Annotated in this window: 54 protein-coding genes and 5 pseudogenes (2 of these 59 cut by a window edge); 26 read left to right on the top strand and 33 right to left on the bottom strand. The window is 41.1% G+C overall.

Features of this window, described 5'->3' with window-relative positions:
• From ACVLR6_RS00520 to ACVLR6_RS00490, 7 genes and pseudogenes are all read left to right on the top strand, one after another.
• Positions 1-2,794, top strand: partial view of a tyrosine-type recombinase/integrase gene (locus ACVLR6_RS00520; protein WP_180088733.1) — the 3' portion only. The gene continues 164 nt to the left of window position 1, outside the view; the window shows 2,794 of its 2,958 coding nt (coding positions 165-2,958); the start codon falls outside the window, past its left edge; its stop codon occupies positions 2,792-2,794.
• A 90-nt stretch (positions 2,795-2,884) separates the two neighbouring features.
• The gene (locus ACVLR6_RS00515) at positions 2,885-3,253 is read left to right on the top strand and encodes an antitoxin Xre/MbcA/ParS toxin-binding domain-containing protein (RefSeq protein ID WP_016658943.1); all 369 of its coding nucleotides are present in this window, start codon (positions 2,885-2,887) and stop codon (positions 3,251-3,253) included.
• Positions 3,254-3,535: 282 nt separating this feature from the next.
• Positions 3,536-3,796 (top strand): helix-turn-helix domain-containing protein, encoded by a 261-nt coding sequence (locus ACVLR6_RS00510; RefSeq protein WP_016658942.1) that lies wholly within the window; start codon positions 3,536-3,538, stop codon positions 3,794-3,796.
• Positions 3,797-4,095: 299 nt separating this feature from the next.
• Positions 4,096-4,218 (top strand): annotated as a pseudogene (locus tag ACVLR6_RS00505) (DUF1376 domain-containing protein); the annotation flags it as partial.
• Positions 4,219-4,600: 382 nt separating this feature from the next.
• Positions 4,601-5,173 carry a LexA family protein gene (locus ACVLR6_RS00500; RefSeq protein ID WP_455995600.1) on the top strand — a complete coding sequence of 191 codons (573 nt, stop codon included), beginning with the start codon at positions 4,601-4,603 and terminating at the stop codon, positions 5,171-5,173.
• On the top strand, positions 5,170-6,468 hold the full coding sequence (locus ACVLR6_RS00495; protein WP_016658936.1) for a Y-family DNA polymerase: 1,299 nt from the start codon (positions 5,170-5,172) through the stop codon (positions 6,466-6,468). Before ACVLR6_RS00500 ends, ACVLR6_RS00495 begins: the two co-directional genes overlap by 4 nt.
• 158 nt (positions 6,469-6,626) lie before the next feature.
• Complete coding sequence (locus ACVLR6_RS00490) at positions 6,627-6,836, top strand: hypothetical protein (RefSeq protein ID WP_016658935.1); 210 nt, start codon at positions 6,627-6,629, stop codon at positions 6,834-6,836.
• 179 nt (positions 6,837-7,015) lie between these two features.
• On the opposite strand, the gene xseB is transcribed toward ACVLR6_RS00490, so the two are convergent.
• From xseB to ACVLR6_RS00465, 5 genes and pseudogenes are all read right to left on the bottom strand, one after another.
• A complete protein-coding gene (xseB, locus tag ACVLR6_RS00485) occupies positions 7,016-7,210 on the bottom strand; it encodes an exodeoxyribonuclease VII small subunit (RefSeq protein ID WP_005180690.1) in 195 nt (64 codons plus the stop codon).
• On the bottom strand, positions 7,200-8,465 hold the full coding sequence (gene xseA / locus ACVLR6_RS00480) for an exodeoxyribonuclease VII large subunit (protein ID WP_016658934.1): 1,266 nt from the start codon (positions 8,463-8,465) through the stop codon (positions 7,200-7,202). Before xseA ends, xseB begins: the two co-directional genes overlap by 11 nt.
• A gap of 200 nt (positions 8,466-8,665) precedes the next feature.
• Positions 8,666-8,968 carry a hypothetical protein gene (locus ACVLR6_RS00475; RefSeq protein ID WP_127801937.1) on the bottom strand — a complete coding sequence of 101 codons (303 nt, stop codon included), beginning with the start codon at positions 8,966-8,968 and terminating at the stop codon, positions 8,666-8,668.
• A 74-nt stretch (positions 8,969-9,042) separates the two neighbouring features.
• A complete protein-coding gene (locus ACVLR6_RS00470) occupies positions 9,043-10,161 on the bottom strand; it encodes a Fic family protein (protein WP_180055193.1) in 1,119 nt (372 codons plus the stop codon).
• A 161-nt stretch (positions 10,162-10,322) separates the two neighbouring features.
• Positions 10,323-10,442: pseudogene (locus ACVLR6_RS00465) on the bottom strand (type II toxin-antitoxin system death-on-curing family toxin); the annotation flags it as partial.
• A gap of 59 nt (positions 10,443-10,501) precedes the next feature.
• On the opposite strand from ACVLR6_RS00465, the gene ACVLR6_RS00460 reads away from it, so the two are divergent.
• Positions 10,502-10,816 (top strand): hypothetical protein, encoded by a 315-nt coding sequence (locus ACVLR6_RS00460; RefSeq protein ID WP_095706048.1) that lies wholly within the window; start codon positions 10,502-10,504, stop codon positions 10,814-10,816.
• A 487-nt stretch (positions 10,817-11,303) separates the two neighbouring features.
• On the opposite strand, the gene ACVLR6_RS00455 is transcribed toward ACVLR6_RS00460, so the two are convergent.
• Complete coding sequence (locus ACVLR6_RS00455) at positions 11,304-12,275, bottom strand: GlxA family transcriptional regulator (protein ID WP_004976500.1); 972 nt, start codon at positions 12,273-12,275, stop codon at positions 11,304-11,306.
• A gap of 132 nt (positions 12,276-12,407) precedes the next feature.
• On the opposite strand from ACVLR6_RS00455, the gene ACVLR6_RS00450 reads away from it, so the two are divergent.
• Positions 12,408-13,292 carry an MBL fold metallo-hydrolase gene (locus ACVLR6_RS00450; protein WP_168414479.1) on the top strand — a complete coding sequence of 295 codons (885 nt, stop codon included), beginning with the start codon at positions 12,408-12,410 and terminating at the stop codon, positions 13,290-13,292.
• A gap of 83 nt (positions 13,293-13,375) precedes the next feature.
• Complete coding sequence (locus tag ACVLR6_RS00445) at positions 13,376-13,918, top strand: cysteine hydrolase family protein (protein WP_005176773.1); 543 nt, start codon at positions 13,376-13,378, stop codon at positions 13,916-13,918.
• 175 nt (positions 13,919-14,093) lie between these two features.
• Here the strand turns inward: ACVLR6_RS00445 and ACVLR6_RS00440 are convergent, their stop codons facing one another.
• From ACVLR6_RS00440 to ACVLR6_RS00415, 6 genes and pseudogenes are all read right to left on the bottom strand, one after another.
• A complete protein-coding gene (locus ACVLR6_RS00440) occupies positions 14,094-14,246 on the bottom strand; it encodes a hypothetical protein (RefSeq protein WP_180134288.1) in 153 nt (50 codons plus the stop codon).
• Positions 14,247-14,392: 146 nt separating this feature from the next.
• Positions 14,393-14,746, bottom strand: a complete 354-nt coding sequence (locus tag ACVLR6_RS00435) for a hypothetical protein (protein ID WP_180134287.1) — start codon at positions 14,744-14,746, stop codon at positions 14,393-14,395.
• Positions 14,747-14,857: 111 nt separating this feature from the next.
• Positions 14,858-15,019: pseudogene (locus ACVLR6_RS00430) on the bottom strand (ISNCY family transposase); the annotation flags it as partial.
• A gap of 50 nt (positions 15,020-15,069) precedes the next feature.
• Positions 15,070-15,465 (bottom strand): hypothetical protein, encoded by a 396-nt coding sequence (locus ACVLR6_RS00425; protein WP_455995596.1) that lies wholly within the window; start codon positions 15,463-15,465, stop codon positions 15,070-15,072.
• A gap of 205 nt (positions 15,466-15,670) precedes the next feature.
• Entirely contained in the window at positions 15,671-15,898 is a 228-nt protein-coding gene (locus ACVLR6_RS00420; protein ID WP_455995594.1) for a hypothetical protein, read from the bottom strand.
• A gap of 76 nt (positions 15,899-15,974) precedes the next feature.
• Positions 15,975-16,679, bottom strand: coding sequence for an IS6-like element IS1008 family transposase (locus ACVLR6_RS00415; protein WP_001067790.1), 705 nt, complete (start codon positions 16,677-16,679; stop codon positions 15,975-15,977).
• A 278-nt stretch (positions 16,680-16,957) separates the two neighbouring features.
• Between ACVLR6_RS00415 and ACVLR6_RS00410 the strand changes: the two genes are divergently transcribed.
• The 4 genes from ACVLR6_RS00410 to ACVLR6_RS00395 are packed head-to-tail and all read left to right on the top strand — an operon-like array spanning position 16,958 to position 21,572.
• On the top strand, positions 16,958-17,434 hold the full coding sequence (locus ACVLR6_RS00410; protein WP_455995592.1) for a Csu type fimbrial protein: 477 nt from the start codon (positions 16,958-16,960) through the stop codon (positions 17,432-17,434).
• 44 nt (positions 17,435-17,478) lie between these two features.
• Positions 17,479-18,228, top strand: a complete 750-nt coding sequence (locus ACVLR6_RS00405) for a fimbrial biogenesis chaperone (protein ID WP_411687863.1) — start codon at positions 17,479-17,481, stop codon at positions 18,226-18,228.
• 6 nt (positions 18,229-18,234) lie between these two features.
• Positions 18,235-20,604, top strand: coding sequence for a fimbria/pilus outer membrane usher protein (locus ACVLR6_RS00400; protein ID WP_411687862.1), 2,370 nt, complete (start codon positions 18,235-18,237; stop codon positions 20,602-20,604).
• On the top strand, positions 20,595-21,572 hold the full coding sequence (locus tag ACVLR6_RS00395) for a Csu type fimbrial protein (RefSeq protein WP_104488386.1): 978 nt from the start codon (positions 20,595-20,597) through the stop codon (positions 21,570-21,572). Before ACVLR6_RS00400 ends, ACVLR6_RS00395 begins: the two co-directional genes overlap by 10 nt.
• 23 nt (positions 21,573-21,595) lie before the next feature.
• On the opposite strand, the gene ACVLR6_RS00390 is transcribed toward ACVLR6_RS00395, so the two are convergent.
• The 3 genes and pseudogenes from ACVLR6_RS00390 to ACVLR6_RS00380 all read right to left on the bottom strand — a co-directional run.
• The gene (locus tag ACVLR6_RS00390) at positions 21,596-22,066 is read right to left on the bottom strand and encodes a Csu type fimbrial protein (RefSeq protein ID WP_104488387.1); all 471 of its coding nucleotides are present in this window, start codon (positions 22,064-22,066) and stop codon (positions 21,596-21,598) included.
• A 26-nt stretch (positions 22,067-22,092) separates the two neighbouring features.
• Positions 22,093-22,267 (bottom strand): annotated as a pseudogene (locus tag ACVLR6_RS00385) (IS3 family transposase); the annotation flags it as partial.
• Between the two features lie 41 nt (positions 22,268-22,308).
• Positions 22,309-22,665, bottom strand: a pseudogene (locus tag ACVLR6_RS00380) (integrase core domain-containing protein); the annotation flags it as partial.
• A gap of 748 nt (positions 22,666-23,413) precedes the next feature.
• On the opposite strand from ACVLR6_RS00380, the gene ribBA reads away from it, so the two are divergent.
• Genes ribBA through ACVLR6_RS00340 form a run of 8 tightly spaced genes read left to right on the top strand, consistent with a single transcriptional unit; the run spans position 23,414 to position 31,568 of the window.
• The gene (ribBA, locus tag ACVLR6_RS00375) at positions 23,414-24,529 is read left to right on the top strand and encodes a bifunctional 3,4-dihydroxy-2-butanone-4-phosphate synthase/GTP cyclohydrolase II (protein ID WP_104473595.1); all 1,116 of its coding nucleotides are present in this window, start codon (positions 23,414-23,416) and stop codon (positions 24,527-24,529) included.
• Positions 24,530-24,548: 19 nt separating this feature from the next.
• The gene (gene ribH, locus ACVLR6_RS00370; protein WP_005181338.1) at positions 24,549-25,019 is read left to right on the top strand and encodes a 6,7-dimethyl-8-ribityllumazine synthase; all 471 of its coding nucleotides are present in this window, start codon (positions 24,549-24,551) and stop codon (positions 25,017-25,019) included.
• A 4-nt stretch (positions 25,020-25,023) separates the two neighbouring features.
• The gene (gene nusB, locus ACVLR6_RS00365; protein WP_005181335.1) at positions 25,024-25,473 is read left to right on the top strand and encodes a transcription antitermination factor NusB; all 450 of its coding nucleotides are present in this window, start codon (positions 25,024-25,026) and stop codon (positions 25,471-25,473) included.
• Positions 25,474-25,489: 16 nt separating this feature from the next.
• Positions 25,490-26,407, top strand: a complete 918-nt coding sequence (thiL, locus tag ACVLR6_RS00360) for a thiamine-phosphate kinase (protein WP_455995589.1) — start codon at positions 25,490-25,492, stop codon at positions 26,405-26,407.
• 22 nt (positions 26,408-26,429) lie between these two features.
• Positions 26,430-26,906, top strand: coding sequence for a phosphatidylglycerophosphatase A family protein (locus ACVLR6_RS00355; protein WP_162182857.1), 477 nt, complete (start codon positions 26,430-26,432; stop codon positions 26,904-26,906).
• 18 nt (positions 26,907-26,924) lie between these two features.
• A complete protein-coding gene (glmU, locus tag ACVLR6_RS00350; protein ID WP_163169886.1) occupies positions 26,925-28,289 on the top strand; it encodes a bifunctional UDP-N-acetylglucosamine diphosphorylase/glucosamine-1-phosphate N-acetyltransferase GlmU in 1,365 nt (454 codons plus the stop codon).
• A gap of 12 nt (positions 28,290-28,301) precedes the next feature.
• Entirely contained in the window at positions 28,302-30,140 is a 1,839-nt protein-coding gene (gene glmS / locus ACVLR6_RS00345) for a glutamine--fructose-6-phosphate transaminase (isomerizing) (protein WP_455995587.1), read from the top strand.
• Between the two features lie 57 nt (positions 30,141-30,197).
• Positions 30,198-31,568, top strand: a complete 1,371-nt coding sequence (locus ACVLR6_RS00340; RefSeq protein ID WP_455995585.1) for a phosphomannomutase CpsG — start codon at positions 30,198-30,200, stop codon at positions 31,566-31,568.
• A 55-nt stretch (positions 31,569-31,623) separates the two neighbouring features.
• On the opposite strand, the gene galE is transcribed toward ACVLR6_RS00340, so the two are convergent.
• The 18 genes from galE to tviB form a co-directional block, all read right to left on the bottom strand.
• Entirely contained in the window at positions 31,624-32,640 is a 1,017-nt protein-coding gene (galE, locus tag ACVLR6_RS00335) for a UDP-glucose 4-epimerase GalE (protein WP_455995583.1), read from the bottom strand.
• Complete coding sequence (gene pgi, locus ACVLR6_RS00330; RefSeq protein WP_455995581.1) at positions 32,633-34,297, bottom strand: glucose-6-phosphate isomerase; 1,665 nt, start codon at positions 34,295-34,297, stop codon at positions 32,633-32,635. The genes galE and pgi overlap by 8 nt, the downstream gene beginning before the upstream one ends.
• Positions 34,297-35,553 (bottom strand): nucleotide sugar dehydrogenase, encoded by a 1,257-nt coding sequence (locus ACVLR6_RS00325; RefSeq protein ID WP_455995579.1) that lies wholly within the window; start codon positions 35,551-35,553, stop codon positions 34,297-34,299. Before ACVLR6_RS00325 ends, pgi begins: the two co-directional genes overlap by 1 nt.
• An 18-nt stretch (positions 35,554-35,571) precedes the next feature.
• Positions 35,572-36,447 carry a UTP--glucose-1-phosphate uridylyltransferase GalU gene (galU, locus tag ACVLR6_RS00320; protein WP_455995577.1) on the bottom strand — a complete coding sequence of 292 codons (876 nt, stop codon included), beginning with the start codon at positions 36,445-36,447 and terminating at the stop codon, positions 35,572-35,574.
• Positions 36,448-36,471: 24 nt separating this feature from the next.
• Complete coding sequence (locus ACVLR6_RS00315) at positions 36,472-38,346, bottom strand: polysaccharide biosynthesis protein (protein WP_455995575.1); 1,875 nt, start codon at positions 38,344-38,346, stop codon at positions 36,472-36,474.
• Between the two features lie 140 nt (positions 38,347-38,486).
• Complete coding sequence (locus tag ACVLR6_RS00310) at positions 38,487-39,656, bottom strand: DegT/DnrJ/EryC1/StrS family aminotransferase (RefSeq protein WP_455995573.1); 1,170 nt, start codon at positions 39,654-39,656, stop codon at positions 38,487-38,489.
• 40 nt (positions 39,657-39,696) lie between these two features.
• Positions 39,697-40,353 carry a NeuD/PglB/VioB family sugar acetyltransferase gene (locus ACVLR6_RS00305; RefSeq protein WP_455995571.1) on the bottom strand — a complete coding sequence of 219 codons (657 nt, stop codon included), beginning with the start codon at positions 40,351-40,353 and terminating at the stop codon, positions 39,697-39,699.
• Positions 40,346-40,957 (bottom strand): sugar transferase, encoded by a 612-nt coding sequence (locus ACVLR6_RS00300; RefSeq protein WP_455995570.1) that lies wholly within the window; start codon positions 40,955-40,957, stop codon positions 40,346-40,348. Before ACVLR6_RS00300 ends, ACVLR6_RS00305 begins: the two co-directional genes overlap by 8 nt.
• Before the next feature lie 62 nt (positions 40,958-41,019).
• Positions 41,020-42,141 carry a glycosyltransferase family 4 protein gene (locus ACVLR6_RS00295; protein WP_455995568.1) on the bottom strand — a complete coding sequence of 374 codons (1,122 nt, stop codon included), beginning with the start codon at positions 42,139-42,141 and terminating at the stop codon, positions 41,020-41,022.
• On the bottom strand, positions 42,134-43,024 hold the full coding sequence (locus ACVLR6_RS00290) for a glycosyltransferase family 2 protein (RefSeq protein ID WP_455995566.1): 891 nt from the start codon (positions 43,022-43,024) through the stop codon (positions 42,134-42,136). The genes ACVLR6_RS00295 and ACVLR6_RS00290 overlap by 8 nt, the downstream gene beginning before the upstream one ends.
• Positions 43,024-44,064, bottom strand: a complete 1,041-nt coding sequence (locus ACVLR6_RS00285) for an EpsG family protein (protein ID WP_455995564.1) — start codon at positions 44,062-44,064, stop codon at positions 43,024-43,026. The genes ACVLR6_RS00290 and ACVLR6_RS00285 overlap by 1 nt, the downstream gene beginning before the upstream one ends.
• A gap of 27 nt (positions 44,065-44,091) precedes the next feature.
• A complete protein-coding gene (locus tag ACVLR6_RS00280) occupies positions 44,092-45,192 on the bottom strand; it encodes a glycosyltransferase (RefSeq protein ID WP_455995562.1) in 1,101 nt (366 codons plus the stop codon).
• The gene (locus ACVLR6_RS00275; protein WP_455995560.1) at positions 45,192-46,928 is read right to left on the bottom strand and encodes a hypothetical protein; all 1,737 of its coding nucleotides are present in this window, start codon (positions 46,926-46,928) and stop codon (positions 45,192-45,194) included. Before ACVLR6_RS00275 ends, ACVLR6_RS00280 begins: the two co-directional genes overlap by 1 nt.
• A gap of 17 nt (positions 46,929-46,945) precedes the next feature.
• Positions 46,946-47,962: a glycosyltransferase family 2 protein gene (locus ACVLR6_RS00270; RefSeq protein ID WP_455995558.1), complete on the bottom strand. Its 1,017-nt coding sequence runs from the start codon at positions 47,960-47,962 to the stop codon at positions 46,946-46,948.
• 1 nt (position 47,963) lies between these two features.
• A complete protein-coding gene (locus tag ACVLR6_RS00265) occupies positions 47,964-49,037 on the bottom strand; it encodes a polysaccharide pyruvyl transferase family protein (protein ID WP_455995556.1) in 1,074 nt (357 codons plus the stop codon).
• A 1-nt stretch (position 49,038) separates the two neighbouring features.
• Positions 49,039-50,328 carry a lipopolysaccharide biosynthesis protein gene (locus ACVLR6_RS00260; protein WP_455995554.1) on the bottom strand — a complete coding sequence of 430 codons (1,290 nt, stop codon included), beginning with the start codon at positions 50,326-50,328 and terminating at the stop codon, positions 49,039-49,041.
• A 50-nt stretch (positions 50,329-50,378) separates the two neighbouring features.
• Complete coding sequence (locus ACVLR6_RS00255) at positions 50,379-51,404, bottom strand: NAD-dependent epimerase/dehydratase family protein (RefSeq protein WP_455995552.1); 1,026 nt, start codon at positions 51,402-51,404, stop codon at positions 50,379-50,381.
• A gap of 21 nt (positions 51,405-51,425) precedes the next feature.
• Complete coding sequence (gene tviB / locus ACVLR6_RS00250) at positions 51,426-52,703, bottom strand: Vi polysaccharide biosynthesis UDP-N-acetylglucosamine C-6 dehydrogenase TviB (protein WP_455995550.1); 1,278 nt, start codon at positions 52,701-52,703, stop codon at positions 51,426-51,428.
• A 316-nt stretch (positions 52,704-53,019) separates the two neighbouring features.
• Here tviB and ACVLR6_RS00245 point away from each other — a divergent pair, with 316 nt between their 5' ends.
• From ACVLR6_RS00245 to ACVLR6_RS00230, 4 genes are all read left to right on the top strand, one after another.
• Entirely contained in the window at positions 53,020-54,123 is a 1,104-nt protein-coding gene (locus tag ACVLR6_RS00245) for a polysaccharide biosynthesis/export family protein (RefSeq protein WP_455995548.1), read from the top strand.
• A complete protein-coding gene (locus tag ACVLR6_RS00240; RefSeq protein WP_004814137.1) occupies positions 54,123-54,551 on the top strand; it encodes a low molecular weight protein-tyrosine-phosphatase in 429 nt (142 codons plus the stop codon). The genes ACVLR6_RS00245 and ACVLR6_RS00240 overlap by 1 nt, the downstream gene beginning before the upstream one ends.
• Before the next feature lie 17 nt (positions 54,552-54,568).
• The gene (locus tag ACVLR6_RS00235) at positions 54,569-56,755 is read left to right on the top strand and encodes a polysaccharide biosynthesis tyrosine autokinase (protein WP_455995546.1); all 2,187 of its coding nucleotides are present in this window, start codon (positions 54,569-54,571) and stop codon (positions 56,753-56,755) included.
• A 145-nt stretch (positions 56,756-56,900) separates the two neighbouring features.
• Positions 56,901-57,671 carry the 5' portion of a capsule assembly Wzi family protein gene (locus tag ACVLR6_RS00230; protein ID WP_455995544.1) on the top strand. The gene runs 669 nt beyond the window's last position, so only the first 771 of its 1,440 coding nucleotides appear in the window; its start codon is at positions 56,901-56,903; the stop codon falls past the right edge of the window.

The following is a 57,671-nucleotide window of genomic DNA, read 5'->3' as shown; positions in this document are numbered from 1 at the left end:
TATCCGAAGCTACCAAATAGCACGTATAGAATTTGCTAAATATATCAAGCGCTTTAATCTTTCATCGGATCACCACTATCCGGTGCCTGCTGCCCCCGTGAGGCACGAAAGGTCTCTGCCACTACAAAATATTGAAACCTTAAAACATGGTAAAAAAGTTACTCAATTTGCCAAAAATATGATTGCTTACTGGACACGACATAATGACTTCAGTCCAACCCAATCACTTGGCTTCTGCTTGATCAGTTCAATATTATTTAATGGCATTTATAACCATGCCGAACTGCAAAAGTTTTTAAAAATCATTTTAAAAACAAAGAAATTTCAAAGTTTTTTAAATATAAATCATATGATTACACTCGAAATCCCGAACCGGCATTTCGGTAATCAGCGGATAAATGACCCTGATTTTTCAGTCAGCTATACAAAAACGTTTGTGCTACACGACATTGTGAAATGCTGGATCTACAGACTAAAACATCAAAAATTTGATTTATTTTCAGATATTGAAGATGCAGAAAATCTGATTAACGCTTGTATTATTGAATGCTTCCCTGAAGAGAAGGTGGGTTGTAAAGACCTGTTAAAATACGGTTTTTACTATACACAGTTCCTGAAAAACAGCGGACTGGATCAAATGTCCATTTGTATCTTAAAAAATGAAATTTACAGTTCCAGTCCTCTTGAAAAACAATTAGCAGCTTATTTTATTCAACCTGAACCCACGCCTACCCATACGATTCAGAAAGTTTATGAGAACCCTCAGGACCAGTCTACAGTCACTATTGCATTAGATATAGCCGATATTTTAGTAGAAATACGTCAAGCTATTCGTGCAAAAAACTATAGCGATCAACTCATAGAATTATATGCTAAAGAACAATCTCCAGCCTTGGAACGTTTGCTGCTGTGGAGCATTCTACGCTCAAAAGTAACGGAACCTCAACTGGACCTTCTCAATCATATTATTCAGCAGCAGCAACGATTTAAGCGCAAGCTTATACGCGCAGATTTTCAGCCAATTAAACAAAGCTCTCTAAAAACCATGTTTTCACAATTTGCAGTCCATTGGCTGCAGGCAACGCAAGACAAAGATATTTCATCATTTTCAGATGCTGATTTTGAAGATCTGTATGGAGAAATGCTTCTATTAAAGAAAGAAACAACTAGAGCGACTTTACAAAAACGTCTACAGGAGTTTCATCACAAACAGACCTTATTTTTTAACGCACCCACTGTTGATCTGGATAATTTAATCCAGGTAAAAATCTGCAGAACCGCATTGATCTCGCCCCATATTTTTCACCACATGCTAGAGCAGCTCGAAAATACTCAAGATATTTCGATTCAGGATAAAAATATATTTAAACTGATTTTTATTCTGGGGTTCAGAGTCGGACTACGGATCAATGAAACATTGAATATCTTTGTACGTGATTTATTTATTAGTGAAGATGCTGTGATGCTCACCATTCGCAACAATCGCAATAAAAATCAAAAAAGCTACTCTGCTTACCGCAAGATTCCTCTGCATCATCTACTTAAAGCAGACGAATTACATGCATTTAAAACATATAGTCAGAATAGAAAACGTCTGCTAAAAGAACAAGGAAAATCAGTTGCACAACCGCTGTTTTTAAAACAGTCCTTAGAAGAAACTCATGAAAATGAAGTGAATTCCCTATTGAAACAATTGATCCAGCCAGTTTTTGGAGAACACAATTTTACTTACCATAGTCTGCGCCATTCTGCATTTAATCATCTTTACCTGGTTTTAAAAAACTCAACTCTTGCAGATGCATTTACTGACTATAGCCCACATGAGCAATTACGTATCCGTTATGCCTTGCTACGAAACAGAAATACTCAGCAAACCTGGTATGCACTTTCTCATTTTGCCGGGCACCTAACCCCTGAAACGACCTGTTCAAGCTATCTGCATTTAATGCACCTGGCAATTAGCTACCAACTGAATCAAATCGAAAGTCCACTCCCTAAAGAAGCCTATTTCAATATTCTGAAACATGATGATGCTATTAAATATCCTGTACAGCAACGGGCGATCAAACAGTTTTTATTTGATCAACTCACTAAAGACCGTTACAGGCAACATGATCATCAATATCAACCAGAACAACAGAAATCGCCTGATTCACTGATGCTAGGAGCTCATGACTCAGAGATGACTTTTGAACTATTGCATCACATTCTTGCAGTAGAAAAAGAGCAAGATCTTCTGTTACCTGAAGCCATTCCTTTGCAAATCGCGCAAAAATTACGTGCCAGAGCTCTGCATTTGAAAACCTCCTGTGTAAACCAAAAAAAATCATCGAGGTTATTTACCACAGATTTTTTAAGGAAAACTCCTGCTGCATTAGTTACCATGTTGCCAACCAATCACGAGGAGAAAAAGGTCATTCACCATGTCCAGGAGCGTTATGCAAATGTACAAAGTAAATATAAAAAACAGCTTCATACGATCTACTCAATTTATCTTGAAAAAGTTCAGCCCAATTCTGCTCAGTTCATTTTTGAAATAAATGAAAAACGTCAACTGAAAAAGTTTCTGTCTTTTATTAGTAAACTGTTTCCAACAGAATATCTTCACCTCGAACTTTCTAAACAGAGCAAAGAACAGCTCAAGAATACATTACAGGGTTTGAAATTAGGTTCAAAAAACTTCAGCCTGAATGAAAATGAAAGGCGAATTAAGTTCTGCTTCAAAAGTAAAGATGTAAAAGCACTTGGGGTATTCAAGTTACTGATGTATCTCATGATAGTTTCTCATCTTTAAGCTGTTTGTAATAAAAATTTGAACTCTGAGAAACGATAATCAAATAGTATAAACTCTAGGTATCAGCAACGTCTGAAACTGAGATCAGTCATGCATAAAACATCAGAAAAAATTGCAAAACAAAAAAAGGTATTAGCTAAAGCTGTTTTATCTTCCGCAAAGCAACTTGGTTTGACACAGGAGCAGCTTGCCATCGTTCTCAATTTAGATTCAATGGAAACTTTAAATTCGCTTGAGTTAGATCCAGATTCAAGTCAGGGAGAACTCGCAATTATTTTAATTCGTATTGCGATATCACTAGATGCTCTAACTGGTGGAGAGACTAAATGGATGCAACATTTTATGAAGTCACCAAGTAAGTTAACCAAAGGCATTCCGATAGAGCAGATTCAGACTACTGAGGGATTAACCACTGTATTAAACGTAACCGAAGGACTTCGGCTTCAGGGTAAATATTAATAAAACAAAGCTTCATTACACAGAAAATTAAAAGTCATAATTTTGTCTAATCATTCAAATTCAAGGCATATGAAGTTCCTCTTCTCAAGAGGTATATGACTGTCTCATTATTGATAACTGCCATACATATACGGATTCTATTAACTTAATTCGAGGCTAAATTGAATCTTATAAGTTCAATTTAGCCATTCAAGAGTCATTATAAAAGTTTGCTATATAGCGAACATTAACTATTATTAGTTAAAAGTTTGCTATATAGCTAACAAATTTGGGGAGCAAAAAATGGCTACACGAGGTGAAATAGGTAAAAAAATACGTTTGGCCAGAAAAGGATTGGGCCACACACAGAAAAGTCTTGCAGAAAAAACTAAAGTCAATAAAACAACAATTTCAGAGATGGAAAATGGCCGTTTTACAGGTTCATTTGACATATTTGAACGTGTGCTTGATGGTGTTGGTTTACAATTCGAAGTGAATAAAAAAAATTGTAAATTGCCACAGTGGGATGAAATTGAAGAAATATTTTCAGAATATGATAAATAAACAGCTTTTTTACACAAACATTCAAAAGGTGAATTCTCCCCAATCCATTCAAATTAATTTTTTTATATGAAAGCTGATTGAAATACACATCTAGATCATAAATCTGATTAGATAAATGCGGATCAAATCGACATGGCTTTGTTGCACAAAGATTTCATAACTATATGATTTTAAAAGTTTTGATTGTTTTTGATCCAAAATTAAATTTATTTAAATCAGATGCTTACATATTTATGCAACAAAGCCAAAATGACTTAAAATAATCTGAGAACTACAAAAACTTATACATATTTTGATTTCAAATCAAATCTGATAAAACTAAAAATGCAGCCCAAGCACGTTGGGGAAAATCCGCAAGTAATGCTCAAGCAAATCATGAGCACAGCCCGAGTATTACTCAAGTCATGCTTGAACCATGCCCTGAATAGCCACCACTTTCCTAGACAAATACAGCCCAAAGAATGATTTCACCCTGAAAATGCCGACCATGGAAGGGATTCATATGCTGCACCTTTAGCTAAAAGAGGATTCAGCTTACCATTAGTGGTTATTTGCAACAGTGCCCTTTTTCTTATGCACGTGGCATGTTCCCTCAGGTTTGATTTAAACCTTCTGCAGTAGAAGTTGAACCTCAACAGCTTGGGCTGCAAATAATTTTTAGCTCAAGTTTGATTGCTCTAAGTAATCTATAACCACCTTCTGGTGAGATAGATATTCAGAACACAATCCGACGAATGGAGTTGTTTTTTTCCACTGCTGTTTTACCATCTTGATTATGTTACACAATCAAGATGAACAAATAAAATGGATGAATTTCAGCATGGTGGTGCCCGTGAAGGTGCTGGTCGCAAACCAGTTCATGAAGGCCCAACCAAAGTGATCCGGGTTCCCGAAGCCCGTGTACTGGAGATCAGGCAGTATCTGGATCAGATAAAAAAACCAGCCCGCAATGATGTTGCTTCGATTACTCCGGTTGAAGCCAGAACACATTATGAGATTCCGGTTGCCTTGCAAAAGGTGGCTGCAGGTTTCCCTTCCCCAGCCCAAGACTATATCGACAAGACCCTGGATCTGAACGAGTTCCTGATCCAGAACCAGCAGGCTACCTTTATCGTTGAGGTGGAATCGCTTTCCATGCGCGATGCCGGGATTGATCTGAAGGACAAGCTGATCGTGGACCGCAGTATTGAGCCCAAGCATGGTGATATTGTTCTGGCCCTGATCGACAATGATTTCACCATCAAACGACTGATGATTAAAGGCGACAAACGCTGGTTACAGGCGGAAAACCCGGATTATGCGGATATCCATTTGAAAGACGGTCAGACCCTGCTGATCTGGGGTGTAGTCACCAGTGTCATCAAGAAGTTCAGATGAACAGCCCCGAGCGGATTTATGCCCTGATCGACATCAACAACTGTTATGTCAGTTGTGAACGGGTGTTTAATCCCAGCCTGAATCACCGTCCAGTGATTGTGCTGAGCAATAATGATGGTTGTGCAGTGGCCCGCAGTAATGAGGCCAAAGCCCTGGGCATCAAGATGGGTGTTCCGTTGTTTCAGGTTCAGGACATTGTCCGGCAGCATCAAGTGGTGGTGCTGTCGAGCAACTATGCCCTGTATGCGGAAATGTCCAATCGCTTCCATTCGATTTTGGCCGGTTATGTGGCTCCGCATGAACAGGAAATCTATTCGATTGATGAATGTTTTCTGGATTTAACCAGTTATGCACAGCATTTTGACTTGACCCGCTATGCCAGAGAGATGAAACAGCGGATCTGGGACTGGATCGGGTTGCCGGTATCCATCGGGATTGGTCGCAGCAAGACCGAAGCCAAGCTAGCCAATCACCTTGCCAAGAAATGGCCTGGCTTTGCAGGCGTATGCAATGTGCTGGAGCTGGATTATCTGGATCAGGAAACGCTGTATGCTGGAATTGAGGTGGGTGAAGTCTGGGGTGTGGGACGTAAGCTGGTCAAAAAGCTGAACCAGATGGGCATCCATTCGGTACTGGATCTGGCCATGCAGGATGCGCATCGCATGGGAAGTTTGTTTTCAGTGCTGATGCAGCGCACGGTGCTGGAATTACAGGGCATCTCCTGTTTGCAACTGGAGGATGCTCCTGCACCCAAGCAGCAGATTGTGGCTAGCCGCTCCTTTGGAGAACGGATTACTGAGCTGGATGATCTGAAAGAAGCCATGGGTAAGTATGTGCAAGATGCAGTCATGCGCTTGCGTGCGGATGCCTCGCTGTGTGGCTGTATCATTGCTTTTGTGCAATCCAATCCCTTTGATCAAAACACAGCGTATTACAGCAAATCGTTGGCCTTTGAATTCCCGGAACCCACGGACTGTGTACTTGATCTGATTCATGCTGCGATGCAGTTACTGCAAGGCATCTATAAGCCAGAGGTAAAGTATAAAAAATGTGGGGTGATTCTGACCGGTCTGGTCAGCAAGACCCGCTATGTGCCTGATCTGCTTACAGACCATCGCCAGCGTGAAAGCAACGAACAGCTGATGCAGGCTTTAGAAGCCGTGCAAGCCAGATATGGCAAGACTAAACTGGCAGTGGGATCGTGTTATTTACCACAGCGGAAATGGTCGATGAACCGGACACATCTGACCCAGAACTATTTCAGCTGGCAGGGATTATTGAAAATTACCCATTAAGCCAACACCCCTTTTTAGGTTAAACAGGTGACAATTAACAACCGGACATCTATCCAGCCCCCCTATTGCGGACGGATCGCTGCTGGGAAGATACTCATATCGCTATGGTAAAACATTGAGCTCATCATATTGCAAGCAACTCAGGAGGCTTAAATCGCATGGCTAAAACAACAAAGGACGAAATCCCTGTAGAAGAATCAGCTCAAGCCAGTGAAGTTTCTGACAAAGTAACGGAAGCTAGAGCGTTATTGGGCAAGCAAATGTCCGCAAACCTGATTGCGATCGCAGAACTGACCCATACCCCGATTCCACACATGCAGGTAGATGAACACGGGGTTTTTCACGAGATTCAAAACACTGATAGGTAGACCGGCATGGATTGCAGTAACGGACGGTATTCTCCTGTTCAATCGGTCGAGTGCTCAGATCCGGTTTGATCGTTATCGTTAAGTCCATATTTTTGTACCTAACACATGGTTTTATACAGTTAAGTACAGGAATACGTACTGAACAGACAAAGCGTTTTTATGGTCCTTAGGCTTTTTTTCTATTCCTTAAAGGTGTCATTGAGCGCCTGCTGAACCGCCTCAATCCTTGATTTGCAGGCTTTGTAGGCGGTCATGGATTCTTCAACGATCGCCATCAGGTTATCAATATCCGGTTCTTCCTGCGATTCCAGCAGTTCGGCATTCTTCTTCAGAATCTCGTAGCCCTGTTTGAAACTGAGTTCTTCATTGTTCATGTGTATTTACCTGTGTCACGGTGGCATCAATCATGCCATCCTGGAGTTCGATCTGGAGTTGCTGGCCAGTGATTTGTTGCACTGAGCGGATGGCTTTGCCCTGACTGCGGACAATCGCATAGCCTTTAGCCATCACGTTTCGTGGGTTCTGTAGCAAGGTTTCCCGCATCAGGGATTCGGTCTGCTGTACAGCCTGCCGCAGCTGTTGCTGGGCAAAATACTGGGTATCGCTTTTCAGCAGATCAACGCTACGCTGCGCATCATTGAGCTGGCTTTGTGCCAGGGTTTGGATGGTTTTCAGATACTGGTCATTCTGGCTTTGATAGGCGGTCAGCTGATGCTGGGACAGCAGTTTGATGGTTTGCAGCGCAGTACTGGCTTCATTGACCCGTTCGACAATCAGGTTACGGATCCCGGCGATGACTTTACTTGGGGTATCAAAGGAGCGATGCGCGATTTCATCCAGAATGGTGCGGTCTTTCTCGTGGCCAATGCCCACCCAGATCGGCACTGTTCTTTTACACAACAGTGCAGCCAGATCATAGTCGTTCAGGTACGCCAGATCATTCACTGCTCCACCCCCACGGATGATCACAATTAGGTCGGGAGCGGTCTGGTAATCTTGAGCCCACTGCCTGAGTGCACTGGCCAGAGCCTGCATGATGCTGGTTGGGGCAGTATTGCCCTGGAAGGTGGCTGAATGATAAACGAAGTGGCAGACACCCGCCTGAGCCAGGGCATCGGCATCTTTTTTAAAGTCTCCCAGCCCGGCGGCATTTTCCGGGGCGATGACCAGTACGTTCTGCAAATCAAAAGGTGCCGGTAGCTGTTTGTTGTTATTGAGCAGGCCTTCCTGGGTCAGGCGCTGCAGGATCTGCTGATAGCGTTTGGCAATGTCACCTAAGGTGAAGCTGGAGTCGATATCTTCAATATTGACGGAGAAACCATATTGCGGATCAAATTTGGCTTTGACCTTGATCAGGACATTCAAGTCTCTGGACAGTTCAATGCCGCTTTCCCGTTCAAACCTTAACACGATTTTTTGTGCGGTGAATTTCCACAGGGTGCCTTTACAGCTGGCAATCACTTTATGGCTGTCTTCATCTTTCTCTGCCAGTTCCAGATAGTAATGCCCGCCTTTGATGCTGAGATTACGGATCTCGGCTTTGACCCATACCGCTTCATCGAAAGTCAGCTGGATGACTTCCTGTACGGTGGTCAGGTATTCACTGAGACTGAGTTGGGTTTCTGACATGAAAGAAAATACGGAATGCGGTCATTTGATCCTACAAAATAACAGCTTTCATTTCAAAGCATAGAATTGTTTGGAAAATCTGGAGCATTGCCATGTATGTCCACAATGTGCTGAAAGCCTCTCATCAAGATTTGACTATTTTGCGCTGAGGATAAACGGGTCAGACTTCAATTTTTATCCAGTAAGCTTATCAAGTGCTCTCATTTCGCATGTTCTTTATAGTACTGGTTTTTCCGTTTGGAATTGTGCTTCCAACTTTTGGAAAATTTATAGACATAAGTCGGGAAATCATCCCAAACATAGGGCAAACCACTACCACGGGCAACACGTATTTTGAGCGGATAGTCTTTATATTCAATGCAATGCATGAAATAAAAACTTCTTTCTTGTTGCGTACTGAACTTTTTAAAATAAACACTTCTCAGATTAGGATATTTTTTCCAAAAATAATCATGAGGATGTGCTTTGATAGACTGTTGGTACTGATATTTCAGTTTTTTCATGATTCCTCCTAGGTAACATTACCTAGAAGGGATCCTGTGCAAAGTAATTCATCATAGTTAATCTCTTTGTCTTTCTATAATTGAGTATTGATTTGATAACGTGTGTTACGTCCACCACCTTCTAATTTGACTATACATGCTTTTTCAAGCAAGTCAGATAAGTGGCGGGTAGCTGTTGCCTTACTGACTTTAGCAACCTTTTGATATTGTGAGGCACTAATGCCATGTTCAAAGCCATTTTCCCCGCCATCCAATAAACGGTTTAAAACCTTTCGTTGCCCTTCATGCAGGTCTAAACTAGAATATTTATGCCAAAACTGACTTTTAAATAAAGTTCGATTGATCCGCTTTAAGGTTGTTTCAAGGCTGTCATTCAAGGTATCTAAAAACCAGACCAGCCAATCTGTGATACTGGAATCATTTTTTTGGGTTTGCTCCAAGATGTCATAGTAACTTTTGCGTTTGTTTAATATCGCAGGAGATATGGCATACAAACGAATGCTCTGTTCATCCATTTGAGCCAGGGCAAGATCTGTCAGTGTACGTGTAATACGACCATTACCATCATCAAAAGGATGTAGCGTCACAAACCATAAATGAGTAATGCCTGCGCGTAAAAGGGGGTCAAGCAAGGAATCGGTCAGACTATGGTTAAACCACTCGATAAAGGCATTTAAGCGACTTTCTAGCCCCTCTCTAGGAGGAGCTTCAAAATGTACCGTAGGATAATCCAATCGACCTGAAACGACCTGCATAGGTTCTGAGCCTCTGAGTTGACCAATGCGTAAACGTTGCATTGTCCAATCCGGGTCATTGAAAAGCCAACGATGCCATTGCATGAGGCGTTCAACTGTGAGCGGTTGCTTCACATTGTTAAGCGCATCGAGCATGATATTCGCTAGACCTTCTGATCTGTCTGAGCTTGGATAAGGTTGTTCAAGAGTAACGCCCAAACGTCGAGCTAGAGATGATCGCAATGAAAAAACATTTAGAGTTTCATTTTCAATCGCTGATGAAGCAACTAGATTGGCAAGTAGAGTATCTAAAGTAAATTGTTCTTTCGCTAAATCATGCTGACTTTGCCCAAGAAGAATTCCTATTTTTTGATGTATTTGTCTAGTTTTAGGCAGGATGATTTCATCTTGCCATGTGAAGTTTGTCCAGTTTTCTGTTTGCCAAATCCATTCCTGCATCTTCAATCTATAACTCGAATCGTTCCAAGATGAGTTAAATATAGCATATATTCGGCTCACAATATGAGCTGAATATAATGTTTAATTAGCTCATCTATTTGTCAGAATTTGCATCAGCCGACTTATTTTAACGTCGAATTGTTGGTGTCTTTGTGGTTATTTTAAATTTTCAGAAAATCTGAAACTTTTAAAGCCAAAATTTCGTGTTCGTCTTGTGATTCCACAATATCAACCATAAGATCATCAAGCTCAGTATCATCTTTAATTGAAACACCTTGAATATTTTCTGATCCTTACTTCAGGTATGATGATATTGCTATCACTACATTTAAAAATCATTATGAAACACTTAGGATTTGTAGGAAAAAGTACAGTACATATTGGATATACCCATGTTGAAATTATTAACAGCGCTCTTCGACTGTCCTTCAACGTGCCCTTAAAGAATAATCCAGAGGGAGTCTTTAGAAAAATCGTAGAAAACAACTATGATTTATTGATATCGACTTCAGCAGAAATCTCATTTGAATTAGATAGCGAAACGATTACAAAGGCTGAAAACTTAATTAAAGAGCAAGGTATTGAGTTAGAAGAATTTATTCAGAATACGCTGATTGAATTTATCAATCAGAACCAATTAGATACCACTAACTAATTACCATAGTTAGACAATAAAAAACCCCGACATATCGGGGTTTTTCGTGTTTGGCTGCTAGGTAGGCTGCTAGGTAGGCTGCTGTTCTACCTCACGTCCTGGTGCTTGAACTTATCATTATTGTTGTATGTTTCGGAACTTCCTGTTCCTGTATGACTTCATCATAAGCAAAAAACTACAGATCCCCTAGCCGCAAAATCCCTAAATGTTTGTGCGCCAGGGCGTACAAATCTGGCTAAAAGTTGTCCCGGCTTTATCCGCAGAAATTGGGGATAATTTTTGCCCTGGACACCTGATAGAATCAGGAAAAACCGCAAAAAAAGACTATTTTTTAAACAAATTGATTGGCGAAAGATGCCAGGATCGAATAGAAAAAAGCCGACTTGTTTCTAAATCGACTTTTTGGGTTTGCGCACCCGATTTTTTATATCATAAATTATTGATAAATAATACTATTTTCCATAAATTTCGAATAATGCCCATTATGTTAAATGGGTGGATTATTTTCATTAATGATCCCAAAAGCTTTTCTCCATGCCTGAGGGCTGGTGCCATATTTTTCACGAAAATTTTTTCTAAATGACACGGTATTATTAAAACCTGAAAGCTCGGTTATCTTTTCGATAGACAAGTTTGTCGTTTCTAAAAGTTCACAACTTAATCTGATTCTTTCAGTATTCAGCCAATCGACTAGGGTCATGCCTGTCGCTTTCTTAAAATGCCGTGTGAACGTCCTGCGTGTCATATGTGTCCGTTCAGCGAGGCTTTCAATATTATGTTGTAAAGCTAAATTCTTTCTTAAAAAATCAAGTAATACATTAATTTGTGCATCTTGGCTCGATTCTGCGACTGGCTGTTCAATAAACTGAGCTTGCCCACCTTCACGGTGAGGCGGGATCACCATTACTCTAGAGACTTTATTCGCAATTCGTGCATTATAGATTTCTCGTACCAAATATAGGCAGCAGTCTAATGCTGCACCTGTTCCAGCAGAGGTTACAATCCTTTGGTCTTCTACATACAGGGCATCATGATCAAGTTGAACCTGTGGAAACCGCTCACTGAAATCTTGTTCAGCCATCCAGTGCGTAGCTGCTTTTTTATGGTCAAGTAAACCAGCATATGCCAGTGCATAAGTTCCATAGCATAACCCTACAATTCTAATTCCAGTCTGATATGCACAATTTAGGGCATCGATAAGTACTTGTTCAGGCTCGTGATTAAAATCATCCCACCCAGGAATAATAATAAGATCCGACTCTTTAATGAGCTCGACCCCACCATCAGGGATAATCATCATAGACTGTTCTGTTGTTACGGGCTGGCCATCTATAGAAAAAATTTTCAGATCAAATAAGCGTTTATCTTCAATCTTGATATTGAAAATGATATGGGGGATAGAGAAGTGAAATGGATTTATATTGGGATATACGAACAATCCAATCACTGGTATAGCCATTCAATCTACCTCTCTAAAATAATAAATATAGCATGTTGTCCCAATAGTTTCGATGATTGTCCTTAAGGACAATTTTATTGCTTAATTTTTCCTATCATGATTCGAGTATGACTAAATGATTGGATCTGGAACATGAATAAAATTTTAAGTAGCTCTGTTATTGCACTCTCTCTGGCAATGGCTTCAGTCCATTTATATGCGAATGATAAGGTGGTTCAGCGAGATACTTCTAAAGTTACGCATATACAAGAAATTCGCAATGCAACGATTAAAGTAACCTATGCTGATACGACTTTTTTAATTGACCCAATGTTTGCTAAAAAAGGATTCTATGAAGGTTTTCCTGATACTCATCGTAGCTATTTACGGAACCCATTAGTCGATTTGCCTATCAAGCCCGAAACGATTTTAGAAGGTGTAGATGCGGTAATCGTGACCCATACCCATTTAGATCATTGGGATGATGCAGCACAAGCGACTATTCCGAAAAACATGCCGTTGTTTGTACAGAATAAAGAAGACCAGAAAATCATTCAGTCACAAGGCTTCAAAGATGTTCGTGTATTAACTCAAGCGACCTTTGAAGGGATTAAGCTCACTAAAACTGGTGGTCAACACGGTACTGATGCCATGTACCGTATTCCTAAGCTTAAAGCTGGATTAGGTGAAGCAATGGGTGTGGTATTTGAAGCTGCTGGCCATGAAACTGTTTATGTGGCAGGAGATACCATCTGGCGTTCTGAAGTTGATCAAGCGATTCAAACATTTAAACCTGATGTGATTGTCTTGAATACAGGTAACGCCTTGGTTGATGGCTTTAAAGAATCCATTATTATGGGCAAAGAAGATACTTATCATGCAACTCAGAAAGCACCAAATGCTAAAGTGGTTGCTGTTCACATGGATGCAATTAACCACATGTCGGTAACACGTGCTAAGCTTGCAGATTACGTAAAGGACAAAGGAATCCAAGATAAGGTTTTAATTCCTATCGATGGTGAAACGCTTTCTTTCTAAAGTGACTTAAAGAAGTGGAAGCATTCCACTTCTTTAAAACATAAGTAGAACAAAACAAATATTAGTTAAGTAAAGGAACAGATATGTCAAAATCAGCTTTATTAGTTATCGACTTACAAAATGAATATCTACCTACAGGTAAATTACCCTTAGTAAATATTGAACAAGCTGCTGCTAATGCAGTGAAAGTAATTGCGAAGGCCCGTAAACAGGGTACTCAAGTGATTCATGTCCAACATATTGCTGATGCTGAATCTCCTATATTTGAACCTAGCTCAAATGGTATTGAATTTCAGGACACAGTTAAGCCGCAAGAAGATGAATCTGTGATCATTAAAAATCACATCAATGCGTTCTTAAACACGAATCTCAAAGAAATTTTAGATAGCAATCAAGTGACTGAGTTAGTCGTGATTGGTGCTATGAGCCATATGTGTGTTGATGCTGCTGTTCGTGCTGCTTCTGATTTTGGTTATAAGGTAAAAGTGATACATGATGCTTGTGCAACACTAGACTTGGAATTTAATGGCGTTAAAGTACCTGCTGGTCATGTTCATGCAACATTAATGGCCGCTTTTGAATTTGCATATGCTCAAGTAATATCAACTGAAGATTATGTTAGCTAAAGACTAAGATTTCCTAAAATTAACATAATACAGCTTATACGAAATGCTTTTTAAAATATCCTTGTTTTTCATATAGTTAAAAATTTTTCACCCCCTGAAAAACAACAAAAAACCGACTTGGAAACAAGTCGGTTTCTTTTTAAGCAATTTTGATACTTCTTGCCAATAAATTTGATCAATCTTTAATCAATTTATCATTTTTCTCTGCGTTATCAACACAGCGCTGGCTTAAATTATCCCCAATTTCTGCGGACAACTCTTGGGATAAAAATTCACCAATTTTGTACGCCTGAGCGCACATGAATTTAGGGGTTTTGCGGATATTCATAACCCCTTCTATTCAATATCATGAAGTCATAAGAGAACAGGACGTTCCGCAGAATAAAAATAAATAATCGCACAAGGATCGGCGGCACGACAGGAGTTATGCCAAGCGAACCAATACGAAAAAGCCCGACAGGATGTCGGGCTTTTTTATTGCTTATATTTTCCATTTAACCAAAGCATAGAAACCAAATATGGGGGAATAAAAAGCATCAGGTATATCAAGGCCATTGCTCCTGCTGTAATAATTCCAAATGAATCTCGACTATACATAAAATTGGAAACTAGGCAGATCAAAGTACTGATTACACCTCCTAAAAATATGACCTCAAGTTTTTTTAAGCCAAATTTTAAAAAGATATATGGATAGATAGCTCCCACAAATATAGGAAAACCAAAGTACATTTCTATAGGAATAAATCCATTCCGAGACTCTGTGACAAAATAAAAAAATGTCATTGGACATAAAATTAGTATAGAAATTACAAAGGTTTTGAGGATCATAGATAGCTCAATGTTTATTATTTTAGATAAAGATACTGAACTTCAAAGATAACTCAAAAAAGTGTTATTCCCAAGTAGAAATGTCCTACCTAATAACCAAATAGAAATGTCCTATACAGACATTTCCAAGTCAAGCACAGGATTTAGATTTCGTTCTTGAATTGCTGTTTTCTGTGCACGTCTGCTTGGCATCTTTTGAGAACGATTGCGTTTGTTTTGCTGTTCCAATTCTTCATGCTGTTGTTGAATATGATTGAGAACAGCATCTAAACGTTAACTATATGCTGTGGTTAAGGTATATTAGAAACACCATATGTTGTGTTTTACTTTTGAATACCTGTAGCATCAATTAAAATTTGTATATCTCGACAATATTGTGCATAGGTTCTATTAGTAGCATTCCGCATACCAGCAGCAGCAGGTATAAGTTCTTCCATTGTCTTATTCCCTAGATCTAATGCACCGTTAATGTCACGATTATCAGCAGTTAGATCAACTATTTTCATTTTAGTATCCCAAATTCTACATAGTGCTTGCTGATAGGCAGCAATATTTTGAACATTATATGGATACTCTCTATTTTTAAGTTCTATTTCATCTTTAGATATTTGTTCTTGATAAAGCTTAACCTGCTTATTGAACTGTTGCTCAGTCATCTTTTGAGCAAAGCTTGAACTTGCTGCTATAGCAAGCATACTCATTATTGCAATTTTTTTCATATTATTAATAAAAATAAATTTTTGACTATATTAGAATAACATTAATTATTTACTTTGTTGAGTGAGGTAAAGATCTAATTTTCTGTAATTTTATTCTATAATAGGAATAATACGATCTTTTAGGATGAAGTCTGTACGTCCAAATGGCTTGACTTGAGCTGTTGAGCAAACTAATAAAGGCAGAAGGACAGTTCTTAGTTTCATCTTATTTACATTCAAAGTCAGTTCCGTTCAGCATTGCTGCCATTTGTGTATATAAATCTAAATTCTGTCGAATACTAGGTAATACTTCATTTTTAATATAATCTAGTTGATATTCGGGACTATTTATAATTAATGTCTCAGCACTTTTTAAGTTTGTGACGGTATTACAGATTGTTAAATAGTATAAAGAATCTTCTGCTGTTGTTCTTTCTCTACCTGAGTAACTCATTATAATTTTTGCATTCGCTGAATGGGCACTGTTGCAAATAGAGATTTGAGTCGATGATGTTCCCTTTAAAAAGTGCTTAGAGACCGAAAACCCTGTTGATTAGACACACTTCACCTTGAGGCTGACCATAATAAAATGACGATGCTTGTCCTTTACGTAGTGCACGCATGACTTCAATACCTTTAATTGTGGCATAAGCCGTCTTCATAGATTTGAATCCTAATGTGGCCCTGATGATCCGCTTTAACTTACCATGATCACATTCAATGACATTATTTTTATACTTAATCTGCCTGTGCTCAATATCTACTGGACATTTTCCTTCTCGCTTTAACCGTGATAAAGCATGGCCATAGGTCGCTGCTTTATCTGTATTGATGACCCGTGGAATTTGCCATTTTTTCACCGTATTGAAGATCTTTCCTAAAAAACAATAGGCTGATTTACTGTTCCGTCTAGCGGAAAGGTAAAAGTCAATCGTATGACCACGTTGATCAACTGCACGATACAGGTAAGTCCATCGCCCCTTCACTTTGATATAAGTCTCATCCATATGCCATGAATGTAAATCTGTAGGATTACGCCAATACCAGCGTAAGCGTTTTTCCATTTCTGGAGCATAACGCTGAACCCAACGATAAATTGTGGTGTGGTCAACATTCACACCTCGTTCAGCGAGCATTTCTTGAAGTTCACGATAGCTGATGCCATATTTACAATACCAACGAACAGCCCAAAGAATGATTTCACCTTGAAAGTGCCGACCATGGAAGGGATTCATCTGCTGTATCTCGAAATAAATAAGATATTTAGCTTATCATGTCAGCCTATTTGCAACAGTGCCAGCTAAAGCCCTATTTTCCAATTTCTGCTTAATTTGGGGTACGGCTCATATGCAAAAAAACAACATAACTATTGAAAATTTTGAAAAATGTGATAGAGTTTGCACCTGCTTTATTTATACACGAGCATTCCTCTATAAAAAAGCGTCTATAAAAAAGCAATGTATTCATAGCGATTGCTTTTTGATTATCTAATTTAATAGTTTTAGGTCGTTATATGAAAAATTTTCTTACTACTGCATTATTGGCTTCTGCTGGTTTAATTTTAGCTGGACAGGCAAATGCGGCTACCACTTCAAAAACGGCAACTGCTGACTTTAAAGTGAAAATTGAAGTGCTTTCTACTTGTGCAATCAATGCCACTGATATTGATTTTGGTAGTGTAAACAGTGCTGTGGCTGCAAATGATAAAACAGGAACATTAAATGTTACTTGTACAAGCCAAACACCATATAAAGTGGGTTTAGCAGGCAGTGGGAAAATGACACATGAGACAGATACTTCATCTAGCATCGCATATCAGTTATTCCAAAATGCGAGTGACAAAAGCCAGTGGGATAATAATAGTAATCTATACTCTGGTGTAGGTTCAGGTAGCTTACAGGCTATTCCTGTTGTTGCAAAAGTATCTGGTTCAACAAATGTTCGAGCAGGTAAATATATCGACACGGTTACCGCTACAGTAACGTATTAATTTTTGCTATCGTAAGGATATTCTTCACGAATAAGGGTATCGGCATGAAAAATACGTCGCGTTGGTCAAATGTACTGCGTAAGTGTAGCTTAGGTATATTGGCAACGAGTATTTTTTTGACACAGGCGCATGCTGCCAGTTTGCAGGTTGCGCCTATTTTATTGGAATTTTCGCCTCAAGAAAAAGTCAAAGAACTTTGGTTAACCAATACTGGGGATGAAGCCATCCAAGGTCAAGTTCGGGTAAATGCTTGGACGCAAACCAATAATCAAGATATTTTAACCCCATCTAAAGATCTGATCGCAAGCCCAATGGTATTGACGATTCCCGCAGGCCAAAGACAGTTGGTTCGTCTTATTCGTAGTACTGCAAGCAATAACTTATCTGAGCAAGCTTATCGTTTGATTGTTGATGAGCTACCGAACCCTCAAGCAGAAAAGCAAAGTGGTCTTCAGTTGTTGCTGAAATATTCAATTCCTGTATTTTTTAAGGCCTCAAGCGCTGATGTCATTCAACAAGGTGTAACCTCGCTCAATGGCATGACATTTAAATACAATGCGAACAAATTAACGGTTACTAATCTGTCTCCGCACTATAAACGTTTTAGCCAGTTTGCCTATGTTGATGCGCAGGGGAAAAAAACACCCATCCAAAAAGGACTCATGGGTTATGTGCTGAGTGGTCAAAGTATGCAATGGCCTATTCCTGCTACGATAAATGTCAAACCTAATGGAAAATTTGTAGCAGTTGTAAATATGGATTTTCGGGAACAAGAACTTCCTATATCTCCTTGATATTGTATGTCTTTAGGAGTTTCTTCATTTAACGTTCGAGTCGGTCATTTACTCTGTGCAGGGCTAATTATTGTTATTGCTCCTCACGTTTTTGCAGAGTCGGACTCCCCAGAGCAAGTAAGTGAAATCCAGCAAGACTTATACTTGGATGTCGAACTTAATCAGTCTGTTCAGCCACAAATTGGTCATTTCCTGCAACGAGGTCAACAGCTTTATATAGACCGTGCATCTTTAGATAGTTTTGCCATTCATGCGGATGCTCCGCAAATGCTCATTGATCAAGCGACTTATATTGCGCTTGATCAAATTAACGGGCTGAGCTATCAGTATGATGATTTGAATCAGAAAATATCAATACAAGTACCCGTTGAGTTGTTAAGCGGACAAAACCAATATGGTTATCAAGCTTTACCTGCCGCCAGTATTAACCCATTACAAGAAAAAAAGGGGTTGTTACTTAACTACACGGCATTTGCTCAACAAAATGATGATGTTTTTTCATTTAATGGTTGGAATGAGCTACGCTATTTTGGCTTATATGATGGCGTTTTAAGTCTGTCAGGAAATTATGAGTATCGAGATCATGTCGCGACTGATGGTCAAATACTTGATACGTATTGGGAAAAAGATTTTCCAAATCAATTACTTCGATTGCGTTTAGGTGATGCTCAAAGTGATGCGCTTACATGGACACGTTCAACGCGTTTGAGCGGTTTGAGTATATCTAAAAACTTTGCATTACAGCCTTATACGGTAACCACGCCCTTAATGAGTTTTAAGGGGCAGGTGACTTTGCCCTCTCAAATTGATCTGATTATTAATGGGATCAAGCAATCTTCACAAAATGTGGTACCGGGGCAATTTGATATCCAAACCATCCCGAGTATTACGGGGGCTGGAAATGCCCAGATGGTCATTACCGACATCAATGGTCAGCAGCAAGTTCAAAGTTTTTCTTTGTATCGTGCCAATCATTTATTGGCACAGGGACTAAATGATTGGTCTTTGAACTTGGGTTATCCTAAGCTTAATTATGGTCTATCTTCTTTTGATTATGCGAATGATCCCGCTTTTAGTGGAAATTATCGTTATGGGCTAAGCAATACTTTCACAGTTGAAACGCATGCCGAGCTTACGGAACAATTGCAACAAGCAGGTTTAGGAACAGTTTATCAATTAGGCAAGCGCGCAGGGCAAATCAATGTTTCCTATGCTTATAGCCATACATCCGAGCAACAAGGTCAATTGTTGGGTTTTGGCTATAGCTGGAACTCCGCATTGCTCAGTCTAAACTATAATGGCCTACGTCAGTTCGGACAGTTTAATGATATTGCAAGCTTAAACGATGCAACATTTGCAAGCCAGTCCGATCAATTTTATATGGGACTAAATACTAAATTTGGACAATTTGGCGGTAGCTATATTCAGCATGAATACATAGATCAAGCGAGTAATCGTTTTGTCTTGCTCAACTGGTCTTATATTTTACCGCGACGAATGAACTTGAGTTTGAGTTATAGCCGTGACTTGTTAAATAAAGAGAATAGTTATTATCTATCTTTAAATTTACCATGGGCAAAGCGTAATTCTGCGACACTTACCGCTCAGCGTAGCAATGACCAAAACCAAATGAGTCTGAATGTTTTACATTCTGTGGATCAAGACCAAGGTGGTTTAGGTTGGCAAGCTTTAGCCAACCATACTGAGCAATATTCACAATTTCAGGGGCAGTTGGATTATTTAGGACGTTATGGTTTGGCTCAATTTAATGTGCAACATACCGAATCTGATCAACAAAATAATACCAGTGCTTATGCTTCTGTGAGTGGTGGGTTGGTGATTTTAAAAGATACAGTATTAGCTAAACGTCTGGGCAATGGTTCATTTGCAGTTGTTTCAACAGATCAAGTTGCAGATGTACCTGTACGTTTAGAAAATCGTTTAATTGGTAAAACAAATCGGAAAGGTTATTTACTGCTTGATTATTTAAATCCATATCAGCATAACAGTGTGGCTGTAGATACTTTGGATTTACCGATCAATTTAAAAATTGAAACGACCCAGCAAGATGCAGTTCCTCGGCAGTCGAGTGGGGTATTTATTCGGTTCCCGATGTATCAGGTCAAATCAGTACAACTTCAAGTGGTCGATTTGCAAGGAAATAACCTTTCGGTAGGAACTTCTGTCTGGCAAGAAAAACCAAATGAGCAACTTCAACCGACGACTATTGTGGCGCATGATGGTATGGTGTATTTGGATAATGTAAAAAATAATACCCTATATATAGGTGATCAGCTCAAGCAGTGCAGAGTAAAGTTGCCAGATCTTGAAACTTTAAATGGTTATAGTGATTTGGGGCAAATCGTATGTCAGTAAACTACAGTCACTGGTTTAAAATGAACTATTCTAGCCAGTATTTTGCTTGTATTGGCTTGTTGCTCCTTAGTTGTGGGCTGATCTATTCGCCTGTGCATGCAGAAAGCTGCTGGATTGGGGGAGCAACTCTCAGTTTAGGTACTGCAAATGCTCAAGGCTCTTCTACTGCTTCAACGGACGTCACGGTGAGCTGTAACTCTAATTGGAGGCAGCCAGTCACATATAAAATGTGTTTAGCAATTGATAGTATATCTCCTTCGGGGAATGATCCTCGTAGTATGATTAGCTATAATCCTGAAACACTGCTCAATTATCATTTGTACTATGATGCTGCGCGAACGTACAAAATTCCAAGTTCAGACCGTAAAAATCAGGCACAGTGCCAGACTTTTCAAGTCGAGGCTGGGCAGGCGAATGCAAGTACTCAAATTAAAATATATGGACAAGTGCTCGCTGGGCAAGTGGTTCCTGCGAGAAGTTACACCACAAATAGTGTAAATCTGAAACTTTATTCTGCTTTTCGTTATGGTTCTGCAACACCTAGCAATGAAGAGGTTTTTGCAAATTCAAATACAGGAAATAATAACCTCATCGTTAACTCCAATTACGAAAATAGTTGTTTAATCCAATCGGCTACGGATATTGACTTTGGAGCTGTTGAGCAATTAAACACCCCATTATTTGGTTCAGGACTTATTCGTTTGGCTTGTCCAACAGGAACCAGTATGCAAGTTAGTTTGGATAATGGCGTAAATGCACAAGGAAGCCAAAGACGAATGAGAAATGCAGTTGGAAGTTATATTCAGTACAATTTATATAAAGATGTTAGCCGTTCACAAATATGGCAGGCGAATGTTTTTTATCCTGTAGATAACCAGAGTGTTCCTGTGTATGCAGCTGTTCCAGCTCAAACGATCACAAGTATTGGGCAATACTCCGACACAATCACAGTCACTTTAACTTACTAAGTTGCTCATTATTCCTTTTCAGCTTAATAGGTAATGGTTGCGGTCACTTTGTCACTATATTGTCCTGCAGGAACATTAGCATTGGGGACTTTTCCCCAAATGGTAATATTTTGCGTTTGCCCAGTACCTTGTTGAGACAAACGATTGTCTGCAATATTGCCCCATTCTTTACTCATGGCAGCATCTTGGTATAGCTGATAAGGAATTTGTATAGAAATATCATTACTATGTTTTAAACTGCCATTGCTGTTTAACGCAATGTTATAGGGTGTTCCATTGGTACAATAAACATTTAAACTTCCTGTCGCTTGCACATTCTGTGCATTACGAGTCACTGTTCCAAAATCAATATCCGAAGTACTGCCTGTTCCAATATCGCAAATTTCTGTAACTTGCATTTTAACTTGAAATTGTGAGGATTGACGATCACTCATGGTATACGCTGAAACAGAAATGACGGCGAGAATTGCGAAAGAATATTTGAAAAGTTTCATGTATTAGCCCCTGTAAAAACGGACAGTTAACTTGCTAATTTTAGCGAGCGAAATTCCCGAGGGGATTTCATTTTTAAACCACTATGCGGGTAATTACGATTATAGTCTTCCATCTAAATAGGTAAATATTTCATGACTATTTTTTTCTGCATCTGAGATATCACTTAAATATACATAGTCCCGTTTAAAGGTTTTAATAAAAGTGAACCGTACCGGGTTTGTCGGAGACTTTTTTATTTAAGTTAGGCCACCTGACCTAACGGGTTAATCTTATCATAGTACATTGCTTCAAACTCAAAAGGCGATACATAACCCAGTGCACTGTGTACACGCTTTTTATTGAACCAATCTACCCAGTTTAGTGTCGCAAGTTGTACATCTGCTAAACCTTGCCAATCTGCTTTTAGATATTCAATCACCTCTGTTTTGTATAAGCCATTCACCGTTTCAGCCAGAGCATTATCGTATGAATCACCAGTTGTACCGACTGATGCTCGTAAATTTGCTGCTTCTAAACGATTGGTATATCGAATGGAAAGATATTGCACACCTCTGTCGGAATGATGAATCACATTCTTTGGCATGCCTCGATCATGAACCGTACCTGGTTTGTGGAAGACTTTTATTTAATGATGTTACGTAGTAAGTGCATGTTGAGCATCTTCGCTACTACATGTTGTAGTCTATTTATAAATTATTAACAACATTATATTAAACAATATAATGTTATTATTTCTCATGAAAATCAGCATCAAAACATAGGTAGCTTTTAAAAACTAAAATGTATAGAATAAAGTGACCAAAATGACATTAAATGATATAAATTGATCGAAATTTTACCACACAAAAAATAAAACAAAACAAATAAAATCATACACTTACTATTAACGCCATTTAATGTAATAAATCTCGGTGACCTTGCCAAGGTTGGGGTCGCGAGTTCGAGTCTCGTTTCCCGCTCCAAATTCAAAAAGCCCTGATCGAAAGATTGGGGCTTTTTTTATTGCCCATTCTAAAATTTTTGAACCTCACCCCAAGCCTGTTCGCCATTCCTGTTTTATCTGGCTGATTTAAATCGTAGTCTAAATGTATAAAAGCGTTTTTAAAAAAATTCCTGGTTTTTGCGGCTTGCTGTTTATATTTTTTTACAGATCAATTGCTTAAATATTCTGCACAATTCAAGCTTTTTCCAGACACCGGCCCTTTTCAAGCCAGCAGCCACTGTGTATAACAATGAAGCAGACCGGGAAACGGATAAGCATAGGCAAAACCTACGAAAAAGCGTTAGACTATGCCACAATTAATGTCATGAAAATGTCCGTTGAGACAAAAAGAAGGTGAAGGTTGATGCCGCTCAATACAGTTGAAGAGCTCGTAGCAGATATCCGTGCAGGAAAAATGGTTATCCTGATGGATGATGAAGATCGTGAAAATGAAGGCGATTTAGTCATGGCTGCCACGCATGTTCGCCCGGAAGACATCAACTTTATGATCACCCATGCCCGCGGTCTGGTCTGCCTGACCCTAAGCCGTGAGCGTTGCCAGCAGTTAAACCTGCCACTCATGGTCGATGCCAACGGCGCCCAGCATGGCACCAACTTTACCCTGTCGATTGAAGCCGCAGAAGGCATCACCACCGGAATTTCCGCGGCTGAACGTGCGCATACTATTCGTACTGCGGTTGCTGCTCATGCCAAACCGGCCGATATTGTCCAGCCGGGTCATATTTTCCCGCTGATGGCACAACCAGGTGGTGTGCTGCACCGCGCCGGACATACTGAAGCCGGCTGTGACCTGTCCCGTTTAGCCGGTCTAGAACCTGCTTCGGTGATTTGTGAAATTATTAAAGAAGATGGCACCATGGCGCGCCGTGCCGACCTAGAAGTGTTTGCAGAAAAACACGGTCTGAAAATGGGCACCATCGCCGACCTGATCCATTACCGCATGACCAATGAACAAACCGTTGAGCGTCTGGATCAGCAGACTATTGATACCGAATATGGCAGCTTTGACCTGTATCGTTACCGTGAACTGGGTAACCCGGATATTCATCTGGCGCTGGTCAAAGGTGAGCCAAAAGATGGCGTGACCACCGTTCGCGTGCATGGTTTTAACCCGACCCGTGACCTGCTAAAACTGAACAAGCAGGATGGTGAACCGGCCTGGAACCTGGACCGTGCCTTAAAAGAAATCGCCAATAGTGATCGTGGCGTACTGGTCTGGATTGGCCAGCGTCATCTGCAGGATTTAGGTCCGGCACTGGACAGCTTAAATGCACCGAAGAAAAGCAAATCCAATGCGGCGCTGTCTCAGCAGTATCAGACCATTGGGGTAGGTGCACAGATTTTACGTGATTTAGGTGTTGAAAAAATGAAGCTGCTCAGCTCGCCATTACGTTTCAATGCCTTGTCCGGCTTTAACTTGGAAGTGGTGGAATACGTCACCGCACAACAAACAACTTAAGAAATCATCGAGGTTTGCTATGGCAGTTCGCCGTATTGAAGGTATGTTACATCTCGCGAGCGAAGGCCGTTACGCGATTTTAGTTGGTCGTTTTAATAGCTTTGTGGTGGAACATTTGCTGGAAGGTGCCATCGACACATTGAAACGTCATGGTGTATCAGAGGATAATATCACTGTTGTTCATGCACCAGGGGCGTGGGAACTTCCGGTTGTTGCGAAAAAACTGGCAGCATCTGATCGTTTCGATGCCATTATTGCACTGGGCGCGGTGATTCGTGGCAGTACGCCTCACTTCGACTTTGTTGCAGGCGAATGTGCCAAAGGTTTAGGCGTGGTTGGCCTGGACACTGGCTTACCGGTCATTAACGGTGTATTGACTACGGATAGTATCGAACAAGCGATTGAACGCTCGGGTACAAAAGCAGGTAATAAAGGTAGCGAAGCTGCTTTAACTGCAATTGAAATGGTTAACTTGTTAAAGGCTATTTAACGCTATGTCGCAAACACTTCAAGCAACTTATGCAGCAAAACGTAAAGCACGTCGTTTTGCTGTACAAGGAATTTATGAATGGCAGATGAGCCACAATCCGGTGCACGAGATTGAAGCACGCACGCGTGTCGAAAATGCCATGCACAAAGTGGATCTCGGCTATTATCATGAATTGTTGACTCAAGTGGTTGCCAATCATGAAGCATTGGATGCGCTCTTAATCCCTGTGCTTGACCGCGAAATTGATGCCCTTGACGGCGTTGAACTCGCAACCCTTCGTCTGGGCGCCTATGAATTGAAAGAACATCTGGAAATTCCATACCGCGTGGTTTTAGACGAAGCCATTGAGCTGGCAAAACATTTTGGCGGTGCAGACAGCCATAAATACATTAACGGTGTTCTTGACCGTTTGGCCAGCTCATTACGTGCAGCAGAAAAACAGCAATCTAAATAATTGACAGATTGATGCGATGGCTGAGTTTTCCATTATTGACACCTATTTCAATCGGCAGCACGGCAGTTCTGTCGACTTAGGTGTTGGTGATGACTCAGCCGTGCTGACTCCTCCCCCACAGCAACAGCTGGTGATTTGCGCCGACACGCTGGTTGCTGGACGACACTTCCCACTAGAGACTGATCCACATGCCATTGGCTGGAAATCTGTTGCAGTCAATCTCTCCGATATTGCTGCCATGGGTGCCACGCCGCACAGTATTCTACTGGCCTTGAGCCTATCCCAAATTGATCACGACTGGCTGAAAGCCTTTAGCCAGGGTCTGTATGATTGCTGCGATCAATTTGGGGTGCGCTTAATTGGTGGAGATACCACCCAAAGTCCACATTTAACCTTATCCGTGACCGCCTTAGGCTGGATGGATACCGGTCAGGCGATTACCCGCGCCGGTGCCCAGCCTGGCGACTATATCTGTGTCAGCGGCACCGTCGGTGATGCCGCATTTGGCCTGAAGCATCCAGGTCATGCATTGAAGCAGCGTCTGGATTATCCAACCCCGCGCTGCGAACTGGGCCAGCAACTGAAAGGTCTGGCCTCAAGCATGATTGATGTTTCAGATGGCTTGGCCCAAGACCTCGGACATATTCTTAAAGCCTCAAAGGTTGGCGCCACGCTGGATCTGGATCTGTTACCGCTCAGCGACACTCTGCGTCATTTACCTGACACACAGCGCTGGCAATATGCGCTGGCTGGCGGCGATGACTATGAACTGTGCTTTAGCATCAGCCCGCAGCATTTTGAACAACTTTTACAACAACCGCTGAATGTCCGCGTTACCAAGATTGGACAAATTCATGCAGCACCCGAACTTCATTTTGTGCAGAATGGCGTAGATCATTCGCTCCAATTCCAGGGATACCAACACTTTGCCTAAACCTGCCATTCATTTTAAAGCGATGAGCTGGCCCGACCGCCTGGTTGTCTTCTGTGGGGTCGGGTTTGGATCAGGCCTGTTACCCAAAGCTCCCGGCACCTTCGGCTCAGCCTTTGCGCTGCTGTTTATTCCGCTGTGGCTGTGGCTTGGTTTTGCCTATTCGGTTGTGGCGATTCTGCTGATGTCACTGGTCGGGATTTATATCTGCGGGCAAACCGCACGGGTGATGGGCGTCCATGATGATGGCCGTATTGTCTGGGATGAATTTGCCGGACAGTCGATTACCTTTTTACCGCTGATCTATTTTGGCCAGATGAATACGCTATGGGTCATTGCAGGCTTTGCCCTGTTCCGGCTGTTTGATGTCTGGAAACCCTGGCCCATCCGGGTGATTGACCGTCAGGTCGATGGCGGCTTTGGGATTATGCTGGATGATCTGATTGCCGGACTCTGGGCAGCAATCTGTATTTTAATTTATCTTTATTTTATTTTGGTTTAGCAATAACTAGGATTATACATGTCTACCACCGTGATTATTCTTGCCGCAGGGAAAGGAACGCGTATGCGCTCCAGCCTTCCGAAAGTGCTTCAACCCCTTGCAGGACGCCCGCTTCTGGGTCACGTGATTGAAACGGCACAACAATTACAAGCAGATAATATTATTACCATTTATGGCCATGGCGGCGAACAGGTACAACAGGCCTTTGCCCATGAAACGGTTCAATGGGTGGAACAGGCCGAGCAGCTCGGGACCGGACATGCGGTCCAAATGGCGCTGCCGGTACTGGGTCAAGATGGTGTTTCAATTATTCTATCCGGTGATGTGCCGTGCATTAGCCAGGCCACCTTAGAGCAACTGGTCGAGGCCAGTCAGGCTACCGGTATTGGTCTGGTCACGCTGACCCTACCAGATGCGACCGGTTACGGCCGTATTGTACGTGACAATGGCCAGATTCAGGCCATTGTTGAACATAAAGATGCTTCTGAGGCCCAGCGCCAGATTCAGGAAATCAATACCGGCATTTACTGCGTCAGCAATGCCAAACTGCATCAGTGGTTACCAAAGCTGTCCAATAACAATGCGCAGGGCGAATACTACCTGACCGATATTGTGGCCATGGCCATTGCCGATGGCATGCAGGTGGCTTCGGTTCAGCCGGAACGTGCCTTTGAAGTCGAAGGTGTCAATGACCGGGTGCAACTGGCCGCCTTGGAACGTGAATTCCAGAACTTCCAGGCCAAACAGTTAATGCAGCAAGGCGTGCATCTGATTGATCCAAGTCGCTTCGACTTACGTGGTTCACTCAAAGTAGGTCAAGACGTACGTATCGACATCAATGTGATTATTGAAGGTGAAGTTGAGCTCGGCGATCGCGTTGAAATTGGCGCAGGCTGTGTGATTAAAAACAGCAAAATTGCGGCCGGTACCAAAGTTCAGCCGTATAGCGTCTTTGAAAATGCTGTTGTCGGTGAAGATGTACAGATTGGTCCATTTGCCCGCTTGCGTCCGGGTGCAGTGCTGGCCAATGAGGTGCATATTGGCAACTTTGTTGAAGTCAAAAACACCCAAATTGGTGTTGGCTCTAAAGCCAATCACTTTACCTATTTAGGCGATGCAGAAGTCGGCGCCGGTTCCAATATTGGCGCAGGCACCATTACCTGTAACTATGACGGCGCCAATAAATTTAAAACCATCATTGGTGATGCAGCCTTCATTGGCTCAAACAGCTCGCTGGTAGCACCGGTGACCATTGGCAACGGCGCAACGGTGGGTGCCGGCTCGGTAATTACCCGTGACGTGGCTGACCATAGCCTGGCCTTTGAACGCTCGAAACAGCTGAGCAAAGATAATTATCAACGTCCCCAAAAACTGAAAAAATAAGAGGAAAAGATTATGTGTGGTATCGTCGGTGGCGTTGCAGAACGTAATATTAGCAATATCCTGATTGAAGGCTTAAAGCGTCTGGAATACCGGGGCTATGACTCTGCCGGTCTGGCGCTAATCAATGGCGGTCATGTATTACGTGAACGTCGTGTCGGGAAAGTGGCCAATCTGGAACAGGCGGTTATTGAAGCCGAATTAACCGGTTCGTTGGGGATCGCACATACACGCTGGGCGACTCATGGCAAGCCAACTGAAAATAATGCCCATCCGCATATTTCAGGCAATGTGGCGGTGGTGCATAACGGAATTATTGAAAACTTCCAGGAACTCAAAGATGATCTGGAAGCGCTTGGCTATGTATTTACCTCGCAAACCGATACCGAAGTGGTTGCGCATCTGGTCAATGATGCCCTGAAATCAACCCCAAGTTTACTGGAAGCGGTGAAACAGGTAGTGCCACAGCTCAAAGGCGCCTATGCACTTGGCATTATCCATACCGATCATCCAGATGAACTGATTACCGTTCGTGAAGGTTCACCACTGGTGATTGGTGTCGGGATTGGCGAAAACTTTATCAGCTCGGACCAGCTGGCTTTGTTGCCAATCACCAACCGCTTTATTTATCTGGAAGAAGGCGATATTGCCCGTTTAACCCGTGAAACCATCGAAGTTTTTGTTGATGGTCAGCTGGTGAACCGTCCGGTGAAAGAGCTGGATGCGACGGTCAGCAATGCCTCTAAAGGTGAATACAAGCACTACATGCTCAAAGAGATTTATGAGCAGCCAGAAGCGATTCAGCAAACCATCTCTCAGGCCTTAAATGGCAATGCGCTGCGTGAAGACTTTCTGGCCCAGGCCGAGCAGGACTTCGCCAGCATCCAGCAAGTGCAGATTATTGCCTGCGGTACCAGTTACCATGCCGGCATGATTGCCAAGTACTGGTTTGAACAGCTGATTGATGTACCGTGTCAGGTCGAAATTGCCAGCGAATACCGCTATCGCACGCCGGTAATTGTCAACAACACCCTGTATATCTGCATTTCCCAGTCGGGTGAAACGGCCGATACCTTGGCTGCACTGCGCGATACCCAAAAACGTGCTGCGGCCAAAGGCCTGAACATCTGCACCATGGCAATTTGTAACGTAGCCACCTCATCAATGGTACGCGAAACCCATCACAGCCTGTTAACTTTGGCTGGACCGGAAATTGGCGTGGCATCAACCAAAGCCTTTACCACGCAACTGGCTGCGCTGATGCTGCTGATTCTGAAAATTGGTCAGGTCAAACAGAGCATTGCAGACAAGACCGTTACCGAGATTATCGCGGAATTGTGGCATACGCCAAAAGTGATTCTGGATACCCTGCAACATAACCCGGCGATTCTGCACTTATCCGAGCTGTTTGTGGAAAAGAACCACTGCCTGTTCCTCGGCCGTGGCACCCAGTTCCCGATTGCGCTTGAAGGTGCCCTGAAGCTGAAGGAAATTTCCTATATTCATGCCGAAGGTTATGCCGCCGGTGAACTGAAACATGGTCCGCTAGCTCTGGTCGACAATGAAATGCCGGTGGTGATTCTGGCACCAAAAGATGACATGCTGGATAAACTGAAATCCAACATGGAAGAAGTACAGGCCCGTGGTGGCGAGCTGTTTGTCTTTGCTGATGAGCACAGCGGCATTAAAACCAAAGAGCGTCAGCATGTGGTACATATTCCATCAATCAGTGCGGTGCTGGCACCAATTGTCTACAGCATTCCGGTCCAGCTGCTGTCCTATCATGTTGCGGTACTGCGCGGTACCGATGTGGATCAGCCACGTAACCTGGCCAAATCGGTGACTGTAGAATAAGCAAAACAGAAAAAGGCTGGTTCACCGGCCTTTTTTCTTCTGCATGGAGAACAAATAATGACCCAACTGACTTGCTTTAAAGCTTACGATATTCGCGGCAAACTAGGCTCTGAGCTGAACGAAGACATTGCCTATAAGATTGGCCGTGCCTATGGCCAGATTTACCAGCCAAAAACTGTGGCGATTGGCTGTGATATCCGTTTAAGCAGTGAAGACTTAAAACAGGCGACCATCAAAGGCCTGAATGATGCTGGCGTGAATGTCCTTGATCTGGGCATGACCGGTACTGAAGAAGTCTATTTTGCCGCTTTCCATCTGGATGTCCAGGGCGGGATTGAAGTCACTGCCAGTCACAACCCGATGGACTATAACGGTATGAAACTGGTACGCGAGAATGCCCGTCCAATCAGTGCCGATACTGGCTTAAAAGAAATTCAGGCCTTAGCAGAAGCTGGTACATTTACCGAAGTTACAGCCAAAGGAACCACACAGTCCTACAATATTTTGCCGGAATTTGTAGATCATCTGATGACCTATATTGATCCAGCCAAGATTCGCCCAATGAAGCTGGTGGTGAATGCCGGCAATGGTGCTGCAGGTCATGTCATTGATGCGATTGAAGACAAATTCAAGGCCCTGAATGTTCCGGTGGAGTTTGTCAAAATTCACCATGAAGCCGATGGTACGTTCCCGAATGGGATTCCGAACCCGATTCTGGTAGAAAACCGCGACAGCACCCGCGAGGCAGTACTGGCACACAGTGCAGATCTGGGCATTGCCTGGGATGGCGACTTTGACCGCTGCTTCCTGTTTGATGAAAAAGGCCAGTTTATTGAAGGCTATTACATCGTGGGGCTGTTAGCACAGGCTTTCTTGCTGAAACAGTCCGGTGAAAAAATTGTGCATGATCCGCGACTGGTCTGGAACACCTTTGATGTGGTGGAACAGTATCAGGGCGAAGCAATCCAGTCCAAATCTGGGCATGCCTTTATTAAAGATGTGATGCGTGAGCACAACGCGGTTTATGGCGGAGAAATGAGTGCCCACCACTATTTCCGTGACTTTGCCTATTGTGATAGCGGCATGATTCCGTGGTTACTGGCGATTGCGGTGCTGTCTGAAACCGGTCAATCCTTATCGAGTCTGGTTGAAGAGATGATTGCCAAGTTCCCCTGCTCAGGTGAAATTAATTTTAAAGTAGCAGATACCCAGGCCACCATTCAAAAGATTTTTGAGCACTATGCCGATCAGAATCCGGCCATTGACCAGACCGATGGCGTAAGTCTGGATTTTGGCGCCTGGCGTTTTAATGTGCGGGCCTCCAATACCGAACCTTTGCTGCGTTTGAATATTGAAAGCCGCCGTGACCAGCAACCCAAACCAATGCAAGACTATGTCGATGAATTGACCCGCTTGATTCAGGCTTAATATAAAAAATGGAGCTCAACGCTCCATTTTTTATTGTACTGAGATGAAGATGTGACTAACGATAGCCATTTGGATTCTGTTTTTGCCAGTTCCAGCTATCTGCCAGCATATCTTCCAGACCATACTGCGGTTGCCAGCCTAACTCGGCAATAGCACGCCCATTGTCTGCAAAAGAGGTTGCCACATCGCCCGCCCGGCGCGGTGCCAGTTCAAATGGAATCTGTACCCCATTGACCTGTTCAAAGGTATTTTTCACCTGTAACACGGAAATCCCGTTTCCGGTTCCAATATTCCAGGCACGACAGCCCTGGGCATTTAAACGGTTATTCAGTGCGCATAAGTGTGCATTGGCCAGGTCCACCACATGGATATAATCGCGGACGCCTGTGCCATCGACGGTATCGTAATCGCTACCAAAGATTGAAAGTTTTTCACGACGCCCCACGGCCACCTGGGTCACATAAGGCATCAGATTATTTGGAATCCCTTGCGGGTCTTCGCCAATCTGGCCACTTTTATGCGCACCGACCGGGTTAAAATAACGCAATAAGGCAATTGACCAGCGCTCATCAGCAATCGCCAGTTTTTCCAATAACTGTTCAATAATCAGTTTGGTATAGCCATAATTGTTGCTTGGCATCCCGGTGGGCATTTCTTCATTTAAAGGAGAGGTATTGGCTTCATCATACACTGTTGCAGACGAGCTAAAGACCAGTTTAAACACCCCTGCGCGTTGCATCGCCTGCGCCAGACTGATAGATCCGGCAATATTATGCTCAAAATAAGCCAGTGGAATTTGCTGACTTTCCCCCACTGCTTTAAGGCCGGCAAAATGAATCACCGCATCAATCTTGTGCTGTTGGAACAGCTGATCCAGACCGGCACCATCCCGAATATCCCCTTCAATAAAATGAAGACTTTTCTGGGTCAGTGCTTGTACCCGTTGTAATGATTCTGCCGAACTGTTCGACAAGTTATCCAGCACCACCACCTGATGCCCGGCATTGAGCAGCTCCAGACAGGTATGCGAACCAATATAACCGGCGCCACCGGTGACCAGAATATTAGCCATCTGATTTTCCTAATAAAATATGTAATAAACCCTGTGTCGAAGCATCCAGTGCCGATACATCCTGCTGCTGGCCATTTAAAATTGGCAACAGCTGATTGGCAATTTCCTTGCCCTTTTCTACGCCCCACTGATCAAAGGGGTTAATATTCCAGATTACCGACTGGACAAACACCTTATGCTCATACAAGGCAATCAGCATCCCCAAGCTATATGGATTCAACTCCTGAATCAGGAAGGTTGAACTCGGCTGATTACCGGCATATTGCTTATACGGTGGCAGACTGGCCAGCTCGGCCTGATCTAGCGCCTGATTGCCAAAAGCCAGTAAGCGCGATTGCGCCAGACAGTTAGACAGCGCCAGATGGTGCTGTTCGACCAGCGCCTCTGCACTTTCGGCATAGGTAAACTGGTTGGCATTGTAGCGTTTGACCGGGGCAATAAAATCACAGCTGACCGCTTGCGTGCCCTGATGTAGCAGCTGATAAAACGCATGCTGGGCATTCGGTCCCACTTCACCCCAGACAATTGGACAGGTATCCAGCTCAACCGCGTCGCCACTGCGCTGAATCGATTTACCATTCGATTCCATTTCCAGCTGCTGCAGATAAGAGGCAAAATATTTTAAGCGGCCATCATAGGGCAAAACTGCATGGGTCTGAATATCCAGAAAATTATTGTTCCAGATACCCAATAAGCCCATCAACACCGGAATATTCTGTGCAAATGGTGCGGTCTGGAAATGCTGATCCACCGCGTAGGCCCCGGCCAGAAAGGCTTTAAAACCTTCCACGCCAATAATCAGCGCAATTGGCAAGCCGATACAGGACCAGAGTGAATAACGGCCACCGACCCAATCCCACAGCAGGAACTGGTTTTCTGGCGCAATGCCCCATGCGATCATTTTATCGGGCTTGGTCGATACCCCAACAAAATGATGCTGTAATACACGTGCCTGTTTACCCAAGGCTTTTTCCAGCCATAAACGGACGGTTTGTGCATTGGACAAGGTATCAATGGTGCCAAAAGATTTAGAGGAAATAATAAATAGCGTGGTTTCCGGACGCAGCTTATGCAGCAGATCCGAGAGCTGGCTGCCATCCATGGTCGAAACGAAATGCACGCTCAGTGGCTTGGCACTTGGATGTTTAAAATCGGACAGTGCCTGAGTCGCCATCAAAGGTCCCAAGTCTGAACCGCCGACGCCAATATTGACCACATCCTGAATTACTTCACCGGTGGCACCGCGGCACTGTCCGGCATGAATTTTTTCTACCAGCTGATACATTCGCTGTAGCTGGGCCTGCACCTGCTCAGCCAGTTCCGGATGAGTACTGCCCTGTTCCGGCAAACGCAGCGCCCAATGCATGGCTGCACGCTGTTCGGTATAGTTAATCGTATCGGTGGAAAACAGGGTGTTGATCCAGCCCGATAAGTCATGTGCTTCAGCAAAACGAATCAGCTGCGCCAGTACTTCGGCATCAATACGCTGCTTGCTATAATCAAAAACCAGCGATTTTAAACGTACGGAGAAGTGCTCGAAACGCTGCGCATCCTGGGCAAATAAATCGGTTAAATGGCGCTGTTCAAACTGATTTTTTAAAGTCTGTAACTGTAATAACAGTGAATCACGCGTATGTAGCGCTGCTGAACTGCTCATTAGCGTCCTACTCCCATATAGGCAAAGCCTTGCGCTTTGACAAATTGCGGATCATAGATATTACGTCCATCTAAAATTAACGGATGCTGCATACTGTTGAGCAGGGTTTTATAGTCCGGACTCCAGTAATGTTTCCAGGCGGTTAACAGGCACAGCGCATGGCTGCCTTTAACAGCTTCATACTGGTCCTGGCACAAGATCAGGTCATCGCGTTCGCCATACAATGCCTGAATTTCTGGCAAGGCCTGCGGATCGTGTAATTTAACCGTGAGCCCTTGTGCCCATAACGCCTTGAGCATGGCGTGAATGGGTGAATGGTGCACGCGTGAGGTATTTTCCTTAAAGGCAGCGCCCCAGATGGCAATAGTTTTGCCTTTTAAATCACCCTGATAATAGTTCCACAGTTTCCGAAACAGCAGCTCTTTTTGCTGCTCGTTAATTTCCCAGACCTGGGCCAAAAGCTGGCTTTTCACCCCGGTGGTTGAAACGGTATTGGCTAGGGTTAAAACATCATGCGAGAAATTTTCTCCGCCAAAACCGGCGCCCGGATACATATAGGACGCGCCAATCCGGCTATCCGCCGCCATGCCCTGGCGCACATGTTCAATATCAATGCCGAGTTTTTCTGCCACCACAGCCAAGTCATTGATATAACTGATCCGGGTTGCCAGCATGCCGGAAATACTCAGCTTGGTAAATTCCGCATCCAGCACCGGCATAAACAGATATTGCTGCTTGCGAGGAAATAGTGGACGTAAAAACTCCTGCACTTTGCTCTGCACCTGCGGATTCATACAGCCCACAGTCAGCTGTTCCGCCTGGGTAATACTGGCCAGCGCATTACCTTCCTGACTCATATCTGGCAGATACACCCAGTCATCTTCAGGCAGTAGCTGTTTCAGACGTGCCGTCCCCTGCAGACCTAAAGTTGAAGCATTGATCATCAGTTTCGGATGAATGATCGGACGCTGCTGGAGCTGCTGCAACAGTTCAATCAGCAGCGGCTCTTCTGCCGGATTCAGGCTAAACAGATAAACATCCATCTCCAGACCCAGCTCTTTCAGGCTACAGTAATGCAGAAAACCTTGAGCATGTTGCTGCTGCAGCAGGCGATTGACCGCCTCATCCTGAAAATCAGGCGCTTCCGGGCTATCTTGCTGGAAAATGTCACACCAGTAGACCTTGTGCCCACATTCTGCCAATAGCGCCGCCATCACCCCGGCATAAAGCGTTCGACCAAAAACTGCAACCTTCATGCTGACCTCTGCCCCGTATTAGTCTTTAAGCTCTTGAATCAACTGTTTAAATGCTGCACCTAAACTTGGGTGATCCACCCCGTAGTGCAAGACTGCCTTTAAGTAGCCGAGTTTGCTGCCGCAATCAAAGGTCTGGCCTTTCATGCGGTAGGCTTCGACGGTTTCCAGCTGCTGTAATGCAGCAATGGCATCGGTCAGCTGGATTTCATTCCCGGCCCCTTTCGGTGTGGTAGCCAACAGCTGCATAATTTTGGCCGGCAATACATAACGCCCGATCACGGAAAGATTAGACGGTGCAGTACCGACCGCCGGTTTCTCGACAATCCCCTGCATTGCCGCACTCTGACCTTCTGCAGGAGCAGCGGCAACATCCACAATGCCATACTGATCGACCAGATGCTCCGGCACAGCCTCGACCATAATCTGCGCCGCCTGTGTGGCATTAAAACGTTCAATCATTAAAGCCAGATCGTTTTTTTCTGCTTGGTCTTTGACCAGCACATCTGGCAGTAACACGGCAAAAGCCTCATCACCGACTATATCTTTGGCACACAGCACCGCATGACCCAGGCCCAGCGGCTGTGGCTGACGCACACTGACCACGCTGACTTGTGGTGGTAAAATTTCGGTAATTTCTTTTAGCAAATTCCACTTCTGCTTTTGCTCCAGTGTAGTTTCCAGCTCAAAATTACGGTCGAAGTAGTTTTCAATTGACGCTTTGGAAGAATGCGTGACCAGAATAATCTGCTCAATACCGGCAGCAACCGCTTCACGCACCACATATTCAATCGCTGGACGATCGACCACGGTCACCATTTCTTTGGGAATAGATTTACTGGCCGGTAAAAAACGGGTACCCAAACCTGCAACAGGTAAAATCGCCTTCTTAATCATATACTTTAACCTGATCTCAATATTTTAATTTACTTTAACTTCTTTACCACGCTGATAGCCATCAACATAGTACTCCAGCTGGCTTAATGCCCAATCAATATCCGATTGCACGGCAGTTAAATCATTGAAGCGCTCAAAGACCTGCAATAACTCATCCAGAGGATACATTTTTTCATAAGAACGCAAAATCCGGCTGTGTTGTGTCATTTCGGTATTATCGGCATCAATCAGTAACTCTTCGTAAAGTTTTTCACCAGGACGTAAACCGGAGTACTGAATTTCAATATCGCCGTCCTGACTATCGGCTTCACGGACTTTCAGGCCACTCAGCGCAATCATCTGACGGGCCAGATCCTGAATTCGTACCGGCTCGCCCATATCCAGCAGGAACACATCGCCACCATGACCCAAGGCACCGGCCTGAATCACCAGCTGTGAGGCTTCGGGAATGGTCATAAAGAAACGGGTCACATCCGGATGGGTCACGGTAATCGGGCCGCCCTTGGCAATCTGCTGTTTAAATAATGGCACCACAGAACCCGATGAGCCAAGCACATTACCAAAACGTACAATACTGATCTGGGTCTGGTCCTGCGCTTCCGCCATGGCCTGACAGTACAGCTCGGCCATACGTTTTGATGCACCCATGACATTGGTCGGACGTACCGCTTTGTCGGTCGAAATCAGCACAAAGGTTTCAACGCCATTTTTGACGGCTGCATTTAAACTAAAAGCGGTACCAATTGCATTATTTTTCAGACCAGCAATCGGGTTACATTCTACCAACGGTACATGTTTATACGCTGCCGCATGATAGACGGTTTGCACTACGTATTGTTCAATAATCCGTTCCAGTTTGGCCTGATCCAAGACCGTACCCAGAATCGGAATAATTTCGACATTGGATGCCAGACGCAGTTCTTTATCAATACTGTACAGGGCAAATTCGGTCAGCTCATAGATGACCAGTTTCTGCGGCTGGTTTTTAATAATCTGGCGGCATAATTCGGAACCAATTGAACCACCGGCACCTGTGACCATTACCACTTTGTCTTTGATATTTTTTTCCAGCAGCTCTGCCACCGGCGGCACTGGATCACGGCCCAGCAAGTCAATAATATCGACTTCCTGAATATCGGAGACGCGGATTTCACCATCCACCAGTTTGGTCAGCCCCGGAATTTCGGTAATTTTTAAATGGGCAGGTTCCAGAAATTTGACGATTTCACTTTTGCGGCTACGTCCCACAGAGGGCAAGGCTATTAAAATTTCATCAATCCGCAATTTACCAAAACATTTAAGTGCTGTTTCCGGCAAATAGACATCAATCCCGCCAATATTCTGTCCACTTAAAGATGGATTATCATCAATAAATAAAATGGGTAAATGTTCATTAGAGCGGTTTAAGGTCGCAGCGACCTGTTGACCGGCATTGCCTGCCCCATAAATTGCGATGCGTTTTTTTGGGATACCCGCCTGTACATAAGAACGGACAATAAAACGGATGATCCCACGGCTAAACCACACCCAGGCGAACATCATAAAGCCGAACATCAATGGAATTGAGGTTGGAATAAAAGCATCTGTTAAATAGGCCAAGGTATAGAGTCCCGCCACCGCCAGGAAAGTTGCCAGGCCCAGTTTGACCATAAATACTTCATTGTAGGTACGTACAATAAAGCGATACACCCCGAACACAAACAGCAGGATAACCGCAATTGCACTGACCCACAGTGAACCAAACGGAATATTCGGCACCACCTCTGCACCAAGGTCAAACTGACGAATGGCATAACACAGCCAGATCAGCACTGGAAATACACAGAAATCCAGAATGACCAGAAAAGCCAGTTTGGCAGCACGGGGGGATTCGACGAGAGGTAGGATGACGGATTTCACTTGATGTGTCTTCTCAATAGGAATAGTACAGCTCAGTTCAATTATTAATATTGGAATGATTAAACTGCAAATTAAACTCAGTTTGTAAAATGCATCAGTTGATGCATTTTTTATATAACATTATTGTAGCGTATATTGAATTATATACGCTGAATCACCTGGGCAATCGCCTGTTCGGTTGTGCGAATATTATCTTCCGATAAGGTTGGATGCACCAGAAACATCAGGCTGCTTTCACCCAGCTGCTGGGCATTGGCTAGACGCTGGGCGGGTCGCCATGGCGTACCATCAAATGCATGTTCTAAATACACTTCTGAGCAGGAACCGCTAAAGCAAGGCACGCCCAGTGCATTGATTTCGGCCATAATCCGGTCACGTGACCAACCTTCTGGCAACTGAGCCGTATTGACCTGTACATAGCACTTATAGTTAGCATGGACATAATCATTGTTCGGACAATGCACGCTAAAATACGGACTGTCCTGAAATACCTTCAAAATACGTTGGGCATATTCAGTCCGTTTTTGCGTCCATTCTGGCATACGCTGTAATTGTATACGTCCAATCACCGCTTGCATTTCCATCATGCGCCAGTTGGTGCCAAAAGAGTCGTGTAACCAGCGAAACCCTGGTGGATGCTGTTTGTTATAAATGCTGTCGTAATTTTTACCATGGTCTTTATATGACCACATTTTTTTCCAGAGCTGTTCATCATTGGTGGTGACCATGCCACCTTCGCCACCGGTAGTCATAATTTTGTCCTGACAGAATGACCAGGCACCAATATGGCCAATTGATCCGGCAGGCTTGCCTTTGTACATGGCACCATGTGCCTGTGCACAGTCTTCAATAACATAAAGACCTTTTTCCTGAGCCAGTTGCATAATCGGGTCCATATCACACATCCAGCCCGCCAAATGCACGCAAATAATCGCTTTGGTATTTGGGGTCAGAACTGCTTCTATGGTACGGGCAGAAATATTTTGTGAGTCGAGCTCTACATCAGCAAAAACCGGATTGGCTCCGGCAGTCACAATCGAGCTGGCAGATGCCAAAAAGGTCCGTGAGGTGACAATGACATCATCCCCAGTGCCTATGCCTAATGCCTTAAGCGCAACATCTAGCGCCACTGTACCATTGGCCAGCGCCACTGCATATTGAGTCCCTGCAAAGCGGGCAAACTCTTTTTCAAATTCGCGACATTCCTGCCCGGTCCAGTAGTTAACTTTGTTCGAGAGCAATACTTGAGATACGGCATCTGCTTCCTGTTGAGTAAAGCTTGGCCATGGTTCAAAGGCAGTATTTAGCATGGTTTATCCTGGAATAATCTGATTCTTTAAATATTAAAAACTACTTCTTTTCAAGTATACGCGCTGGGTTGCCAATAACAGTTACACCGGGTGGTACGCTTTTTGTGACAACAGCTCCCATACCCACCACAGCTCCTTTACCAATAACTAGCGGTTGGTCTGGGGTACCCTGCTTAATGACAGCACCACTTCCAATATAGGCATGGTCTTCAATATGAATATTGCCATTACACTTTACACCAGGGGCAAATGTTACATAGTCACCAATCACACAGTCATGCTCGACATAACTATATAAGTTGGCATGAAAGCATTTACCAATTTTGATGTTTGAGGTAATACTGACAAATGGGCTCAGCGCTGCGCCGGCAGCCAGCTCAATATTGTCCATTAGCACCACATTATCTGCCTGAACCGTCCATAACGCGATTGAATCCTGTTCAAGTCTTAGGGCAATTTTTTCACGAACCTGACTATTGGCAATGGCAATGAGCACATATTTTTTGGCGGCAGTTATCTTTTTGAATGCTTCATAGTTCATGGCGCGGTGTGAATTAATTATGGACTCTGCACTTAAGCCATCATCAATAAAGACAATTTCAGCCTCTATACCAGCGCGTTTTAATTGTGCTCTGGCAACCGGCATTAAACTACGACCACAGCCCGATGCGCCATAAACAGCATAGAGATCAGTCATGATGATGGTCTACTTTGCTACCCGTAAATTTGGTCATTGTGGCTTCACCCGCTTCATTGATGTCATCTTTGGCGAGTACTTTTTTAACCGTTTTCAGCATAATTTTAAAATCTAACCAGACTGATTGATTTTCGACATACCAAGTATCAAGTTTAAATTTTTCTTCCCAGCTTATGGCATTACGTCCATTGACCTGCGCATGCCCTGTCATGCCTGGGCGGACTATATGGCGTTTGGCTTGTTCTTGGTTATATAGCGGTAAGTATTCCATGAGTAATGGGCGTGGTCCGACGATGCTCATATCGCCCTTAATGACGTTCCATAATTCTGGCATTTCATCCAAACTACTAGAACGCAGCATTTTACCAAACGGAGTTAATCGCTCACTGTCTGGTAAGGGGTTGCCTTGAGCATCTACCGCGTCTTTCATGCTGCGGAATTTAATCATTTCAAAAGGTTTGCCGTGTAAACCCGGGCGCACCTGACGAAATAAAACAGGCGAACCTAGATTTTTTTTCACTTTATATGCCACATAAAAATACAACGGTGACAGTAAAATCAGAGCAATAGAAGCAATAATAATATCGAGGAGGCGTTTTAGCATATAATTATCCGGATTAAATAGTAGTAACTAACATTAAATTAGCTCCTTTTCATTTACGAAAACTATAAATAATTTTTATAAATTTTTGACATCTCCTCTAGAGAGTTTTTGATATCAAAATACGAAGCCTTTTTTATTGCTTCATTAGAGAGGTTGATATAAAAATTCTTATTAGAATATACCTCCATTATAGCCCCACTAAGTTTATCAGAGTTCTGCTGAGGATATAATATTCCATTGACCATATGATCTACAACTGTGCAGTGTCCTCGATCTATTGTAGCTACTACAGGTAATCCACACATCATTGCTTCAACAAGATTAATTCCTAGGCCTTCTTGTTTACTAGCAGATAGAGCTATATCTGATATTTGATAATATTTTTCAATATCTGTAACATACCCTAAAAATACAACCTTATCATTAACCCCTTTCTCCAACGTATAATCTTTTATCTGCTCTAAAAGTACACCACTACCCGCAAATAAAACTTTAAAGTTTTCAATTTTATTACTCAATTTATGAAGGGCGTCTATAATAAGTTTATGATTTTTACGATCAATAAATTCAGCAGCATAGATCATAATAAAATCATCTTGCGAAAAACCCAATGAATTCCTTAAACTCATTTTCTCAATTTTTGATATAGGTTTAAATCGCTTAGAACTAACACCTATACCAGGTATTTTATAATAAGATGCTAATTTAGAACCTTTTTCAGAGATTAATTTATAATCTTCCTCATTAATACAAATAACAGCATCTGTTAATTTAGTTAGCATTAATTCGGCGGGAAAATAAGTTAACCATGACCATATGCTCGACCCTTTGAAAAAATGAAATCCATGCGCAGTATAAAGTATCTTTGTTCCATTCTTTCGCGCTTGAGTTCCGGCTAATCGAGTTATGACACTTGCCATAGGCGTATGGCAAGTAATTAAAATGAAATTATTTTCGTCAATAATTTTTTTGAGCTGATTAAAAGATTTAAGATGTAGCAATGAGAATGGGGATCGCTCAAAGTCTACATGCCATAATTTATGAATATTGGGATCTTCGAAAGATCCATTACATGCAGCATGCACTTCATATCCATTATCAAAAAACCATTTCATGTAAGGTCTATGAAATGCATGAAAATGGACAGGTACTGAAGCAACAAATAATATTTTTTTCTTATCCATTATCTACACCAGGGATTTTTACTGAATTAATTTTCTTTAAAGAAGTATTAAAGTATTCTATTAAATTTTCATCAATTTTACTTTTATTACGGCGGTTTAATAAATAATCCAAGCTTCCAAAGATAGACATTGTTTTTACAATTAAAGTTTTTAACCATGATTTAGTGATATATTTATATTTAAATAGTGTATTATCAATCATGGGAGCATAGAAATCTCTTTCAACTTGATATGCTTTCATTAGCTTTTTAACAGTTACATTACCTTCCTCTCTATACATATAAAGGGGATCGCTAATAGATTTTGCATTAAAATCTAAAGCTTTTGACGCACTTAACCAAAGATGTGTATCCTGTCCTATAGGTATCTGTTCATTGTACCTATTTCTTTGATACCAGCTTTTTCTAGCAATTAGCCCTGCATGAAGAAATTTTTGTGATTTATTTAAAATACCTTCAAAGCTATATTTTTCCTCATAATTTCCCCTATATCCATTGTAAGAATTATTCATTTTGATGGAATATGTTCCACAAGAAACTAAATCATAATTTTCATTTATAAGTATACTAATTAACTTTTCGATACGATCAGGTGACATAAGATCATCTGCATCCATACGAGCTATATAATCATATTTAGCCAGATCAATAATCTGATTCAACCTTGTAGCCAATTTCAAATTTTTTCCATCGGAATAAACTCTAACTCGAGGATCCTTAATTGCTTTAACTAATTCTAATGACCTATCAGTAGAACCATCATCAATTAATAAAAGCTCCCAATTTTGATGTGTTTGGGCAAATACTGAACGAACAGCCTCTAAAATTGTTTCTTCAGCATTATAAAAAGGTATACCAATTGTTACAAAAACATCTTTTTTCATCAAAATATCTCAAAGATTGGATTAATAGTATAAGGAGTTAAATTACTGAAACGTGAGGTTGTTAGATAAAAATAAATTAAAGCAAAGAAAAATGAAATAATATAAATATATTTATTGTTAATTTTTTTATACAAATAAGGTAAAATTAATGCAAGTACCCATGTAAAATATGGTAACAACCTTTGAGGTCCTGAAGGGTTAGACTCTAAAAGTGCCACAGGTATCATAAAAACCACTCCAACAGAATAAAAAGTCAATATTTGAAGAAATTCTCTATCCTTAATTTTATATAGATATGAACTAATATACATTATTATAAAAACAACAACATAAAAGGCTAAAGTTATTAATCCACCTGAATTTTCTGAAGTTTGAGTATAACTTTCATAGCGCTCATTAGTAGATGCGATATATGCAATTAAGTATTTACTTAGAATAAGCGAGCCAAAGAATGTTGCCAATAACTTATACAGCAGCTTAACATTTAAGTTTACTAACAAATAAAAAGGCACCATTAACAAAGCTGTAGTATGAAAAAAAGATGCAAAAATACATATTAAAAAATATTTATAAAAATTTCTTGTGATTAAATATGGAATAGCAAATGCAAAAATTGCCATCGCTAAACCTTGGCGAAGCCCATTAAAGAAAAATGTGTAAGTACCTAAAGTAATAAATATAAATACTGAAGCAGCATAATCCTTACTATATTTCCTAAAAATATATAAATAACAAAAAACAACTATAAAAGATGTAACAAAAAAAAGCCAAAAGTAATTATAGGTTATTCTTAATAAAAAATATTCTATTAACTGGTAACCAAGTTCGACCCCATCACGGAAATTAAAATAATGGTAATCTAATTGATTAACGAAATTTTTTATATATGTGCCAGTATCAGTTCCAACTCGATAATTACGAAAACTAGCAAATAGAACCAAAGTAAATAAAGGCAACCAGAAAGCTTTTCGATTAAGAGACTCTTTTTCTAGCCAAATCCAAAACATTACAAAAAATATAATTAATATATATGGCAGCATTGAAGCTCCGCTAAAAAATGAAAAAAATTATCTAGAACATTCTTTGTAAAACTTCAAGAGACTATTAGAATTTTTAATTACATCAAAACCAGCTTCCTGAACTTTTTGGAAAATAGTATCATTGGAAAGATTTTTAGAATTAGGCTTTTCTAGATAATCTACCCACTCTTTTGTAGAGCTAATAGGTAAAAAGTGCACTAAGCCTAAACCTAAATCAACTTCCGCCGAAACTCTATCTGAAACTAAAGCAGGCAATCCTACAGTTTGACTTTCTACAAGCACTACAGGAAAGCCTTCATGTAGTGAGGGCATGATCAAGAAGTCAGCACTTGCCATCAATTCTGTAATATCACTACGAATACCTAGCATTTTAACATTATTAGAAAGTAATTTGGTTTGAATTTCTTGCTTAAGACTAGATTCTAATGGACCTTGACCAACTATATATAAAGTAAAATTTATATTACGCTCCTTTAATTTCTCAGCTATTTTAAGAGAGAATTCCTGATTCTTAATTTTATATACACGTCCCACTTGAATAATTTTTATCCCCCTCCCCCCTAATCTATCAGATATATAATTTTTCGATTTATCTGCTACTGCTTGCATTTCTAGTATATTTACAGCATTTGGTATAATCCATACTTTATCATCATCGCCATATAAATATTTAGCTGCAAGCTCACCACATGCTAATTTATGAGTTGAAATTTTTCGAATTATTTTTAGTGTAAATTTTTCATAAATTTTATTTAGGAGACCAGTTTTACCATTACTTGTACTATGGGCATGTGAAATTAAGTTTTTCACTCCAGCTCTTTTCGCAGCTAATAAATGAAAAGCATTACTTAGTAATGTATGAGCATGTACAATCTGATATTCAGAATGTTTATTCAAAAATCCTGTTATCTTATGCATACGTTCAATTGGATTAGTTGCAAGAATAGGAAAAATCCTTCCTCCTAAGGCCAAAATTTCCTCATCATAATCACCTTTTTGATTACTAAAAACAATAAAGTCAAATTGAATTTGATTACGATCAATAGAACGATACAGATTCATGAGCATTGTTTCAGCTCCTGCACGATCCATTTTGCCTACAATATGCAAAACTCTTACACAAGTCATTAATTTCTAACCTTGTTCATAGAATTAGAATCAGATACATATAAATTTATGATTTTATCAACCAAAATCAAACGATAAGCAACAGCAACATAAGATAAATACATAGGTTGTTTTGATTTTAAATAGTACTTAAGATAAGGAGGTAGTTTTTTTGAAAGGAATATCTTAAATTTTGAAATATAGGAAACCTTAGTTTTCTTAGTAATTTTGTTAGCAGCTAATTTACCAGATACTTCTTTAATAAAATTTTTACCTAATAATTCAGCATTTGTTAAATTTTCAAGGCCTTGAAGCAAATATTCTTTTCCTTCTTTTGTATTAAAGTAATCAGTCATATGCTTAAGAGAGGGAACTGCGGAATCAGAAATATTAGTCTTATCGTATTTACCCCACAGTTCACGAATATGTAATTTATTCCCTTTATTTTTATCAGGTAAGCCCATATATTCTTTAAACAATTCCCAATCCATCATTGGTGTTCTGTTTTCTGAATATGCACTCATTAATTGAGTGAATCCTGCTAAAATTATTGGTACCCGCCAACTGGCATACAGCCTATCACGCCACCTAATGAGTGACTCGTCTGTATAACGAGAAAGATCACAGTGGGTCTGTAAGTTTTTATAAATATCTAATTCAGGATGATTAAAATTCATAAAATCGCTTAACTTTTCTAAGCCTATCTTTTGTCGCGCTTGTTTATCATTTAGGTGAAGACCAGTAGGATAAGGAATATCTCCCCTTATAATAATTTTATAATTGGATTGATTCAAAGATTTCCACAAATTAAAACAATCTGTAAATGCATTAAAATGGTCAATTCTTCCTTCACTTTGTGCCACGAAATTATTTAACATCAAATCAAATACTTCAATTTTTTCGGGTAAATATATATCTATTAATTCTTTATCATAAAATTTCGATATCTCAGTCGCAGCTTTTTTATCATCAAATAAGTTACTCTTTACACCCCAATTTATAAGATCTAAATTATTAATTATTTTCAAGTCGTCACTCAACCCTAGTAATAATCGACTATCTAAACCACCAGATATAGGTAATAATTTTTTCTCTTCATTATTTTTACGTATAATATCTAACAGTGATTTTTTCAATTTTTTCTCGAAAAAATTAATAAATTCTGCTTTTTTTGTAGTATTAGGCTTGGGTAATAATAAATCCTTTTTCTTAATTGATGAAATTGACCAAGTTTCATCATCAAAATAATATTGCAAATCAGGCAATGCCGGGGTTATATCTTTATCCCATGAAATAAATGGTCCTTGACACCCTGCAGATAAGTACCATGCTATAGACTCTTTATTAAGATGAAAACTATTTTTTAAAGCTACTATTGCTCTTTGTGAAGTTGAAATTATAAAATTTTCATTATCAAGGTAATACCATAGAGTCCTTGAACCAAACTGATCACAAAAAAATGATAATTTATTTTTAAAATCTTTTATTACTGCATAAGATCCATTTATATCAGTGGTATCTTTATATATACTATTTATTTCATCTACCCAACCAATAAGTAAAGCTCCATTATTTTCAAGTTCTACACCTTTACTATTTTGAATAGCATAATATGAATTAAATTTCCCACCCCATTTCCCAACGAAGTTATCAGAAGTTTTTTTAATTTCATCTGGTGTTAATAATTCACATACACACTCTAATTTTTCCAACATATTAGAATTATTACGTGTTTTAACAAAAATATATTGAGCCACTAGGATTTCCTTTAAAATTATATAGTAAAATTATTTTTTTTCTTTCTTCTTTGGGAAGAAAGAATGTTTAAAGAAAACCTTAAAGCTGAAATAAGTTTAATTGATATTTCACTTGGCATTCTCAACCCTAAAATTAACAGACGTGTCTTTAAACTAGGGTTATCTAATTTAATGATATTTTCTGTAATATTAAGCTGCTTTTTCGCTTCAAATATAGCTTCTCTTAAATATTTAGCATCTATTTGCGTTAAAACAAACCATAGACCACTATATATTTTCTTAGCTAGAATTTTTTTAGTATCTAACAACACATTATAATCTTTCATTTTATCCAAGATAATTCTATGTGAATAATATATATGAATAAGCTTTTGATCACCTGAAGAAGTAATTGAACCACTTCTCAGTCTATAATAATAAAGAGGAGCACTTAAACGTAAAACTCGATAATTATTAAAAGCCAACTCCCAATGAAAAGGCCAATCCTCATAATAATAGCCTACTGGAAATCTTAAAATATTATTTCTCAAAATATCAGCTCTTAAAAACTTTAACCATGCAAAATGATGATATTTCAAATATTCTGATTGATTAAATATTTTAGATTTATATTCTTTATTTTTATTCAGCTTATTATCAATTTTCTCTCCATCATAAAAAGTTTTAAAATCAAAAACGATTAAATCTAATTCTTTTTTAGAAGTATTATCTAAGCATAATTGAATGAGATTATTATGAATATGATCATCCGAATCTACAAACATAATGTAATCCCCTCTAGCACCATCTATACCTGTATTGCGTGCTGCTGAAAGGCCACTATTTTTTTCATGACGAATAAATTTTATACGTTGATCGTTAAGGTGCTTTGACAAAACTTCCAAGGATTTATCTGTAGAACAATCTTCAACCACAATAATCTCTAGATTCTCATATGTCTGTTGACGTATTGAATACAAACACTCATCAAGATATTGTTCAACATTATAAACAGGCACAATCACACTAACTAAAGGATTATTTTGATGATTCATTTTAAGATAGAGCCTTAATCAATGGTTTATATTGAGTCAATTCAACAGGAGAATCGGTTAAATTACCACGAGGTTGAGATAAAAGTTGATCTATATATTTTGGAACATGAGTAAATTTTTCAATTTCAACAAAAATTACTCTCGGATGATCTTTCAACCAGTTCAAATAGGTTTGTCTTATTTTATGATTTGAGTTAGGTAATACCAAGCAAGGCGTGCCTGAAAGCATACATAAAATCATACCATGTAAACGATCTGTGATAACTAACTGAGCTTCAGCAAACTGCTGGATTTTATTAGAAAGTAATTGATTACATTCTGCTTTGCTTAAACCTGAACCACCCGCATGTGTATCTGTCTTAGTAATAGTAAGACCGGTATTATCAATAGCACTATCTAAAATGGCATAGTGTTCTGCTTTTAAAGCACATTCCTTGTCATTTCTTAAACAAGTTAAAATACCTGTAGGTTTCGAACTGTTTACCACTCCTAACTTTTTGGCAGATGCACTCATTACAATATCAGGTACAAAACCAATCTTTACATTTTGTTGACGATTAAATAATTCCTCTAGCTTCTTGTAAGTTATGAACTCTCTTGCAAAAATATGAATATCTGAATGGCTAGCATATATTTTTAAAATCTTTTTAAGAGCTTTATGAGACGATTGTGATTCATCCCAATCTAAAGTTTGTGGGAAGCAAACAATTTTATTATATGGAAAAGTTTGAATTACTAATTGTCTTAAATCCTCTATATCAGGATAAAGTGACCCCATATTACCACCACCAATAATGGTAATAATATCTTCAGAAGTTACTTGTTTTTTAATTGAACCTAACCAAAGTCTAGATTTACTGATAGGAACTGGAAAAACTTCATAATCTGTTAAGTTTTCTTTTATAAATTTCTCCTGAGCAGCAGAAATTGCTAAGTCACCAATATTCCCATAATCTGCTGATAAAAAAACAAAAATACGTTTTCCTTTTGCCAGAGTTACCTCTTCTTTTTTTACTATAGTGAAGATCATTTGTTTGATTTTAAGTGGAATTAGTTTTTTAAAAGCTTTTTTCATTTCAGATTGCCCCTTTACATTTTTTCAGCACAAACGCAAGTAATGATAAATATCCAATAATATTAATTACTGAAAATAATGCGACAGCCATTAGATCACCGTCTAAAGCTGCTCCTAAAGAAATACTACCAATACGTAATACTGTTATTATGATTTCATAAACTAATAGAAATCCTTGTAACTTAAGAACAGGCATAGATGCAACTGCAGGACGAGTGATAAGTACACTAAACATCCAAAGAGCCACCCATTGTGAATATTCCCCTGCTTTTCCCCAAGCTTCGCCTAAGACCCAAGGTAAAATTAAATCCCCCCATAAAGCGATGATACCAAACGGAGCCAAGCCAATAAAACTCATTAAAAGTGTGGATTTCCAAAGCATATCAAAAGCGCTAGCAGGATTTTCTCTAACTATAGTCGTTATCTTTGGGAAAAAAACCTCTAAAACAGAATTACCTAGAAGCATCACTGGTGCCCCTAGTAAAAGGGTAGTAATAGCGTACTGTCCTGCTGCTGAAGTACTAAAAAAGTTTGTAAGAAGTATTACAGGCAGTCCCATGGAGGCTGCATTAAGCATACTCTGTGGCATACGATAACTTGCAAAATCTTTATAGTCTAATGCAGCTTTTTGGATACCGTCTAGACCAAACCAATGACGAAAATTAAATGCACCAACTTTAGGAACTCGTGCCATTAATATAATGTAATTAATTAATTTACTTACAATTAAAAATATAATTAAAGTAATTCCAGTAGCAGAAATATACCCAGCACCTAATTTTCCAAGATTCATAATAAAAGTACTGGCAACATATGAACTTGATTTTGCTTTAAATAATCCTTCACGTATAGCTACTTGATTAGCAACAGACAATAAGGCTACAAGTAATAAGGAAATAGGAATTAAATAAAGTAAATTCGGCTGATTTTCCAAGCCTGTCAATTTTGCAAGCTGAAGTTGAAAAACATAGACTGAAATTAAAACGATAGGTGAAACAATAGCTGCTGAAACAAGAGACAAACGTGCTACCGCATTCGCTTCTTCATCTGTTTTTGGCATAACAATAGCATTAGCGTAGCCTAATGTCGCTAAGGGCGTAATGATATTTATAATTGCAGTAAAAGCAGCTAGTGCACCAAAAGCCTCAGGACCATATAAACGTGTCAGAAATGGCATGAATGCTAATGAAATTGCTTGTGCAGCAGCAACTCCTGTTGCAACTGCAAGCACATTTCTAACAAACTTACTTTTTCTAAAGTAATTTATACGGCTACGTAAGGAATTCGACATCTATATTTATCCAATGCAACCAATTGAACTGCCTTGATTAATTTTTATCATTATTTTTGAAAATCTATATACCAAGGCATAGCATTTTTAATACCTTCAATAATTTTATATTGTGGTATATAACTTAAATGCTGCTGAATCTTAATAATACTCGCTTGAGAATGTCGAACATCCCCAGCACGAAAATCACGATATACAGGCTCTTTCGTATAAGTCACACCATTTTCATTTAACGCAGCTTTAATCGCATTAAACAAATCATTCAGCGTGGTGCGATCTCCTACTGCTACATTATAAACCTGATTTCTAGCTTCATCATTTTGCGTAGTAGCTGCTAAAATATTAGCCTGAACCGTATTTTCAATAAAACAAAAATCACGACTGGTTTCACCATCACCATTAATGAACACATCATCACCGGAAATCATGGCTGCGGTCCATTTTGGAATAACTGCGGCATAAGCCCCATTAGGGTCTTGGCGCTTACCAAAAACATTAAAGTAACGTAGGCCAATGGCTTTAAACCCATAAGTCCGTGCAAATACATCGGCATACAACTCATTTACATATTTGGTGACCGCATAAGGTGAAAGTGGCTTGCCGATATTTTCTTCAACTTTAGGTAAGGCTGGGTGATCGCCATAGGTAGAACTACTGGCGGCATAAGTAAAGCTGGCAACATTCGCATCACGGGCTGCCACCAACATATTTAAAAAACCTGTAATATTGGCAGCATTGGTGGTAATCGGGTCAGCAATAGAACGTGGTACAGAGCCTAAAGCCGCTTGGTGCAATACATAGTCAACACCAGAACAGGCTTTTTGACAGTCTTCTAAGTCACGAATATCACCTTCAATAAAGCTAAATTTTGCCCACTGCTCAGCAGATACCAAGCTTTGAACTTCATCTAAATTATATTGATGACCTGTAGCAAAGTTATCAAGCCCCACCACAGTCTGATCCAATTTTAATAAAGTTTCTAAAAGGTTAGAGCCAATAAAACCTGCTACCCCTGTTACCAACCAGGTTTTAGGATTTTGTTTTAATTGCTCACATACAGTCTGATATTGGCTCATTCTTATACAGGTCCCTAAAAATTATAAACGGATGTCAGATTCAGATTGTTCTAATACATATTTTAAGTCATATAAAATATGCTCTGGTTTGGCTAAAGCGCGAATATCTGTAGCCCCCATTGCTTTAAACTGCTCATGCGCAACCGCTAAAATAACTGCATCATATTGGCCTTGCTCTAGGCTTACAATTGGGGTAATACCGTATTCATGTTGCGCTTCTTGCATATCAACCCAAGGGTCATAAACATCTGCCTGAATATTATATTCTTGTAGCTCATTCACAATATCAATAATCTTAGTATTACGAATATCCGGGCAATTTTCTTTAAAACTCAAGCCCAATACTAAAACCTTAGCACCCTCTACCTGAATCTTTTTCTTGATCATTGCTTTTACCAGCTGGGTGACTACATAGGCTCCCATACCATCATTTAAACGACGACCGGCTAAAATAATTTCAGGATGGTAACCAATAGACTGCGCTTTATGGGTTAAATAATACGGGTCTACCCCAATACAATGACCACCGACCAAACCAGGACGAAATGGCAAAAAGTTCCACTTTGTTCCAGCTGCTTTTAAAACCGCTTCGGTATCAATACCCATTTTATTAAAGATCACAGCCAGCTCATTAATTAAGGCAATGTTTACATCACGTTGGGTATTTTCAATCACCTTGGCGGCTTCAGCGACTTTAATACTGGTTGCTTTATGGGTACCCGCTTCAATAATCAGGTTATAGACCTGATCGACAAAGTCTGCGACTTCTGGGGTAGATCCTGAGGTAATTTTTAAAATATTGGTGACACGATGCAACTTGTCCCCCGGATTAATCCGTTCTGGGCTATAACCGGCGAAGAAGTCCTGATTAAATTTCAAACCCGAACACTTTTCTAATACCGGAATACAGTCTTCTTCAGTTGCGCCTGGGTATACAGTAGACTCATACACCACTACATCGCCTTTTTTTAACACCTGCCCAATACTGGTCGAAGCCTTAATAAGCGGGGTTAAATCGGGTTGTTTATAGTCATCAATTGGTGTAGGAACCGTCACAATAAAAAAATTACAGCTTTTTAAATCATCTAAATTGGCGGAATAAGAAAGTTGTGTTGCCTGCTGTAGCTCTTCTGGTGATACTTCTAGAGTATGGTCTTGACCACTTTGTAATTCTTCAATCCGTTTTTGATGAATATCAAAACCAATCACCGGAACCTTTTTTCCAAATTCTACGGCAAGTGGCAAACCAACATAGCCTAAACCAATTACGGCAATTTTCAGGTCAGAGAGCTTTAGCATTTTAACGCCTTATTTATATACTATACTTATGAAGAGTAAATCTTTCGGCGGGAATGTTAGCAGAAAATCATGAATGTTCTGTTATGATTTTTAGCCAAAAAATCTAAAACGCTTCCTTTTGTGTCAGTTTTTTGCAAATGATCTTTGTTTAATTTTACTGCGCCTCACAATTTAGATACTTTTTGCCTCATTTTTAGGGCTGTGCTTGCGTATACTTTCGCAATCTACTTACAATTTGTTATATACCCTTAAAATAACTTCGGTAAACTATTTTTTATTTTTTATGATTTTAGAAAAATCGAGAACGGGAATACGTGTGAGACAATTTAAATCTATAATTCTACTGTCTTTTCTGGTGACAGCAAGCGGGTGCGCGGTTACCTCCGGCTTACAGACCTATGACTTACCGGCAGAGGGTACCTATCAAACAGACTTGGGGACTTCGGTGAATGTGGTCCGACTCACTCAAGATACTGTACTCGGTTTGCAACCGGCCGTACAAAATATTCAGCAAGATTATGCTCACCTGTTTACCCAGTCACATCGCAATTATAGCCTTAGTCCAGGGGATATCCTGTCGATCTATTTATGGGCCTACCCTGAAATCACTCCTCCTTCTACCAGTGTGAGTAGTGATGAATCTGCACGCGCTAATGGTTATCAAATTGACTCTCAGGGTTATATCCAGTTTCCAATTATTGGTCGCTATAAAGCTGCCGGTAAATCTTTAAGTCAGGTGAATCGTGAGCTGCGCAGTCAGTTATCGCGTTATTTAAAAACGCCTGATGTGGTGGCACGCGTTCTGTCATATCAGGGCCAGCGTTACTCGGTACAGGGCAATGTAATGAAAGGTGGCCAGTTCTATTTAAGTGATCAGCCGACCAGTGTGTATACTGCTTTAGGTCTGGCGGGTGGGGTCAATGCCCAGCAAGGCAATAATGCTTCTATTACCTTGGTACGTCAGGGGCAAACCTATCATTTAAACAGTATTGAGCTGGAACAAGCCGGTTTTTCTTTACATAATCTGCTCATTCAACCGAATGACACCCTCTATGTAAACAGCCGCGAAAACCAGAAAATCTATGTCATGGGGGAATCGGGTAAAAACCAGTCCTTACCCATGCGTGATCAGGGCATGAGCCTGAGTGATGTCCTCGGTGAAAGTCTGGGATTAAATCCATTGTCGGCCAGCCGCAGCAAAGTTTATGTGGTACGTAGTCAACCAAGTGGTGCGCAAACCGAAGTCTATCATCTGGACTTAACCAGTATTGCCGACTTTGGTTTGGCCAATCAGTTTAAAATGCGTAGTAATGATATTGTCTATGTCGATGCATCTGGCCTTGCGCGCTGGCAACGTGTCGTGAATCAGATTATTCCATTCTCAAATGCTTTATATAATTTAGACCGTTTGGGGAACTAATGAAAATTAACAATATTCTGGTGGTCTGTATTGGCAATATTTGCCGTAGCCCGATGGCGGAATACTTTTTAAAACAGGAATTTCCGCATTTACAAATTGAGTCTGCCGGTATTTCCGGGCTGGTCGGTCATGCAGCCGATGACAAAGCCAGCCTGTGCATGCAACGTCTAGGGATTGATATGAGTCCGCATGTGGCCCGAAAGCTGAATGCCGAGCTGGTCAAGAAAGCCGACCTGATTTTAGTGATGAGTCAGAACCAGCAAAAACATGTGGAACAGACCTGGCCCTTTGCCAAAGGTAAAACCTTTAGACTCGGCCACTGGCAAAGTAAAAATGTGGCCGATCCTTACCAGCATGATCAGGCGGTATTTGATGAAACCTGCCAGCTGATTCAGGCCTGCATTGCAGACTGGAAAAAATATATTTAACTTTCGAACAAAAGACTATGAGCCAAAATACCAATACAGAAGATACCATTGACCTGAAGGAATTGTTTTTCTCCTTAATTGCCCAGTGGAAACTGATTGCTCTCTGTGTCATTTTAAGTTTGGTCTGTGCCTTACTTTATTTAAGAACCACACCAGACACCTATCAGGTCGATGCACTGGTTCAAGTTGAAGAAAATAAAGGGGCATCTGCAGCCTTACTCGGTGATTTGTCCGATATGATTGAGCAGAAATCACCGGCTCAGGCCGAAATTGAGATTTTAAAATCGCGCTTGGTGCTCGGTACCGTCATTGACCGCCTGAATTTAAATATTCGCATTCATGGTACAGAAGACAGTTTCTGGAGCCGCTTACTGAATAAGCACGAGTATGACAGTGAATATTCAGCTCAATCCGTGCTGTTTAAAGACAACCAGAAAAGCTTTGATGTGCGCAGCTTTGATATTCCAGATTACTATCGTGATAAAAGTCTGCTGCTTAGTTTTGCAGAAGGTCAATACCGTTTAACGGATTCAGCCACAGAACAGGTGGTCTTTTCTGCCCCACTGAACCAGACCAGCCAGTTACAGTCTGAATATGGCCTATGGAAAGTCGGTATTTATAGTCAGGACAGCTTTGATAGCATTTATCTGATCCAAAAGCAAAGCCTGCCTGCCGCGGTTCGCAGCCTGCTCGCTAACTATTCGGTGGCCGAAAAAGGCAAAATGACCGGTGTGCTGGGCCTCAACTACCAGGGTACTGACAAGCAGCATATTACCCAGGTGCTCAATGCTATTCTGGCGGCCTATAGTCAACAGAATATTGAACGTCGCTCGGCTGAAACCGCACAAACCTTAAAATTCCTGGAAGATCAGCTGCCTGAACTCAAACAGCAACTCGATGTTGCTGAACGTGAATTTAACCGTTTCCGCCAGCAGTACAATACGGTCGATGTCACCAAAGAGTCAGAGCTGTATCTGACCCAAAGCGTGACCTTGGAAACCCAAAAAGCCGAGCTGGAACAAAAAGTGGCTGAAGCCTCAGCCAAATATACGGCTGAACACCCAATCATGCAGCAAATGAATGCGCAATTAACGGCCATTAATAAAAAGATTAATGAACTAGATGGAACTTTAAGACGCTTACCAGAATTGCAACGCCAGTACCTGCAACTGTTCCGCGAAGTGGAAGTGAAGCAACAGCTGTATACCGGCCTGCTTAATTCTTATCAGCAGTTACGTATTGCCAAAGCCGGTGAAATTGGCAATGTGCGTATTGTCGATACCGCGGTGGAACCGATTGAACCAATTAAGCCAAAGAAATTACAGATCCTGATTCTGTCGATTTTCCTGGGTGGTTTCCTCGGCACACTGCTGGCCTTATTACGTAATATGCTGCGTAGTGGCGTTAAGGATTCTACCCAAATTGAAAATGAGCTGGACTTGCCGGTGTATGCCACTGTGCCGCGTTCTCCTGTACAGGAAAGCCGGATTAAACTGCTGAAGAAGAAAAAGAATATTCCTATTCTTGCGGTTAAAAATAGTGATGATATTGCCATTGAAAGCCTACGCAGTATGCGTACTGCCATTCATTTTGCCTTAAGCAGCGCCAAGAACAATATTATTATGGTTTCTGGTCCTGCACCGGAAGTCGGTAAATCCTTTATTTCAACCAACTTGGCCACCATTCTGGCGCAAAGCCAGAAACGGGTACTAATTATTGATGCGGACTTGCGCCGCGGTTATTTGCATAAATACTTTAATCAGCAAGCCCAACTTGGTCTGGCAGACTACTTAAATGGTCAGACTGAGTTAAGCCAGGTCATTAAAGCTACGGAAGTATCCGGTCTAGATGTAATTGCCCGTGGCAAGAGTCCGGCTAACCCGTCTGAACTGCTCAGCACTAGTCAATTTGCGACGATGCTGAATCAGCTGTCAGAACAATATGATCATATTCTGATTGATACTCCACCAATTCTGGCCGTCACAGACGGGATTATTATTTCCCAGCATGCCGGGGTGAATCTGGTGATTGCACGCTATGCCAAGACACAAATGAAAGAGCTTGAATTGACCATTAACCGTTTTGAACAGGCGGGCGTGAAAGTCAATGGTATTATCCTGAATGATATTCAGCGCTCTAGTGCAGGCTATGGTTATGGCTATAACTATTCCTATGCCTATAAAGCCAATAAGGATAATGACTAATTTTGCAGTGACCGATTGCTTTAAAAATCTCGCTACGGCGGGATTTTTAATCTTCCCGGATTACAACTCTACTCAACAGTTTGCATTGAAAAAATAAACTCGTCCGCCTATGGTGTGGAGAGCAAAAAACTCCTGAGAATCAAAAATGCGTCTATCAAAAATATTGCTTGCGACCCTTGCCCTCAGCTCATCCCTGAGCTTTGCCCAAGGGATTGTGCTGAATGACCAGAACCTGCGTACCGACCTGAATTGGCTGAACCAGCAAGGGGTGATTCAGATCAGTACCTCCACCTGGCCCATGAGTGGCGATGAAATTCAGCGTGCCCTGTCTCAGGCGAAAATCAGCACCCCTGTCCAGCAAAAAGTGCTGGATGCAGTCCTCACTCATTTAAATGCCGATAATCAGCTCTTAAAAGCTGCGCTATTTGCAGAAACTGATCATAAGTATCTGCCTCAAGCCTTTGGTGATCAGGCAAAATCACAATATCAGGCCGGTCTGGAACTGAATGCTGGCGGCAGCCAATGGGATGCCCGGTTACGGGTGAATGCCGAAAAAGACCCGCAGATTGATCATGATCAGGATGTGAATGTTGAAGGCTCTTATATTGCGGGGAAACTCTGGAATCAGTGGCTAATTGCCGGCCAGATTCCAACGTATTGGGGACCCGGTCATGAGGGGAGTCTGATTCGTGGTGATGCCAGCCGCCCAGTCTATGGCATTACGGCGCAGCGGGCAGAACAGACTGCTTTTAGCAGCAAATGGCTGTCCTGGATTGGGCCATGGCAATACCAGGCCTTTGCCGGTCAGCTGGACAATTATGATGCGGTCCCGGATGCCAAACTGATTGGGCTGCGTGTTACTGCTCAGCCGCTCCCCTATCTGGAACTGGGTGCTTCACGCGCCATTCAGTGGGGC

This window comes from Acinetobacter sp. T63 (assembly GCF_053852345.1).
Note: the sequence above shows the minus strand (reverse complement) of the source record. Positions and strands in the feature narration are given on the sequence as shown.

Excerpts from the sequence above, each read along its gene's own strand:
- ACVLR6_RS00515 (WP_016658943.1), top strand. The coding sequence starts at position 2,885 with ATGCATAAAACATCAGAAAAAATTGCAAAACAAAAAAAGGTATTAGCT.
- ACVLR6_RS00510 (WP_016658942.1), top strand. The coding sequence starts at position 3,536 with ATGGCTACACGAGGTGAAATAGGTAAAAAAATACGTTTGGCCAGAAAA.
- ACVLR6_RS00500 (WP_455995600.1), top strand. The coding sequence starts at position 4,601 with ATGGATGAATTTCAGCATGGTGGTGCCCGTGAAGGTGCTGGTCGCAAA.
- ACVLR6_RS00495 (WP_016658936.1), top strand. The coding sequence starts at position 5,170 with ATGAACAGCCCCGAGCGGATTTATGCCCTGATCGACATCAACAACTGT.
- ACVLR6_RS00490 (WP_016658935.1), top strand. The coding sequence starts at position 6,627 with ATGGCTAAAACAACAAAGGACGAAATCCCTGTAGAAGAATCAGCTCAA.
- xseB (WP_005180690.1), bottom strand. The coding sequence starts at position 7,210 with ATGAACAATGAAGAACTCAGTTTCAAACAGGGCTACGAGATTCTGAAG.
- xseA (WP_016658934.1), bottom strand. The coding sequence starts at position 8,465 with ATGTCAGAAACCCAACTCAGTCTCAGTGAATACCTGACCACCGTACAG.
- ACVLR6_RS00475 (WP_127801937.1), bottom strand. The coding sequence starts at position 8,968 with ATGAAAAAACTGAAATATCAGTACCAACAGTCTATCAAAGCACATCCT.
- ACVLR6_RS00470 (WP_180055193.1), bottom strand. The coding sequence starts at position 10,161 with ATGCAGGAATGGATTTGGCAAACAGAAAACTGGACAAACTTCACATGG.
- ACVLR6_RS00460 (WP_095706048.1), top strand. The coding sequence starts at position 10,502 with ATGAAACACTTAGGATTTGTAGGAAAAAGTACAGTACATATTGGATAT.
- ACVLR6_RS00455 (WP_004976500.1), bottom strand. The coding sequence starts at position 12,275 with ATGGCTATACCAGTGATTGGATTGTTCGTATATCCCAATATAAATCCA.
- ACVLR6_RS00450 (WP_168414479.1), top strand. The coding sequence starts at position 12,408 with ATGAATAAAATTTTAAGTAGCTCTGTTATTGCACTCTCTCTGGCAATG.
- ACVLR6_RS00445 (WP_005176773.1), top strand. The coding sequence starts at position 13,376 with ATGTCAAAATCAGCTTTATTAGTTATCGACTTACAAAATGAATATCTA.
- ACVLR6_RS00440 (WP_180134288.1), bottom strand. The coding sequence starts at position 14,246 with ATGAATATCCGCAAAACCCCTAAATTCATGTGCGCTCAGGCGTACAAA.
- ACVLR6_RS00435 (WP_180134287.1), bottom strand. The coding sequence starts at position 14,746 with ATGATCCTCAAAACCTTTGTAATTTCTATACTAATTTTATGTCCAATG.
- ACVLR6_RS00425 (WP_455995596.1), bottom strand. The coding sequence starts at position 15,465 with ATGAAAAAAATTGCAATAATGAGTATGCTTGCTATAGCAGCAAGTTCA.
- ACVLR6_RS00420 (WP_455995594.1), bottom strand. The coding sequence starts at position 15,898 with ATGAGTTACTCAGGTAGAGAAAGAACAACAGCAGAAGATTCTTTATAC.
- ACVLR6_RS00415 (WP_001067790.1), bottom strand. The coding sequence starts at position 16,679 with ATGAATCCCTTCCATGGTCGGCACTTTCAAGGTGAAATCATTCTTTGG.
- ACVLR6_RS00410 (WP_455995592.1), top strand. The coding sequence starts at position 16,958 with ATGAAAAATTTTCTTACTACTGCATTATTGGCTTCTGCTGGTTTAATT.
- ACVLR6_RS00405 (WP_411687863.1), top strand. The coding sequence starts at position 17,479 with ATGAAAAATACGTCGCGTTGGTCAAATGTACTGCGTAAGTGTAGCTTA.
- ACVLR6_RS00400 (WP_411687862.1), top strand. The coding sequence starts at position 18,235 with ATGTCTTTAGGAGTTTCTTCATTTAACGTTCGAGTCGGTCATTTACTC.
- ACVLR6_RS00395 (WP_104488386.1), top strand. The coding sequence starts at position 20,595 with ATGTCAGTAAACTACAGTCACTGGTTTAAAATGAACTATTCTAGCCAG.
- ACVLR6_RS00390 (WP_104488387.1), bottom strand. The coding sequence starts at position 22,066 with ATGAAACTTTTCAAATATTCTTTCGCAATTCTCGCCGTCATTTCTGTT.
- ribBA (WP_104473595.1), top strand. The coding sequence starts at position 23,414 with ATGCCGCTCAATACAGTTGAAGAGCTCGTAGCAGATATCCGTGCAGGA.
- ribH (WP_005181338.1), top strand. The coding sequence starts at position 24,549 with ATGGCAGTTCGCCGTATTGAAGGTATGTTACATCTCGCGAGCGAAGGC.
- nusB (WP_005181335.1), top strand. The coding sequence starts at position 25,024 with ATGTCGCAAACACTTCAAGCAACTTATGCAGCAAAACGTAAAGCACGT.
- thiL (WP_455995589.1), top strand. The coding sequence starts at position 25,490 with ATGGCTGAGTTTTCCATTATTGACACCTATTTCAATCGGCAGCACGGC.
- ACVLR6_RS00355 (WP_162182857.1), top strand. The coding sequence starts at position 26,430 with ATGAGCTGGCCCGACCGCCTGGTTGTCTTCTGTGGGGTCGGGTTTGGA.
- glmU (WP_163169886.1), top strand. The coding sequence starts at position 26,925 with ATGTCTACCACCGTGATTATTCTTGCCGCAGGGAAAGGAACGCGTATG.
- glmS (WP_455995587.1), top strand. The coding sequence starts at position 28,302 with ATGTGTGGTATCGTCGGTGGCGTTGCAGAACGTAATATTAGCAATATC.
- ACVLR6_RS00340 (WP_455995585.1), top strand. The coding sequence starts at position 30,198 with ATGACCCAACTGACTTGCTTTAAAGCTTACGATATTCGCGGCAAACTA.
- galE (WP_455995583.1), bottom strand. The coding sequence starts at position 32,640 with ATGGCTAATATTCTGGTCACCGGTGGCGCCGGTTATATTGGTTCGCAT.
- pgi (WP_455995581.1), bottom strand. The coding sequence starts at position 34,297 with ATGAGCAGTTCAGCAGCGCTACATACGCGTGATTCACTGTTATTACAG.
- ACVLR6_RS00325 (WP_455995579.1), bottom strand. The coding sequence starts at position 35,553 with ATGAAGGTTGCAGTTTTTGGTCGAACGCTTTATGCCGGGGTGATGGCG.
- galU (WP_455995577.1), bottom strand. The coding sequence starts at position 36,447 with ATGATTAAGAAGGCGATTTTACCTGTTGCAGGTTTGGGTACCCGTTTT.
- ACVLR6_RS00310 (WP_455995573.1), bottom strand. The coding sequence starts at position 39,656 with ATGCTAAATACTGCCTTTGAACCATGGCCAAGCTTTACTCAACAGGAA.
- ACVLR6_RS00305 (WP_455995571.1), bottom strand. The coding sequence starts at position 40,353 with ATGACTGATCTCTATGCTGTTTATGGCGCATCGGGCTGTGGTCGTAGT.
- ACVLR6_RS00300 (WP_455995570.1), bottom strand. The coding sequence starts at position 40,957 with ATGCTAAAACGCCTCCTCGATATTATTATTGCTTCTATTGCTCTGATT.
- ACVLR6_RS00295 (WP_455995568.1), bottom strand. The coding sequence starts at position 42,141 with ATGGATAAGAAAAAAATATTATTTGTTGCTTCAGTACCTGTCCATTTT.
- ACVLR6_RS00290 (WP_455995566.1), bottom strand. The coding sequence starts at position 43,024 with ATGAAAAAAGATGTTTTTGTAACAATTGGTATACCTTTTTATAATGCT.
- ACVLR6_RS00285 (WP_455995564.1), bottom strand. The coding sequence starts at position 44,064 with ATGCTGCCATATATATTAATTATATTTTTTGTAATGTTTTGGATTTGG.
- ACVLR6_RS00280 (WP_455995562.1), bottom strand. The coding sequence starts at position 45,192 with ATGACTTGTGTAAGAGTTTTGCATATTGTAGGCAAAATGGATCGTGCA.
- ACVLR6_RS00270 (WP_455995558.1), bottom strand. The coding sequence starts at position 47,962 with ATGAATCATCAAAATAATCCTTTAGTTAGTGTGATTGTGCCTGTTTAT.
- ACVLR6_RS00265 (WP_455995556.1), bottom strand. The coding sequence starts at position 49,037 with ATGAAAAAAGCTTTTAAAAAACTAATTCCACTTAAAATCAAACAAATG.
- ACVLR6_RS00260 (WP_455995554.1), bottom strand. The coding sequence starts at position 50,328 with ATGTCGAATTCCTTACGTAGCCGTATAAATTACTTTAGAAAAAGTAAG.
- ACVLR6_RS00255 (WP_455995552.1), bottom strand. The coding sequence starts at position 51,404 with ATGAGCCAATATCAGACTGTATGTGAGCAATTAAAACAAAATCCTAAA.
- tviB (WP_455995550.1), bottom strand. The coding sequence starts at position 52,703 with ATGCTAAAGCTCTCTGACCTGAAAATTGCCGTAATTGGTTTAGGCTAT.
- ACVLR6_RS00240 (WP_004814137.1), top strand. The coding sequence starts at position 54,123 with ATGAAAATTAACAATATTCTGGTGGTCTGTATTGGCAATATTTGCCGT.
- ACVLR6_RS00235 (WP_455995546.1), top strand. The coding sequence starts at position 54,569 with ATGAGCCAAAATACCAATACAGAAGATACCATTGACCTGAAGGAATTG.